Raw genomic sequence first — 57,671 nt, forward strand, 5'->3', positions numbered from 1 at the left:
TGCCGAGCGTGACGCCGGTCGACTGGAGGAACTCGTTGTCCGGGTCGCGATAGGTGAGCACCGCCGTGTCCGGCAGCCCCACGTTCTCGTCCACCACACAACTCACCAGCTGCGCCGCCCAGATCTGCGGCAGCTCACCGGGCGCCTCCACGACGGGGTCCGCCGCGAACGACCGGCCGCCGCGCGCCTCGGGTGTCGTCACCGCTCCTCCTCACCGCCCGCGTCCCCGAGCGCCGGCACCACCAGTTCGGTGCCGGGCGCCAGGTCCATCGGGTCGTCGATCCCGTTCGCCTCCGCGATCACCCGCCAGGCCGTCGGGTTGCCGTACTCCCGCCAGGCCAGCAGCGCCAGGCTGTCCCCGGCCACGATCGTGTGCGTGCTGCGGGCGGTGCGCGCGCCCGAGGTGGGGTTCTGCCCCGCCGGGTCGACGCTCGCCTCCTCGATGGAGAGCGAACAGGTCGCCCGCAGCGGCTTGCCGTCCACGTCGAACAGCGTGTACGTCACCGAGAGCCCCGACATCACCCCGTCGAACGAGGTCGTGCGGGCCGTACCCCACTCGAACCGCACCCAGGGGCTCGCCGGCTTCTTGCGGGCGAGGCTCGCCGGGCTCGGCACGCAGGCCTTCATCAGCTTCTCCACCGCCTGCTCGACCGAGTCGTCGTGCGTCGAGGTCGCGTCGAGGAAGACCTCCAGGCTCAGCTCGCGCGGCCCGCTGCCCACGAACTCCGGCAGCGCCGACTGCCCGGCCATCCGCGAGGGGGTGCGCCGCCAGGTGGTGGACTTGCGCAGTTGCAGGGTGGACGGGTTGAACTGGAGATCGAGCCGCGCGATGGTCCCGCCGGGCTTCGCGCCGACCGCCGAAGGGGGTTCCTTCAGGGTCAGTTGGGCCCGGGCACGGCTGGTGCGGGGGGCGGCGGACATACCGGGGACTCCTTTCGTACGGATCGGGGTGACAGGGAGTGGCGCGGCGGGGTCAGGAGGGCCGCAGTCCCTCGTGGGCGATCTCCAGGGTCTCCACCGCCGGCTGCGAGTTGGCCGGGTCGAAGGACGGCCCCTCCCAGCGCACCGGGACGATGCCGAGCACCTGCCAGCCGACGATCCGCGACAGATTCGGCTTCAGCGCCACGATCTCCCCGTCCTTGGGCTCCACGCGGCGCAGCGTCTGGTCCAGCCAGCGGCCGATCTTCATCGTGTCGGCGGTGACCGGCCGGGTCAGCGTGATGTTCGACCAGGTGACCCGGCCCGGCAGCTGCCAGGTGAAGCCGTTGTTGCCGCCCTCCGCGTAGCTCTCCATCTCCACCTGCGCGCCCATGCCGGAGCACGTGTGGAAGGCGCCCAGATCGTTGCCGCCGATCTGGAGCCGGAAGAACACGCTCGTCGCGAAGATGTTGTCCGTCATCCGTGGGCCATCCGTTCCATGTCCGCTAGCGCCGTCCGTCGTAGGGGCGTCCGGCGCGTTCCCGTCCCCGCCGCATGTCGGCCCGCAGCAACCGGGCCAACGGGTCCAGCAGCCGCCGCGCCAGGTCCTCCAGGTCGACGCCCGGATCCTGCGGCGCGGCCTCCTTCCCGCCGGCCGTCGTGCCCGGCGCCCGGAAGGCGGCGGGGGCGGAGGCCGAACGGGGGCGGTCGGTCGCGGACTTCCCGGTGGCGGCCCCCTTCGCGTCCCGCTGGACGACGTCGACCTGAACGCCGCCCGGCAGCACGGGAGCCGGCTCCGCCGGCCGGGCCACCCGCACCACGGGCACGGGGAGCCCGCCGGGCGGCGTGAGCGACGCCGGTGCCGGGGAGGCCTGGAGCGGGGGCGCCTGCGCCTCGGTCAGCGGCAGGGCGGCTCCGGCTGCCGCCCGCTGGACGGGGGTGTCCGGGCGTACGACGGGGAGTGCGGGGCGAGTCGAAGCGGGTGCCCTCTGCACCTGGGGTGCGGCCTGCCGGGCCTCGGGCGCCGGTTCACGACGCCAGGAGGCGGCCACCACGGGGGGCTTGGCGGGCGCGCCGGGCGCGTCGGGGTGCGGCATGCCTTCAGGGGCACGGGTGCTGAGGGTGAGGGGGCGGGCGGAGAGGAGCGAGCGGGCCGTGGCGCGCACGGACCGGCGGGGCTCGGCGAGGGCACGGGCCACGACGACGGGAGTACGCCGTCCGGATGTCGCCGGTCCGGCGGACACCGCGCGCTGTACGACGCCGGGCGCGCCCGCGGCCGAGGGGGCGGGCTGGGCCACGGCACGGGTCACCAGGGGAGTGGCCGGTGCGGGCCCTTCGATGGGCGCCGAAACGGGCTTCTGTGCAGATGAGTTGGTCACCGTCCCGGGCGTCCCGGTGCTCGCCGCCGTTCCCAGGAGGGGGGAGTCCTGCCTGGCCGCCGCGCGCTGGACGGAGGGCTGGGCGGGACGGCCACCGGCATCGACCGGCCCACGCGGGGCGGCGGTCGGCGGGAGCGCGGAGAGGGGCGCGCCCAGACCACCACGGGCGCGGGCCCCGGACGGGCCGTGCCGCTCGGTACGGCGCGTGGGCGCGGGCCCTTCGGACCCGGCGCCTGGCCGTGTCGCCGGATCGGCCGTGGCGCCGGGCCGTGCGGAGGCGTCCGTCTGGCGTTGTACGTCGGGCAGCGCCGGTCCGGGCGCGGGCTCGGCGGCGGCAGCCGGTCGGGGAGCCGTGGCGGGAAGTTCCGCGCCGGTGGTGGCGGGAGCGTCCGCGTGGGGCCGTACTCCGGGGAGCAGCGGCTTGGCGGGGGCCCCGGTGCCGGGAGCCTCCGCCTGACGCTGGACGACGGGCAGCACCGGCCCGGCGGCGGCACGGGAAGCGGGGGTGCCGTCGTCGGCGGTCAGGCCGGACGCGTCAGGAGCGTCCACCCGGCGCTGAACTCCGGGAAGGAGCGGCGTGGTGGTCGGTCGGGCGGCTTCTGAGGCGTCCGCCCTGCGCTGGATGACGGGCGGCACCGGCTCGGAGCCTGGCCGTACGTCCGCGGCGTCCGTCTGGCGTTGTACGACCGGCAGTACCGGCCCTGCCGTCGGCTGAGCGTCGGCCGTGCGGGGAGTCTCGGCGGCCCCGGTCGCCGGCAGGTCCGGCGTGGCCGGTCGGGTGTCCGCAGCGGAGCCGGGAGTGACCAGCCGCTGCACGTCGGGAAGCAGCGGCCGGGAGGGCGCCGGAGCGTCGGCCGTGGCGGCGCGGGCGGGCTTGGGTGCCTCGGTGGCCGGCAGCTCGTGCCCGGCGGAGACAGGAGCCTCCGCCTGACGCTGTACGACGGGCAGCACCGGGTCGGCCGACGGCTGGACCTCGGCGGCGCGGGGCGCCTCGGGACCCTCGGCGGCACCGGTGTGCGCCTGGCGCCGCACCTCGGGAAGCAGCGGCCTGGACGCAGCCTGAGCACCGGCCGTACCGGAGCCGTCCGCCTGGCGCTGTACGACAGGGGCCTGCGCACCCGCGCCGGTCCGCGGGTCGGCCGTGACGGCACGCGGCGCCGCGACGGCCTCCCCGGCGGCGGCCTCGGGAGCGGCGGGAGCGTCCGCCCTGCGCTGCACGACCGGCAGCACCGGACCGCTCGGCGACCGGACTTCGGCCGTGACGGGACCGGACGGTCCGTCGGCGGCCAAGGGAGTGGCGGTGGACGGGAGTTCCGCCATCGGTGCGCCCAACTGGGCACGCCCAGGCGCCCGTCCGGGAGCGGGAGCGCGCTGAACGGCACCGGGAGCGGAACCCGAACTGGCCACCCCGGCACCGGAACCGGTACCGGTCACAGCGGCCCCGGCCTCCACACCGGCCCCCGGCACGGGTCGTACCGCCGTGACCCGGCGTACCGGCCGGGCCGCCACCCGCCGGGCGACGGTCAGCGAGGGGCCCAGCGGTCGCGGTCGTACGGCTTCCGCCCCGCCCGGCTCAACCGCCGTACTCCGGGGCGGGGTTCCGGTGCTCGGAGCATTCGGCACCACGGCGACCCGCCGTACCACCGGAAGCTCCGGTCCGCTCACCCGCCCCGCACGGTCACCGGCAACGGGCTCGGCAGGGGCGTGCGGACGTGCCGAGCCGGCCCGGCGCCGTACCGCTCCACCCGTCCGGCCCTCGGCCCGTACCACCCGCTGCACCTGCGCCGGCGCGGAGCCGGTGCCCTCGCCGTCCGCCGCCTCATCGCCACCGGGCTCCGGCAGCGAGCGCAGCAGCAGCGGGCCGCCGCCCCCGTACTCCGACCGCTGGACGGCGGGACGCGTCACGCCGTGCACCAGGCCCATCGGCGCCGAGGGCAGCAGCCCGTGGCCGAGGCCCGAGTCGAAGGCGGGGTTCTGCCAGGAGGCGAGGCCGTCGCGGAAGGTGAGGCCGTCGCTGACGCCGAGCGGCGCGCGGGCCACGGTCAGCGACGGCGGCGCGACCCGGCGCCAGCCGCCGTCCCATCCCTCGGGCACGGACGAAGACGCCCCCGCCGGCTCGGTGCCGGACGGACCCGACGGGGCCGCCGACGCGGTGTCGGCGGCCCGGTCCTCGCGGCGGCGTACCGCATTCCACCACGCCATGACCTCAACCACCCTCGTTCATACGGGCGTTGATACGGGCGATCTCGCCCACCCACTGTCGGCGCTCCGCGTGCGTGAGATCGAGGATCTCCTCGCGCTGCCAGTGGAAGTGATAGGCGATGTACGCGACTTCCTCCCGGAGCCGGGGAAGCGCGTACGTCACGATTCCCCCAGGCGCCCACCCGAGAGGTCGACCTCGAAGCCGCCCTCGCAGTGCGGACAGGTCACCGCCGCGCGGGTGTGACCCTCGCTGTTGACCCGGCGGTAGAAGTCCTGGAGGAAGGCGACGTCGGTGGCGTACATCCGCTCCACGATGCCCGCGTGCACATCGGTGATGGTGCCGAGCCGGGTGATCACCTGGCTCAGCAGCACCACACTGAGGTACGCGGGGTTCTCCTTGACCCGCAGGTCGATCTGCGGGCGCAACTCGTCGCGGGCCGTGGCGAGCCGCATCGACCCGCTGCGGTGCAGCGTGCCCGACTCGTCCACGTACCCGCGCGGCAGCTCGAACTCGAACTCGGTGCGCAGCCCGTGCTCGCGCGTGGCCGGGGGGCCGGACGGTGGCGCGGGGACCTGCGACTGCTCGGGGGCCGGGGCGGGCGCCGTCGCGTCGAGGATCTCCTCCAGGCTGCCCGCCGTCACCGTACGGCGCCTCATTCGACGACGATCTCCTCGAACACGATGGTCACCGTCTCGGTCGCCGCCGCGGACTCGCCCGCCTTGAGCGAGGGACCCTCCCAGCGGGAGGCCCAGCCCTGCATCAGCTGGATCCGGCGCACCGTCTCGCCCTTGGAGTCCTTGATCTCGATGGTCAGGTTCTGCCGGGCGGTGTCGACGGCCCCGTTGTTCAGGGTCTCCTTGATCCACTTGGTGAACTCGCTGGACTTGTCGAGTCCGCGGGTGATCGTGATCTCGCCCGCCTGCCGGGCGCCCGGCTGCTTGCGGATGATCTGCTTGCCCTCCGAGGTGACCTGTCGTACCTCGACGACCTCTTCCTCGACGGTCAGGCCGCTGATCTCCTGGATGGACTCCACCATGTAGCCGCCGAGCTGCACGCCGAAGACATGGGTGGAAAGAGCGTCGCCCTCTGCCATGACTGTTTCGTCACCTTTCCTAGACCGACCCGCGGGTCACTGGTCTCACTCGTCGATGAGGCTGGTGCTGTCCGAGAACTGGGCCAGCCGGAAGACCACGAACTCGGCGGGCTTGACCGGCGCGACACCGATCTCACACACGACCCGGCCCTGGTCGATGGACTCCTGCGGGTTGTTGCCGCGGTCGCACTTGACGTAGAACGCCTCCTCGGCGGTGCGCCCGAACAGCGCGCCCCGCCGCCATTCCTCGGTGAGGAACGCGGTGACATTGCGCCGGATGCTGGACCACAGCCGGTCGTCGTTCGGCTCGAAGACCACCCACTGGGTGCCCAGCAGGATGGACTCTTCGAGGTAGTTGAACAGCCGGCGCACGTTCAGGTAGCGCCAGGCCGGGTCGGAGGACAGGGTGCGGGCGCCCCAGATCCGGATGCCGCGGCCGGGGAAGGCCCGTACGCAGTTCACGCCGATCGGGTTCAGCAGGTCCTGCTCGCCCCTGCTCAGGCGCAGTTCGAGGTCGACCGCGCCGCGGATCACCTCGTTGGCGGGCGCCTTGTGCACGCCGCGCTCGGCGTCGCTGCGCGCCCACACGCCCGCGATGTGACCGCTCGGCGGGACCGTGGTGTTGCGGCCGGCCGCCGGGTCGAAGACCCGCACCCAGGGGTAGTAGAGGGTGGCGTACCGGGAGTCGTAGCCGGCCTCGTCGTTGCGCCAGGTGCGCACCTGCTGGGCGTTGAGGCCCGGCGGGGTGTCCAGGACGGCCACCCGGTCGCCCATCTGCTCGCAGTGCGAGATCACCGCGAGCTGGACCGTGCGCACGCCCTCCGCGTCGATGTCGCCGCGCTGGTAGGCGCCCATCAGGTCCGGGACCGCCACCATGGTGATCTCGTCGATGGCCTCCAGACCGCCGAACCCGGTGCGGGCGGCGGAGTCGCCGACGTACTCGGCGGGGTCGAGCCGGGCCACCTCACCGGCGGCGGGCGCCGCGGGGGCACCCGGCGCGTCGGGCAGGGCCACCGTCTGGGCGGCGGGCCGCGCCTGGGTGGCGTCGCGCTGCTCGGTGACCTCGATCAGCTTGGACGCCCGGACCTGGTTGACGACATAGCCCTTGACGTTCTTGCGGGTGGAGACGTCGTAGTTCTCCACCACCTGCTCGCCGCGCCGCACCAGCAGCCGGAAGCGGTCCTCGGGGTTGTTGTCGCCCTCCGGGTCGGCGATCTCCACCGACACCCCGGAGACGCCGGGCTTGGCCGCGACGAGGAAGCCGCCGACCGCCACCGGCTCGGGCGCCGGGGCCTGCCGGGGCACCGAATGGGCCGCCGGGGCGGCGGAGTCGCGGCCGGAGCCGCCGATGCGGACCACGTAGGCCGCGCCGCCGCCGTTGGCGAAGTAGCCGTACACGGCGTGTGCCAGATAGGTGCCCTCGGTGAAACCGCCGAACAGCTGGGTGTACTGATCCCAGTTGGTCACCAGGGTGGGCTCGTGGAAGGGTCCGGTCTGGGCGAAGCCGACGAACGCGGCGACGGCGGTGCCGACCCCTTCGATCGGTCGCGCACCGGACTGCACCTCCTCCACGTACACGCCCGGGGTGAGGTACGTCGGCATACTCGCTCCTTCGTGTGCCAAGGGTGTCACCTGCGTCGATACCGAGTCTCGGAGGCGGGTGCGGCATGGCGACAGGGGCGCGCGGACCTGGGCGAGGGCAAGTCGGCTGCCTTTCCGGGCGACCGCGACCGGCGCGGCCTTCCCTTTCGGGCAACGGACCCTGCCGTTAGGCCCCGGAACCGGTGAAAACCGCTGGCCGGAGGCCGGTTCAGGAGTCCGCCAGCATCTCCCTCGTCCACGTCCCGAACTCGCTCTCCAGGACCAGCCGGCCGAGCTTGCGGTACTCCTGGGCGACCGCCGTCATCAACTGCCGCATGCTCAGCGGACGTCCGGCCTCGGCGGCCAGATACGCGGCCGTCACCGCGCACGCCCGGATGGAACCGCCGGCCAGTTCGAAGCGGTCCGCGCAGAAGCCGAGATCGAGATCGCCGGCCCGCGGCAGGTGCCCGCCCAGGCACCGCTCCCACAGCGCGCGCCGCTGACCGGCGTCCGGCACCGGGAAGTCCGCGATCACATCGAGCCGCCGGGTGAACGCCTCGTCCAGATTGGCTCGCAGATTGGTGGTCAGTACGGCGATGCCGTCGAAGGACTCCATGCGCTGGAGCAGGTACGCCGACTCGATGTTGGCGTGCCGGTCGTGCGCGTCCTTGACCTGCGAGCGCTTGCCGAAGATCGCGTCGGCCTCGTCGAACAGCAGCACCGCGTTGACCGCGGACGCCTCGGTGAAGATCCGCTCCAGGTTCTTCTCGGTCTCGCCGACGTATTTGTCGACCACGGTGGACAGGTCCACCACGTACAGATCCATGCCCAGGTCGGCCGCGACCACCTCGGCTGACATGGTCTTGCCGGTGCCCGACTCGCCGGCGAACAGCGCGATCACGCCCCGCCCCCGGCCGCCGCCCGGCCGCATCCGCCACTGCCCGAGCACCTGCTCGCGATGCCGGGCGCGCACCGCGAGCTCCCGCAACCGGCGGTGGGTCGGCGCGGGCAGCACCAGGTCGTCCCATCCGACGGCCGGCTCCACCCGGCGGGCCAGCCGCGCGAGCCCCGCGCCGTTCTGCGCCCGTACGGCGGCCCGCAGATCGTCGGGCCGCACCGCGCGGTCGGCCAGCGCGGCCGTGCGCACCGCGGCGTCCGCGGCCCGGCGCAGCTGCCCGCCGTCCAGCCGGTGCGCGGCGACCGCCGAGGCGAGCGCCTCCGCGTCGGCCGGGGCGACGCCGTCGCAGCCGGCCCCTTCGAGCGCGTGCCGCCAGCGCGCGGCCTGCCGCTCGGGGGAGGGCGCAGTCACCGGCAGGACCACCGGGGTGTCGGCGGCCCAGGCCGGGTCCCAGCCGTCCGCGCCGTACACGAACAGCGGGAGGCCGCGCAGTGCCGTGGTCACGTCCCGTGTGATCCGGTCGCGCTGGGCGGGCTCGGGGGGCAGTGCCTCCAGCGGGCCGAGGACGACGCCCGCGCCGGACAGCCGGGCTTCCAGGGCGGCCACGCGGGCGAGCGCGGGCACTTCGGCGGGGCGCCGGGCGAGCGCCGCCGTGTCGAGCACCAGCGGTCGCAGCCCGGCCGCGTGCAGGGCCGCCACCGCGAGGCCGGGCGCGTCGCCCCCACGGTCCGGCACGTGCACCAGACCGGGGCCGGAGCGCGCCGCGGCCGCCGCTCGGGCCACGTCGGCGGGCTCGGCCGTGGGGTCGGCGGCGGCCTCGCCGAGCACGTCGGCGAGCCGCGCGTCCGGTTCCGTGCCGCCCAGCAGGTGCGCGCTCACCCGGTCCGGGACCGCCAGCACGCGGGACAGCGGCGGCCGTTCGGGCTCGGTGACCTCGATCAGGCCGCCTGCGGTCAGCGGCGCACCGGGAGAGAACCGGAAGCGTGCCGCCGACGCGGCGGGCACTCCGCACAGCTCAAGGGCGAGGGCGACCGTCGGCCTGCGACGCGTCAGGTCGTCGTTGAGGAAGCCGTACAGCCGCTCGAACCGGGGGTCCAGATCCGGCGCCAGGGCGATGAGGAGGAGATCCGTGTCCAGCGGCGAGAGCCCGAACCGCTCGGCCAGCACCCCGAGTCCGGACGTCGGCGGCACCGGCGGCGGCTCGTGCTCGGGCAGCCCAAGGCCGCCCTCCCCGTCGAGGATCCGCTGCACCGCCTCCGGGGTCAGATACTGGCCCCGGTACGGGTCGTCGGGATCCGGGTCGACGGCACGCCGCGCGGCCACCGCGTACCGCACCCGCTCCTCGATCAGCCGCAGCCGCGCCCACAGGACGTCGACCTCGGCCTCGGTGGCGTACATCAGGGCTGCCGCCTTCCCCTGCGGCGCCGGGCCGGCACCGCGGGCCGCGCACGCGGGCCGGCGAAGCCCTCCGCACCGGGGTCGCCCACCTCCTCGTACCGCAGCCGCCGTCCCGGCGCGGGCTCCTCGCCGGGTCCGAGCCCATTGGCCCGTACCACGAGCCCTTCGGTCACCGGCGGCGCGGCCGGGCGGGCCACGGCGGCCAGCGGCGCGCGCACCCGGACCCCGAGCGAGGGCTTGAGCTCGCCGTCCAGCGCCGACCACACATCGGACGCGGACGGCGCGTCGATCCCGCCCCCGGCGGTGTCCAGGGAGACGGTCAGCCCCAGCTCGGCGAGCGTGCCGGTGAGCAGCTCCTCCGGCAGCGCGTCCGTGCTCACCAGCGTGCCCAGCACCTGCGACAGCAGCCGGTGTTCGTCCTGCGGGCGGCTCGCCCACGCCGTGACCAGATACGTCAGCTCGAACCAGCGGGGCGGGGTGCGCCGCGCCACCACATATCCCTCGGCGTCGTGCACCTCACCGGCGCCGCTGCCGCGCCGGGTGGCGTCCTCCTGGATGTGGTACAGGAACACGCACACCGTGGGCGCGTTGCGGCGGGCCGCCCACTCGCGGGTCGGCGCGTCGAAGACCACCTCGACCCCGGACGCCTCCAGACCGGACCCGGCGAGCAGCGCGCGCAGCGCCTCGTCGACCTCGTGGATCATCGGCGGGTCACCTCGTCCGGCGGCTGCACACTGCCCAGCACCACCAGGAAGTCCGTCTTCACCGGGGAGAATCCGGGCCCCCGCGCGGTGATGGTGCGCGGTCCCGTCTGGTCCTTGGTGAGGATGAGCAACTGGCCGATGAAGGTGCCGTCCGGCTTGGGCACGGTCGGCGCGGCGGCCGCGGTGATCCCCGGCTTCCAGGCGAACCGCACCGGCACGCCCGGCGGGAAGTCCTTGCCGCGCACCGAGGTGACGAAGCCGGGCTTGCCGATCGGCGGCACCGCGATGATCTTCGGCTGGAGGATCCGCAGCTTCGTACTGGCCTTGTTGTCACGGGGATCGGCGTCCGTGCCGGTGGTGGTCAGCACGCCGGTGGCCCGGCCGGTCAGCGCGTGGTCGGGTGCGAGCACCACCCGTACGACGGTGCTCGCACCCGGCGACAGGTCCGGTAGCGCGCACAGCCAGGAGCTGTCGCAGCCCGGCGGCGGACCGCCGTTCGGGATCCCGGCGGGCAGCGCTACGCGCAGCCGCAGCCCGGTGGCCAGCGCGTTGCGGCCGTTGCGCACGGTGTACGTGACCACGACCCGGCCGCCGACATAGCCCGGATCGGGTTGGGCGGTCACGGTGACCCCCGGCCCCGCCTTGGGTGCGGGCGGTGTGGGCGGGGCGGGCGGCGGGGTGGGCGTGTGGGTGGGCGTCGGTGTGGGAGTGGGTGTCGGGGGCGGGGTCGGCGGCGCGGGCGGCTGCACCGGCACCACGGTCCGGGCGGAGTTGTCGCCGGGCTGCGGGTCGATCACGCTGCCGGTGACCGACCAGTCGATCGGCTGGTCGCCGGTCACGTTCCCGGTGACGGTCACGGTGACCGGGACCGTCGTACCGGGTGGCACCACCCCCAGGTCGCACTGGAGCGTGGCCGCGTCGCAACTGCCGCCGGGATAGGTCACCTTGGTGACGGTCACCCCGGCCGGCGGTGCCATGGTCAGCGTGGTGCCGGGCGAGGCGGCCGGGCCGTTGTTGACGACGTCCACCTTCAGGTCGGTGGACTTGCCGACGGTGACCGGGGGCGTCGTACCCGGAGCGTGCACCGCGAGGTCCACCGACTGCTCGACGCTGGGCTCCTTCTGACGGCCCGGCAGTTCGGTGGTGAGCGGGGTGACACGGCCGGTCGCCACGGTCAGCACGTACAGGTTCTCGGGGCAGTTGACCGGTGCGTCGTCCCGCGCGCTGAACACGATCTGGGTGCCGTCGGCCGTCCAGGCCGCGTCGCGCGGCTGGTGCGGTCCGGTGACCGTGGTGTCGGGCAGCTGCTGCCGGCAGGCGTCCGTGGTGCCCCGCGCGGCCGCGGGCAGCAGCACCTGGCAGCTGCCACCGGACACGGAGGTCAGCACCAGGCCGTTGCGCTCGTCGACGCGGCCGCCGCCGTTCTTGCGGTTGAAGGCGATCGTGCGCCCGTCGGGGGAGAACGCGGGGCTGTCGTCGATGACCGAGCAGTTGCCGGGGCAGTTCGCGGCGCTGAGGTCCTTCTGCGCGTTCAGGTCGTTGATCGGCACGGTCCAGATGTGCTTGTTGCCGCCGTTCCCGTCGATCACCTCGTTGCGGGTGAAGGCGAGCGTCGTGCCGTCCGGGGACCAGGTCGGCTGCGCGTCGCTGCCGTTTTGCTGACCGGCCGGCGGCACCACCTCGTGCACGATCGCGCCCGTGCCGGCGTCGGCGATCAGGATGCGGCCGGGACCGGACGCGGAGCCGACCCCGCCGGGTGAAGTCCGGGTGAACGCGAGGTACTTGCCGTCCGGTGAGAACGTCGGGTCGGTGTCCCAGTCCTGCGGCCCCCGCCCGGCCAGCGGCAGCGCCCGCGGGTTCTGGCCGTCGGCATCCGTCGTCCAGATCCGCTCGATCCGTCCCTGGCCACTCGGCGCGTTCTCGAACCGGGTCACCACGATCCCGCGGCCGTCCGGCGTGTAGTTCTGCCGCTCGGTCCAGGGGTCGTACCCGGCCGCCGGCTGGAACAACGGGTCCTTCGACGGATCGGTGTTGGTGCCGGCCGCCGGGTCCTCCTGGAGGACGGTCACCCCGAGATCGCGCGGGTCGGAGCCGTCCATCCGCACGTCCTGCAAGGTCGCCACCCGCTGGTCCGGCGTCGCGTTCTGGCCGTTCACCTGCGGCACGGGCTCCGAGAGCCGGTCCACCACCGGGTAGCCGCCGGTCAGCGGGCCGACCCAGGTCACCGAGGTGACATCGCGGTTCTCGCTGAGCACCAGCTCCGGGTCGGGATTCTGGCCGGGGTTCTGCGGGGCCCGCCACACATGGTTCCAGTCGCCCTCGCAACTGCACGTGTGGTTGGTGCTGAGGAACAGCACACCGTTGCCGTCGGGCAGCCAGGCCGCGCCGTGCGTCTGCCACTGTGCCGCCGTGCCCGCGAGCAGCGGCTGGTCCCCGTCCGGGCGGCCCAGCTCCCGCAGCTTCGGCCCGGTCTGGGAGTCGGCGGTGTACGTGTACGCGAGGAGGCCGCGGTGCGCGTCGTCGTTCACCGGGTTGAACACCGGCTCGGTCGCCTTGCCGCCGAGCGTCCCGGTGAGCGCGGTCGCGGTGCCCCCGGCCAGCGGGCGCACATAGATCTGCGGTCCGGCGCCCGCGTCCGGGTTCGCGCTGTAGGCCAGCCGCTGCCCGTCCGCCGACACGGTCGGGCTCTGCTCGTCGTACGGCGTGTCGGTCAGCCGGGTCAGACCGGTGCCGTCGGTGCGCACCAGCCACAGATCGCGCTGCTTCTTGCCGTCCGGACCGCCCGGCTCCGCCGAGTCGAACACCACCGCACCGCCGTCCGGGGTCAGCCGGGGATGCGCCGCGTCCCGGCCGCTGGTCAGCTTGCGCACCGAGCCGTCCGGCGCCCGCAGATAGATCTGCGGATGCTTGTCGTCGCGGCGGCTCGCGAACACGATCGTGTCCCCGAGCGCCGTCGCCTGTACGTCGTAGTGCGCCGGGCCCGAGCCGAACAGGGGGGCGCTGGAGTCGGTCTTCGTGACCCGGCCCAGGCTGCGGTGGTCGGTGCCCGCGTACGCCACGCGGGCGGGCGCGGTGGCGGCGGCCGTCGGCCGGACGGGGTCCGCGCCGCTCGGTCCCGAGGCCGCGGTCACCGCCAGAAGCGGGACCAGCAGCAGCGACGAGGCGCCGAATCTCCCCAGCCGGCGCTGCCCGCCGGGGCCAGCGGTGCCGTTCACGGTCCACCTCGCAGTCTCGGTACACATGGGTGCGCCCCGCCACTGTGCGGCACGGGCGGGGCCTGCGGCAGGGCGCCGGGGGCCCTTCCGGGGGAAGGGCCCGTTGCGCTTTCGGGCAATCGCCGGGTGTCCGGGGCACTCGGCCCGCGCCCGCTCCCTCGCCGAGCGCGCGGCGGCCGGCCGTCGGTGCGGCCGGCCGAGCCGTCGTCAGATCAGCCCGTTGCGCAGCGCGTATCCCACCGCGTGCGCCCGGTTGCGCAGCTGGAGCCGCGTGGTCACCTCGTGCAGCACGTTCTTGACGGTCCGTTCGGAGTACGAGGTCTTCTCCGCGATCTCCGAGGTGTCAAGGCCCTCCGCCACCAGGCGCAGCATGTCCGCCTCGCGCGCGGTCAGCGTGGACAGGGAAAGCCCGCGCGGGTCGAGCGCCGCCCGCTGGAGGCTGCCGACATGGCTGAGCAGCTTGCCGAGCAGATCGCCGGGGAGCACGCCCTCGCCGTTGGCCAGCGCCAGCACCAGATGCAGCAGCCGGTCCTGGTCGGCCTCCGAGCGGCGCAGCACCGCGCCCACCCCGCACTCGATCACCCTTTGCAGCGCCGCCGATTCGAAGGTGCCCACCACCAGGCCGGTGCGGGTGGCGGTGTTGCGCTGGAGCCGTTGCAGCAGGGCCGTCACCTCGTCGTCCACGGTGTCGACGACCACGAGCGAGATCTGCGCCCCGTCCGCGTCGGCGTCGGACAGCAACTCCAGCTCCGGCCGCTGGCGCAACTGCTGGACGATGCCGATGTGCAGGACGAGGTCCTGCGCGTAGACGGCCACGGTCACCCGGCCCGGGCGGCCGACGGAGGCGGGCTGGGTCCCGCCGGGCATCTGGACGATCATAAAGGGTACTTTCTTTCGCAAGGCCGGACATGGTGGCGTTGTTGAGGACGCGAGCCGGGCGACGACGGTGGCGTCCGGCGCGGTGGGATGGAGCACACGCCGCCTACGGCGTGTCAGCTCGTCTCCCCTTCAGTGGAGTTGACCTTGGCCGCTGCGGGCAAGTCGGCTGCCCGGAAGTTGCCCCAGCATCTCTCGTCGCCGTCCGGGTACGGCTCTACCGTCGTGGCGTGACGCCATCTGCACCCTCTTCCGGACCCGGCGCCCCCGGCCTCGACATCCCGGCCGTGACGGTGACGCCGGGCGGCACCGCCACCACCAGCCTGACCGTGCGCAACGACAGCGACATCGTCGAGGCGTACACGCTGGAGGTGGTGGGCGACTGTGCGCCCTGGGCGACCGTGGAACCCGCGCGTATCTCGCTCTACCCCGGCACTTCCGAGACGGTCACCATCACCCTGGCCCCACCCCGCTCGCCCGAGGTCCGGGCCGGCGATGTGCCGCTGGGCGTACGGGTGTTGCCGGCCGAGCACCCCGAGTCGGTCACCGTGCCCGAGACCACGGTGCACATCGAGGCGTTCCACGAGCTGCGCACCGAGATCCTCCCGCGGCGCCGGCGCGGCTGGCTGCGCGGCCGCTACCGGGTGGTGGTGCGCAACGAGGGCAACACCCCGACGCAGATCGCCTTCCGGCCCGAACAGGCCGGTGAGGAGCTGCGGTTCGGGTTCGTCCCGGCCAACCTGGAGCTGGCGCCCGGCGAGTCGGCGGAGACCCGGCTGCGGGTGCGCACCGGCAAACCGGTGTGGTTCGGCAAACCCGCCGTATGGCCGTTCACCGTGCACCCCACCGACAGCGCGGCCGAGGCGGAGGCGGAGGGCAGCGCCCGCCCCGCGACGTATGTACGGCCCCCGCTGGAGGCCGAGTTCGTCCAGATCCCCATCTTCCCGAAGTGGCTGCTGGCCCTGCTCGCGGCCATCCTCGCCCTGCTGCTCGCGTGGTTCGCGCTGGTGCGCCCCGCGGTGCGCAGCGCGGCCCGGCAGGCCGCCGACGAGGTGGTCCAGCCGCGCCCCACCCCCGGCGGCGACAAGAACGGGCAGTCGCCGGGCACCGGGAACGGCACCGGCGCCGGCACGGGCACCGGCAAGGAACAGGGCGGCACGGGAACCGGCGTGCCCGGCGGCGGCAGCCCCGGCGGCACCGGTCCCGGAAGCTCGGTGGGCGGCGGTGAGCAGAGCTCGACCACCATCGACGTCGAGACGGCCGGCGGACAGGACAAGACCGGCAGCTACACGGTGCCCAAGGGCAAGGTGTTCGGCGTCACGGACATCGTGGTCGCCAACTTCCAGGGCGACGAGGGGGTCATGACCATCACCTTCGGCGACCGGAAGATCACCACGATCGCGCTGGAGACCTTCCGCAACCAGGATTACCACTGGGTCACCCCCATCGAGATCCCCGCGAACGCCACCGTCACCGCGAAAGTCACCTGCGCGAAGCCGGGCACACCGGCCACGGGCCGGCAGGCACAGCAGTGCCATGAGGTCCTGAACGTGAGCGGTGAACTCGCGAACGTCGCCCAATGAGGTGGCTTTTCTGAAAATAGTTCGCCTGGTGTGGCCTATGAGGGAAGGGGCGCCTTTCACTCCGTCCGAAAACCGATTCCGGGCCGAACTGTGCAGGAAATGTGCAGGTCAACGCCGGTGGCCAGGGAATCCAAGGCCCGGCGGAAGCGGTGCCGGGGCCCACGGCGCGGCAGGGGCCGGACGGAATGGCCTATTCCCTACCGTTCATGTGGGGGACGGGTGCGGCAGGGTCCGCGCGGGCGTGCCCCCGAGCGCGGGGCGTACATGCCCTCCCGTACGGGGCGAAGCTGCCCCCTAGGACCCGGCGGGAGCGCCCTCGGGCACGGCATGGCGCTGCCCTCCGCGGCACCCCCGAGCCGCCCTTTCGCGCATGCCGAAGGGCGCCTATCGGGGCAACATCCCCGGTCAGGCGCCCTTCCTTGGCCGAGGCGCTACGGGCGGCGCCTGCGCTCCGACGTCCGGGGCGCGGACTCGACCTCCTCCGTCACGGAGTCCAGCCCCTCGTCCTCCAGGACGTGATCGCCGTACAGGTCCTGGAGCCAGTTGGTCTGGTAGACGGTGTCGAGGTAGCGCTCGCCCATGTCGGGCGCGATGGCGACCGCGGACAGGCCGCGGGCGTCGTGCCGGGCCAGCCAGTCGGTGGCCCCGCTGACGACGGTCCCGGTGGAGCCGCCGAACAGGAAGCCGCGGCGGGCCATGCGGTGGCACATGCGGATGGTGTCCGCCTCCTCCACCCGGATCACCTCGTCCACGACGGACTCGTCCAGCAGCGGCGGGCGCATGCTCATGCCCAGGCCCGGGATCATCCGGCGGCCCGGCTCGCCGCCGAAGGCCACCGAGCCCACGCTGTCCACGGCGACGATCCGCACCGGCCGGTGCCACTGCCGGAACCAGCGGGCGCAGCCCATCAGGGTGCCGGTGGTGCCGGCCCCGATGAACACCACGTCCAGGTCGGGGAACTCCTGGGCGATCTCCGGGGCCGTGGTGCGGTAGTGCGCCCGCCAGTTGCCCGCGTTGGTGTACTGGCTCAGCCAGACGTACCGTTCGTCGGACGCGCACAGCTGGCGCACGTACTCGATCCGCGTGCCCAGGAATCCGCCGTTGGAGTCCTGGTCGGCGATGACGTGCACCTCGCTGCCGAGCGCCTCCATCAGCAGTCTGGTGGACAGGTTGCAACGGGAGTCCGTCACACACAGGAACTGGTAGCCCTTGCTGGCGGCGATCATGCTGAGCGCCACGCCGAGGTTCCCGGAGGAGGACTCGACGAGGATGGACTCCGGCGTCAGGAGTCCGTCCCGCTCGGCGCTCTCCACCATCTCGTTCGCGGCCTTCAGCTTGATGGAGCCGGCGAAGTTGAAGCCCTCGCACTTGAGATGGAGGGGTTGTCCGCAGATCGACTCCAGGTCGACGAAGAGATGGCCCTCGTTGAAGGCATAGGGAGCGGTAATGACAGGCACGGCGGACCTCCTGGTGCCGGGCCGAGGACGGGCCTCAGCCGTACCGGCGCAGGTCGTGGAAGAAGTCGTCGATGAGGCGGAGGCTGCCCGCCCGGAGTACCTCGTCGTAGACGTACTTGCCGACGGCGAGATCGAGGACACCGAGTCCGAAGGGCGAGAAGATCACCGGACGGTCGGCCGGCGGAGCGGCCCGCCCGCACAGCACGTCGTTGAGCGTGCCGTTGAGGAAGTCGCGGTCCCCGGTGAGCTGTTCGACCAGGTGCGGTGAGGTGTCGGCCTTCAGACAGTGCTCGACGTCGTCGACGAAGTTGGCGGCGCCCAGCAGGACTTCGGGGGCCAGGTCCCGCAACGACACGTGCAGGACCAGAGGGTTGTGGTCGAACCACGCCGGATCGGTGACGTGCGGCTTGCCGGCGACGGTCGCGAAGACCACGAGATCGCTGCCGCGGATCAGGTCCTCGGCACGCTCGTGCACGGTGACCTGCCCGCCCGCGCCGCTCTGGCGCAGATAGCCGCGGAACCCCTCGGCGCTGTCGGCGGACACGTCGTGCACGCCGATCGCGTCGAACTCCCAGCCGGTGCCGGCCAGGAAGGTGTGGATGTACCGGGCGATCAGGCCCGTGCCGAAGAACCCGATCCGCGTGGGCCGGGTGTTCCGGCCGCGGCTGAGGCAGTCGGCGGCGAGCGCCGCGGACGCGGCGGTCCGGGTGGCGCTGATGATGGAGCTTTCCAGACAGGCGAACGGATAGCCGGTCTCCGGGTCGTTGAGGATCAGCACCGCGGAGGCCCGCGGCAGCCCCGAGCGCACGTTGTCCGGGAAGCTGGAGATCCACTTCAGGCCGTCCACGTGCACCGAACCGCCGATGGAGGCCGGCAGCGCGATGATCCGCGAGTCCGGACGGTCCGGGAAGCGCAGGAAGTACGACGGCGGGTTCACCGAGTCCCCGGCGCCGTGCAGCCGGTAGGTGGCCTCGACCAGCGCCACCAGCTCCCGCTCCCGGCCCGTGAGGGCCTGCTGCACCTGCTGCCCGGAGATCACCGAGAACGTCGGCACCGAGGGCCCGCCCGCCGCCTGTTCGGCGGTCGTCGTCAGCAGATCGGTCATCGCTCGCTCGCCTCCGGGGCCGGGCGGCCGTCGGCGAGCCGGCGCGGCTCGGCCATGCCCACCAGCACCTGCCGCTCGCCGCTGAACGGCTCCCGGCTGTGCGCGGTGGAGATGTTGTCCACGAGCAGCAGATCCCCGGCCTGCCAGGGCTCGCGCCGGGTGTGCGCCTCATAGGTGGAGTTGAGCAGTTCGACCACCTCCTCGCCGATCGGACTGCCGTCCCCGTACCGGGTGTTGAACGGCAGCCCGTCCTCGCCGTACATGTCCACGAGGTATTCGCGCACCTCCGGGGGCAGCGTCCACTCGTTGAGGAACGCGATCTGGTTGAACCAGCAGCGCCGGCCGGTGACCGGGTGCCGTACCACCGCGCTGCGCCGCTGCCGGGTGCACAGGGAGCCGTCCGGGCCCCAGGTGAACTCGATGGCGTGCGCCCGGCAGTAGCGCTCGATCTCCTCGCGGTCCTCGGTGCCGAACGACTCGGCGAGCGAGGCCCCGATCTCGTCGTTGTAGCTGCGGGTCAGCAGCCAGCCCTCGCGCTCGAACCGCTCGGTCAGCGAGGCGGGCAGCGCGCTGAGCACCTCCTCGGCGTCGGCCACCGCCGTCGCCCCGCCCTCCGTGGCCGCGGTCAGGCACGCGAACAGCATCAGGGAGGGCACGTCCAGCGTGTAACTCAGCTCGTGGTGCATGCACATCGGCTGGTTGGCCGGCCACGGAGTGGCGGAGTGCACGCCGGGCGCGACGGCCTCGCGCGGCGCGAACGCCTCGCGCTCTTGCATGAGTTCACCGGTGATCCGGGCGAAGACGGCACCGACCTGGTCCGCGTCCCGCAGTCCCAGACCACGGACCAGCAGCGCCCCGTGTTCGGTCACCAGGGCGCGCAGCGCCTCGCGGTGCTCGCCCGCCCAGGCCGGGGCGTCGCCCGGCGAGTCGACGCGCAGCAGCGCCGGTCTGTGCGGGCGCAGCTCCACCTCGAGCGGCGCTGCCAGGGATGAGAACGGCATCTCGGTTTCCTTTCGGTTGCCCGTCTGGAGGGGAGGCGTGGCTCAGGACGTGGCCAGGGGTACGGCGGCCCGCAGCACGGCACGCGCCGCCTCGGCCGGCCGGGTGCGGGGGAAGTAGTGGCCGCCGTCGGTGAGTTCGTGCAGCTCCACCCGGCCGGCCAGCAGCAGCCAGTCCCGGTGGCGTTCGGTGGCGCCCGCGGTGTGCGGGTCGTCGGCCGCGACGACCACGGTGAGCGGCGCGGCCAGCTTGGGGGGCGAGGGGGACTGGAGGGCCGCGCGGAAGTAGCGGTGCGCGGCCACGCAGTCGTGCCGGTAGGCGGCGCCGATGTGCTCGGCGTGCGCCTCGTTCAGCTCCGCCAGCTCGGTGTAGCCGCTGTCCGCGGTGAGCCGCGCCGCGATCTCGGCGTCCCCGAGCGCGGTCAACTCGGTGACCGCGGCCCCTCGTTCGTCCGCGGTGCCGAGGAGCTGGGCGCCGATGAACACCCGGCCGACCCGCACCCCCCGCTCGGCGAGCCGCCGGGCCGTCTCGATCGCGGGCGCCGCCCCCGAGGAGTGGCCCCACAGCATCACCCGCGTCAGCCCGCGCGCCACGATCTCCGCGGCGACCTGTTCGGCGACCTGCGCGATGGAGACGAACGGCTCCTGGTGCGCGGCCAGATCGTGTCCGGGCAGATCCACCGCGAGGACCGTGAGCCCGCTGTCGGCCAGCGCGCTCGCCATCGGCTGGAAGTTGACCGCGTTGCCCCCCGCGTACGGGAAGCAGACCAGCGCGCCCGCGTCCTCGCCGCCCCCCTCCGCGAGCGGCTGGAGCAGCTCCCCGTGCTGCGTGCCCGTGCCGTCCAGCAGCGCGGCAAGGTCCGCGAGGACCGGGTGCCGGGTGATGTCCTTGAGGGACACCGCCCGCTCCAGCGCGATGCTGAGCTTGACCGCGGTCAGCGAGGTGCCGCCGGAGTCGAAGAACTGGTCCGAGCGGCGCACCTGTTCGACCGGTACGCCCAGCACCCCGGCCCAGGCCGCGGCGAGCCGCCGTTCGGCGGGCCCGATCGGGACATCCGCCGCCGGGGTCTCCTCCGCGGCCGGCGCGGCCCGAGCCGCCAGCGCGGTCAGCGCCTTGCGGTCGATCTTCCCGTTGCCGGTCAGCGGCAGGGCGTCCTGCCAGTGGAAGGCGGAGGGAACCATATAGGCGGGCAGCACCGCGCCGAGCGCCTCGCGCAGCTCCGTCACCGGCCGGGGCGCGCCCGCGCAGAAGGCGATCAGATGTCTGCTGCCGCCACCCCGCTCGGTGACCACTACCGCCGCGTCCCGCACCCCGGCCACCCGCAGCAGCGCGTTCTCGATCTCGCCGATCTCGATGCGGAAGCCGCGGATCTTCACCTGGTTGTCCCGGCGGCCCAGGAACTCCAGCTTGCCGTCCGGGTGCCAGCGCCCCCAGTCACCGCCCAGGTACAGCCGCTCGCCGGGCCGGTACGGGTCCGTGCGGTACGCCTCACGGGTCCGCTCCGGATCGTTGACGTACCCCCGGCCCACACAGACACCGGAGAACGCGATCAGGCCGGGTGCGCCCAGCGGCACCAGCGAGAGCCGCTCGTCCACCACGTAGACGCGTACGTTGTTCACCGCGCGCCCCAGCAGCACCCGCTCCGGCACCCGGTCCAGGACCTCGTGGTTGGTGTCGTCCGAGGTCTCCGTCAGGCCGTAGGCGTTGAGCAGCTTGATGTCCGGCTCGATGGCGAACCAGCGCTGCACCAGCTCCCGCTTGAGCGCCTCGCCGGTCACCGACACACAGCGCAGGTCCGGCAGTTCACGCGGCCGCTGTTCCAGGTACGAGACCACGACCTCCAGATAGGAGGGCACCAGCTGCGCCACCGTGACCCGGCCGTCGACCAGCGTGCCGACGAAGCGCTCCACGTCCGTGATCTCGTCCTGCCCGACCAGCAGGGTCCGCCCGCCGACCATGAGCGCGGAGACCAGCTGCCACAAGGAGATGTCGAAACACTGCGGTGCCGTCTGCGCCACCACCGATCCCTCGCCGATGCCGAGGTCGTCGATCTTGGCGAAGAGGTGGTTGAGCAGGCCCGCGTGCTCGCACATCGCCCCCTTCGGCTCGCCGGTGGAGCCGGAGGTGAAGTAGATGTACGCCAACTGGTTTTCGTCCACGCGCAGTCGCAGGTCGTCCTCGGCGTGCGGCTGCGCGTACGCCTCCTCGACCAGCAGCCGCCGCGCCCCCGGCACCGCGGCCAGCGCCTCGTCCAGGGTGGCGGTGCTGCCGGACTCGGTCAGCACCAGCCGACAGCCCGCCCGCGACAGCGTCGCCGCGATCCGCCCGGCCGGGAAGTGCGGCTCGATCGGCAGGTAGACGGCGCCCGCCTTGAGCACCGCGAGCGTCGCCGCCGGCCAGTCGAGGCCGCGCTCCATGACGACGGCGACCACGTCCTCCCGGCCGACGCCCCGCTCGACGAGCGCCCGCGCCAGCCGGTTGGCCCGCCGGTTCAGCTCGTCGTACGTCCACTCCCGCTCGCCCTGGACGACCGCCACCGCGTCCGGACGCGTCCGCACCCGCTGCTCGAACAGCTCGTGCGCCCGCGCCTTCGGCAGCGGCCGGTGCGGTCCGGCCAGCCCCTCCAGCTGCTCGCGCACCTCGTCGTCGGTCAGCAGGCTCCGCGCGCCGTGGTCGGCGTCCGGGGCGGCGGTCAGAAGTCGGAGGGCGGTCAGGTGGTAGCCGCCGATCCGGGCCGCGGCCTCGGCGTCCAGGACGTCCTTGCGGTACCCGAGGCGCAGCAGCAGCCGACCGCCCCGCTCCGACCAGCGCACATGCAGTACACCGTCGTCGGCGTGGTTCTCGTCGGCCCCGATGGGCCCGAACACCACCTCGTACGGCGGCTCCGTCAGCCCGAGTTCGCGGCGCAGCTTCTCCACCGGGAACTCCCGGTGCGCCAGCACCTGCGCCTCCGCGTGCTCGGCCGCCGCCGCCAGCTCCCGCCAGGAGCCGGGGCGGACGGTCAGCCGGCAGGGCAGGGGCTCGCCGCGCACGCCGGTGGTGTAACCGGTGACCACCTCCGGCTCGCCGGACAGCGCGGCCAGCACCTTGGCGTGCGCCGCGAGCAGCAGTGCGCTGACCGGCACGCCCTGGCGTCCGACCAGTTCGCGCACCGCCCGCGCCACCTCGTCCGGCACCGGCATCTCGTGCTCGGCCGAGCCGGGAGCCGGCTCCCGCACCCAGCGCGGCACCGCGGTGACACCGCCGGCGGTCAGCACCCGCTGCCAGAACTCCCGGTCCGCTTCCACGCGCGTTCCCATCGAATGGCCTTCCTCAACTCACGGTCGCCGCAGGGGCGTTGGCTGTAGACGCGATCGGCAGGGGAGGGTCGGGCGGAGCCTCGGCCGCCGGCATCTCCACCGCCGGGTTGCCGCCCCACCGCGCGTGCGGGGGCACTTCCTCGCCCTTCATGAGGAAGGAGTCGGCGACCAGCTCCGAGCCCTCGCCCATCGTCACGCCGTAGTGGACATGGGCGGAGACGCCCAGCGTGGTGCCGGCGCCGAGCCTGATGAAGTCGGACTTGAAGGTGCCGTCCTCCTGCGAGTGGCACTGGACCTTGCTGCCCGCGTTGAGGGTGCAGCCGTCGCCGATGACCGCGAGGGTCCGGTCGGTGATGTAGCAGCCGTCGTCGAACACCATGCGGCCCACGCGCACGCCCATCAGCCGCCAGACCAGGCTCTTGAAGGGGGTTCCGTTGAAGATGTTCAGCCACTGCGACGGGACCTTCCACAGGCGCTCGATCCGCCAGAAGTCCCGGTCGTAGATGGAGCACAACTGGGGCCGCAGCCCGCGGAACCGGGTCATGCAGCGCTCCAGCACGATGTAGTACGCGGTGGAGAAGGCGAGGGTCAGCGCCAGATAGGCCGCTATCACCACATGGCCCGCCATGCCGTACAGATCGACCGTGGCGAGCGCGAACAGGGTGAGCACGAAGACGTGCAGCCAGCGGGCGAGCAGCCACCAGGCCATCGAGCGCAGGTTGTAGCGGTTCTTCGCGCGCAACCGGGTGCTCAGTTCCTCGCCCTCGCGCAGATGGTCGAAGCGGGCGTCCCGGTCGACCGAGCGCGGGATCTCGAAGCACGGCGAGCCGAGCAGTCCCACGCCCGTCCGGACCTCGCCGTCCAGCGGGATCATCACCTTGGTCGCGAGCAGGCAGTTCTCGCCCGTCCTGCCGCCCACCGGGTAGGCGATGTTGTTGCCGAGGAAGTTGCGCGGCCCGATCGACACCCGCGACAGCCGGAACGACGTGCTCGAATAGTCCGCGTTGAGCACGGACAGCCCGTCGGCGATCATGGTGCCGCTGCCGACCGACACCAACAGCGGCGTCTCGTGCTGCACTTCGGTGCCGAAGTTCGAGCCGGTCTGCTCGACGTGCGACAGGTCGTACCCGAGACCGCGCAGATAGTGCACGACGTACGAGCTGTCACCGAACAGCCAGGCGAAGAACTTGACGTTGGTCAGGCGGGCCGTCGCACGGTGCAGCGCGTAGTGGAAGCCGTACAGCGGGTAGACCCGGTCGGGCCGGACGACCAGCCGCAGCAGCCGGGGCAGCGTGTACAGGACGGCGAGTCCCACGACGACGAACCCGGCGAACAGCACCAGGGAGAGCAGCAGCGCGTCGGTGAGCAGCTGGCCGGGCGCCAGGTCGTCGGTGTCCGGATCGAGGCGCTCGCCGATCGCCGGTACCGCGGTGAACAGTATGTACATCCCGCCGATGGCCAACGGGATGTAAACGAAGAGGAGTTGGGCCAGCGTGCCGAGGCCGAACCAGGCCCGCCGCAGGGTGCCGCACCGGGCGGGCGGCACGCGCAGGTAGTCCGTCGACGCCGGTTCGGCGGGGGAGCCGTGCCAGCGCTCGCCGGCCGGGACCGCCTGACCGCGGTGCAGCGCCGAGGCGTGGCCGAGCTGTGCCCCGTCGCCCATCGAGGTGTCGATGTCCAGGGTGGTCTTCTCCCCGATGAACACGCCCTCGCCCAGGGTGATCCGGCCGGTCTGGATGCGGCCCGCGTGCGCCCGGTAGCCGAGGATGAAGGAGTCTTTGCGGATCACCGTCCCGGCGCCGATGGTCACCAGGTCGGGGCAGACGGGCAGGGTGTGCGACAGGATCGTGACCCCCTTGCCGATCCGCGCGCCCAGGGCCCGCAGGTACAGCACGTACAGCGGGGTCCCGGCGAGGAAGACCATCGGGTTCGCGTGCAGCAACACCTTCACGAGCCAGAAGCGCGCGTACGCGAGGCCCCAGACGGGGAACTCGACCGGTTTCCAGCGGCCGACCAGCAGCCACTTGGCCACGACCGGGAAGACGCACAGCGCGATGAACCCGGTGCCGCCGAAGGCCAGCGACCGTACGTAGATGTCGGCGATCCCGTTGCCGTCGGCGACCCACTCGTAGCCGGTGCCGGTGACCAGGCCGGAGACGAGCGAGTAGGCGAGGAAGGCCAGCAACTGGAAGGACCCGCACAGGAAGTGGGTCAGCCGGCTGGTGTGCGGCAGGGGGGCGGGTGCCGGTGCCGCGGGTGCCGCCGGGGTGGCCGGGGCCTCGTCAGGCGGGGGAGTGACCGGGGTGAGGGCCGCGGCCAGGTCGCGGATGGTGGGGTACCGGTAGATGTCCCGCATGGAGGGGGACGGCAGGTCGGGCCGCTTGCGCACGCGTGCGCAGAACTGCGCCATGACCAGGGAGTTGGCGCCGAGGTCGGTGAAGAAGTGGCTGTCCACCGGCACCTGCTCGGTGCCCACGACCTCGGCCAGCGCGTCCGCGAGTTTGCTCTCGGTCTCTGTTCTGTCCGGGCCGGTGCCGCTCACGGGGAGGGCGGGTGCGTCCGGCCCGCTTATATCGATCTCGGAGGACTGCTCCACCATTCGATCTCCTCGAGAACGTTCTGGATCGTTGATGCACATTCCTGATCACGAACCGCCAATTCAGTGTGGACAGGGCACCGTAAGCCTGTCACTTCGAACCAATCGCCCGACTCGCCGGAAATGCCCGCTGGGGCCCTGATCCTTGGGCGCGCGGGGCTGGCGGCCGCTGCGGATCACCCGTTTGGCGGTTCACTCGTGCGGCAGCGTCCGGGGTTCGGACGGGGGTCCGCGCGGTTCGTGTGTGCGGTCGGCGGGGGTGGAGGGGCCGCGGGATCGCGGAGAGGGGAGGCGGGCTGCGTGGAAAGGGGAGGCGGGCTGCGTGGAAAGGGAAGGCGTGGCGTCAGTACCGCAGGGCCGTGCCCACGTCCGCCCGTACCTCGCCGTGCAGCCTGCGGTTGCTGCGCGCGGTGCCGTGGCCGGAGGCGTGCGCGGCCACGTTCTTGACCGTCAGTACGACGACGTCGAGGAGATTGCCGTTGCCGTCCGTGAAGTTGACCTGCACGGCGAAGGACTTGGCGGAGGAGGCGGTGTTCCGCGCGGTCACCGTGGCGGTGGCCCGGCCGTCGCCGCCGACGGCGACGGCGCCGAGGCTCACCTGGTCCTTGGCGTTCACTCCGCCCTTGGCCTCGTCGAGTCTGCGGCCGGCCTCCGCCGAGGCCGAGGCGAGCGCGTCGCCGCCGCGGGCCGCGAGGGAGGCGGCGGCGGAGGCGGCCGAGGCGGCCTGCTCGGCCGGGGTGGGGGAGTTCGCGGAGCCGTCGCCGCAGCCGGCGGCCGGCAGCATGACCAGGGCCAGCACCGCGCCCGCCGTGCCTCGTCTCCAGTGCCCTGCCATGGGTGACTCCCGTGCCCTCGCAGCGAATCGTTTCCCTCAGTGAAGGGTGGGCGGCCGCACCCCGCACACCGGGTGCGACAGCCGGGCCACACAGGCACCCGAAAGGACCCCTGGGCGCCGCTGAACAGGCGATGCCCCCGGCATGGGCGCCCTCGCCGGGCGGGCCGGCGCACTCTGACGGATAGTGGTGGGGGGACCAGGTCCCCCGGCAGCACCCGCCTTGGCACAGGAGGCCCGATGCGCGCTTCACGGTCACTGGCCGCGCTCACCGGTTTCGCGTTGCTCGGCATCGCGCTCACCGCCTGCCAGGACCAGGCGTCCGGTCAGATCGTGGCACGGCACAACGGACGGATCGTCCAGACCCTCAATAACCCCCCGGTCAAGGGCTGCCACCGCCTCCCCGAGGGCATCACCCAGGTCACCAACCAGACCCAGAGCAGCCTGCTCCTCTACACGACCCCCGACTGCACCGTGCCCGCCGGTGGGGCGTCCAACTTCCTCGACATCGGCGCGACGGACCAGGCGGTCCGGGCCACCGGGCCGTGGAACAGCTTCTCGTTCGCACCGGAGTGAGGGCCGCGGGCAACCCCGTTTGACGGTCATCGGTACTTCGCCCGATGCGCGGCAAGGCGTTCACGGGCGTCGGCACCGCCTCGGTACGACATCCCGCTCACCCCCGGTCTGCCGGCGCCCCTCCGTGGAACGCGTCCGCGCGGCGCGCCCGGCCGGCGCTCCGCTCCCTGCGCTCGTCCACCCCCTTTGTCGTAGGCCGTCGCCGCGGACGAGGAGTGCGGGCACCCGCTGGGGCAGGCGTCCGCCCTGGAAGCCCTCGGGCTGCTGCGCCTCAAGCTGTGGCGTCACGACGAGGCACGGAGCGCCTTCGAGGAGGCCCAGCGGGTCCTCGGCCGTATCCGTGAGGGTGAGGAAGGATGGCGGGACGTGCCCCGCGCCACCGCGCTCCTCACGCACCACATCGGCCGGGTCCTCGCCCGCGAGGGCCGACTGCCCGCCGCCTACGAGCGGTTGAACGACGCGCTGGTCGGCTTCCGCACCCTGCCCGACGGCGCCGACACCTACAACGAGGGCCGTGTCTACATGAGCCTCGGCGAGGCCCACCTCGCGGGCGACCTCGAACTCGCCCTGGTCTGCCTGGACAGGGCCGCCGGGATCATGACGAGGGAGGGCGCGGGGCTCCAGCTCGCCGACGTGCTGGAGCAGCGCGCCGAGTGCCACGACCGCTCGGGCCGTCCGGCGCGGGCCGCGGAGGAACTCCGGGCCGCCGCCGCGCACTACGAGAAGCACGAGGACACCGTCGGCGCGCAACGGGCCCGCGCGCGCCTCGCCGCACTGGAGTCCTGAGAACCGGACTGACGGCCTGTCAGCTGCTAGGCCGGGGAGAGGCGTTCGACCGTCACCCGGCGCACCACCGCGCCGGTGCGCACCACGAGTTCGGGGACGGCCTCGCAGACCTTCCGGCCGCTCGCGACCCAGGCATGGAGCGCGGAGGCGTAGGCGGCCGGGTCGCACAGGTCCGGCCGGCCGTCCGGTCCCGGCGCCGCGGACAGGCGCAGCAGGTCGCCCTGGCGGGTGCGGACGACACAGCGGTCCGGTCCGTCGGCGTAGACCGCCAGCGCGCAGTACGGGTAGCGGGCCAGCGCCTCCGCCGTCCAGGCGGCGGGCGGCCCGAGCCGGGGGTCGTCCGCGGGCGCGTGCCGCAGGATGACGTCCGCGACGCGCAGCCTGCCGGCCTCCCGGGTCTCCTCGTCCACCGCCGTGTGCGCGAGCTCGGCCCGCGCCGCCAGTCCCTCCGCCGGGTCGGGGGCGTCGCCGGACACGGGGTGCCGTACGAGCGTGACCTCGGGCGTGGGCCCGTCGGCCACCTCGGCGAAGACCCGCACGGGCGTGGTACGGCGGGCCGGCTGGTGGGGCGGCAGCGGCAGCGGGTCGAGCAGCGCGGCGTGGCCGTCGGGCTCCGGCAGGCCCATGAGCCCGTAGAACAGCCGGCGCAGCAACCCGGCCGACTCGCCCGGCGACGAACTGGCCTGCTCCGCGAAGTGCGCGTAGCTGTCCGGCTCGTGGGCGGTGATCGCCGCGTCGATCTGCGCCCGCAGACTGCCTTGCCGGACCAGCCGGGGCGCCGTACGCCCGAGCGCGGCCACCGGTGAGTGCGGGTCGAGCGCGTCCTGCGGGAACGCCCCGAGCAGTACGGGGGCGCCGATGGCCGCCGCGTAGTACGTGACGCTGGAGTGGTCCCCGAGCACGCAGTCCGCCGCGATCAGGGCCTGCCGCCACCAGTCGAGCGGCGGTACGGCGTCCAGGCCGGCCCGGCGGGCGTGGTCGAGCCAGGACCTGACCTGCCCAGGACCGTGCCCGTACCAGATGTTGGGGTGCAGCACGGCGACGGAGCGGTACTCGTCGGCCGGCAGCTCCGTGGACAGCCGGGACAGCAGCCAGGGCAGCAGATCGTCCGCGTCGTCCGCCGCGCCCGACCCGGCCTCCAGGGCGCCGAACAGGGACCGCGACGACCAGGTGGAGCTGAGGACGACCAGCTTCTGTCCCGGCGCCACCCCGAGGGCGCGCCGGAAGAGTTCCCGCTGAGGGAGCCCGCCGATGAGCCGGTCGTAGCAGGGGTCCCCGGCCAGTACGGCGGTGGGCGCGGCCTGCGGGCAGGAGGCGCGCAAGCGCTCCAGTTGTTCGGGGTGCGACAGGACGGTGGCGGCGGCGAGGGGGCGGCCGCGGTGCAGCAGCCAGTCCGGGGAGAGCCCGAAGACCGGTGCGGACGAACGCCGTTCGGCGCCGGCGGGGGTGGCGAGCCGCTTGTTGTAGCCCATCCCATGGGACAGGATCACCAACTCGGCACGGATCTCGTCCAGTTCGCCGCCGTAGCTCGCGGAGACGGCGAGGTCGAACGTGGTCTCCTTCGCCTGCTCCCACGGCAGCACGGGCAGCCCCACCCCCGTCAGCAGCTCGGGCACGCCCGCGAGGAACGGTGAGGACCCCGTGCACGTGGCGAACAGCTGCAACCGCACATCGCCGCCGAACAGGGGCAGCACGTCCAACAGGCGGGTCGCGGAGGTCACGTTGTGCACGACGAGGAGGACACGGCGGCATCCGGCCCGCGTGACCCAGCGTTCCGCGTCCGCCCCCACCGGCACCCGCAGCCGTGCTGCCCCACCCATCACCACTGGCGCGTATCCCCGTCCCGGCCTGATCCATTCGGCGTTCTCCGGCTGTCGGCCCGATGCTATCGAGCCGTAACTCCGGGGACACGCACAGGGATCGGATGGACCGGCGCCCATGAGGACACAATCCGGCCTCGGCGCCGCCTCCGTCCGCCCGCGCCCCGGCGCGAGGAGCCGCCACGCCCGAGCGGACCGGCGCCGCGCCACCGTGCCGGCGGACGTCACGGCAGTGTGCCCCGGCCGGAAGAGGCGGAGCGGGGCGGGGCCCCGGCTGATGGCTTTCGGGCGACCGTGCGAGCGAGCGAGGAGGTGAGACCCATGACGGGGGTATCCGTGTGGGCGCTCCTCTCTTCGTCACGGTCCGGCGGCTGACGTACCTGCCGCGGGAGCGCCTCGCCGACCAGGCACTCCCGAGGGGCAACGCCCCATGCGGACATTGCGACTCACCGCTCACACGACGTCCGACGGCGTGATCGAGCGCGACTTCACCGTGAACGGCGTCCCCGGCGTCCTCTGGTCGCCCGCCTGCCCCACAGCGCGCCCCCCTCGTGTTCACGGGCCACGGCGGCGGCACGCACAAGAGGTGGCCCGCGATGACGGGCCGCGCACGGCACACGACGAGCAGGAGACCGCCGCGCTGTACCGGGCGCGGGCGGCGGGCGAGCCGGAGGGCCCGATCGGCGTCCGCTGCAACGCCGCTTCGCCGAACGCGCCGTCCCCGAGTGGCGGGCGGCCCTGGACGCCCTCCAGGAACTGCCCGGGATCGGCACCGGCGGTCCCGTCGGCTTCTTCGGACTGAACCTGGCCACCGCGATCGGCGTGCCGTTCCTGGCGGACGATCCCCGGGTCACCGCCGCGGTCTTCGGGCCGCACTGGCCCGACGCCCTGGCCGGGACCGCCCGGCGGATCACCGTCCCCGTCGAGTACGCCATGCAGTGGGACGACGAGCACATCCCGCGCGCGTCCGCGCCGGCCCTCTTCGACGCCTTCGCCTCGACGGAGAAGACGCCGCACGCCAACTCCGGCCGGCACAAGGAGCTGCCGCGGTTCGAGGCCGACAGCGCGGTCCGCTTCTTCGCCCGGCATCTGGGGGCGACGGCGGTGCGGGGGACCTGAGTCGGGCGGTGCCGGCGTTCCGGTTCGACAGGGCGCCGGCACGCAGGGCGACGGATATCCGGCCACCTCCGATAATGCTTCACCCCGGCAGCCGCAAGACGGAGGAAGCACAGGTGGCCGACACGTTCAAGCGCCGCGCCCCGAGCCAGTGGGGCGAGGGTGGCGCCCTGAAGGAGGAGATCCTGGCGGCCGCGGCCCGGCTGCTGGCCGAGTCGGGCCGCGAGGAGGCGCTGTCGCTGCGCGCGGTCGCCCGCGAGGTCGGCATCTCCGCGCCCAGCGTCTACCTGCACTTCAAGGACCGCTCCGAACTGGTCGCGACGGTGACCCGCCGGGCCTACGAGAAACTGGTCGCCGAACTGGGGGAGGCGCGCGACACCCGCACCCCGCACACCCCGGGCTCCGCCCTGCGGGCCATGGCTCACCGCTATTGCGCCTTTGCGCTGGAGAACCCCCGCCGCTACCGGCTGATGTTCGGCGTCGAGCGCATCGTCGGCCCCCGCGAAGACTCGCCCCGCCACCCGGTCTGGCTGGTCCTCGGCGCCTGGGAGGAGGCGCTGGCCGCGCTGCCCGCCGCCCGCTCGGCCCAGGTGGACGGCGCACGGGACGCCCTGCTGCTGTGGTCGGCGCTGCACGGCATCGTCACCATCGCGATGGCGCTGCCCTTCGAGGTCGACCGGCACGGCCTGGAGCGGCGCGCGGACGATCTGCTCGATCGCATCGTGGCCGGATAGCGACGGCGAACCCCTCGGCACCGTTGACGTGCCCGCCGCGATCCCTAAAGTTGCCTGAAGCACCTAACGCCGTTAGGGGTGTTGGATGCGCCCTCTTGCCGAGGAGGCAGCGATGACCGAGACAGTCGTGGACACGCCGACCGGGCTCCCCGAGCACCCCATGCCCCGCGCCGCCGGATGCCCCTTCGATCCGCCCCCCACCCTGAAGGAGCTCCAGAGCGAGCGGCCCGTGTCGCGGGTGCGCATCTGGGACGGCAGCAGCCCCTGGATGATCACCCGGCACGAGGATGTGCGCGCCCTGCTCGGCGATCCGCGCATCAGCGCCGACCCCCGGCGCCCCGGCTACCCCCACCGCAGCGCCGCCACGCGGGAGCGGGACCAGACCCGCAGCACCCTCCTCACCCTGGACGACCCCGAACACGCGCGCCTGCGCCGCATGGTGACGGCTCCGTTCACGATCAGGAAGGTCGAGGCGCTGCGGCCGGCCGTGCAGCGGATCGTGGACGACCTGATCGAGGAGATGCTGGCCGGGCCCAACCCCACCGACCTGGTGGAGGCGTTCGCGCTGCCCCTGCCCAGCCTGGTGATCTGCGCGCTGCTCGGCGTGCCGTACGAGCAGCACGACTTCTTCCAGCGCCACAGCCGCGTCCTGGTGCGCCGCACCTCCACCCGCGAGGAACTGCTCGCGGCGTCCGAGGCGCTCACCGGCTACCTGGACGACCTGCTGACCGCCAAGCTCGCGAACCCCGAGGACGACGTGCTCTCCGCGCTCGCCGTGCAGCGTGTGGCCACCGGCGAGTTGACGCAGCGCCAGGCCGCCGAGCTGGGCGTCCTGCTGCTCGTGGCCGGGCACGAGACCACCGCCAACATGATCGCGCTCGGCACTCTGGCCCTGCTGCGCGTCCCGGACCAACTCGCCCTGCTCCGCGACAGCGACGACCCCAAGACGGTCGCCTCGGCCGTCGAGGAACTGCTGCGCTACCTGACCATCGTCCACTCCGGGCGGCGGCGCGTGGCGCTGGAGGACATCGAGATCGGCGGCGAACTGATCCGCGCGGGCGACGGCGTCATCCTCGCCAACGACATCGCCAACCGGGACCCCGGAGCGTTCGCCGACCCCGACCGGCTCGACCTCACCCGCGACGCCCGGCGCCATGTCGCCTTCGGCTACGGCATCCACCAGTGCCTCGGTCAGCCGCTCGCTCGTGTCGAACTCCAGGTCGTCTACAGCACGCTTTACTCCCTTGTCCCTACCCTGGCGTTGGCCACCGACGTCGATCAACTGGAGTTCAAGCACGACGGCTTCGTCTACGGCGTCTATGAACTGCCGGTCACCTGGTAGCACTTCGCAGCACGCAGCACGCAGCACGCAGCACGCAGCACGCAGCACGCAGCACGCAGCACGCAGCACGCAGCACGCAGCACACAAACACACAGCCCGCATAGCTCACAGCACCACCGCGAACGAGGAAACGAGGAACCCATGCGCGTGGAAGTCGACCAGCCCAAATGTGTCGCCTCCGGACAGTGCGTCCTGGTCGCACCCCAGGTCTTCGACCAGGACGACGAGGGCGTCGTACAGCTGCTGGACGCCACCCCCGGCCCCGAACTCGCCGATGACGTGCGGGAGTCGGCCGCGATCTGCCCCGCCGCCGCGATCCGGCTGGTGGAGGCGTGACAAGCGCTCCGCCGCGCCGCATCGTGGTGGTGGGTGCCTCGGCGGCCGGCCTGACCGCTGCCGAGGCCCTGCGCCGTGCGGGCTACGACGGCTCGCTCACCCTTGTCGGCGGCGAACCGCTCCCGCCCTACGACCGCCCGCCGCTGTCCAAGCAGATCCTCACCGGCGCCTGGGAACCCGAGCGGGTGCACCTGCGCCGCCCGGCCGACCTCGACGCCCTCGCTCTCGACCTGCGCCTCGGCGTGCCCGCCGCCGCCCTCGCCCCGGCGACCCGCACCGTGACCCTCGCCGACGGCACGAGCCTGCCGTACGACGGCCTGATCATCGCCACCGGGGTCCGGCCGCGCCGGCTGCCCGAGTGCGGCACACCCGGCGTCCACGTCCTGCGGGAACTCGGGGACGCCCTCGCCCTGCGCGAGCGGCTGTCGGCCGGGGGCCGGCTGGTCGTGGTCGGCGCCGGGTTCCTCGGGGCCGAGGTCGCCGCCGCGGCCCGTACCCTCGGCGCCACCGTCACCCTCGTGGAACCCGCCCCCGTGCCCCTCGCGCACGCAGTCGGACAGCGGATGGGCGCCCATCTGGCGCAGGTCCACCGCGACCACGGCGTGGACCTGCGGACCGGGACCAAGGTCGCCGGGATCACCACCGGGGCGGGCCGGGCCACCGGCGTGCTGCTCAGCGACGGCACCACGATCCCGGCCGACGACGTGCTGATCGCCATCGGCTCCATACCCAACACCGACTGGCTCGACGGCAGCGGGCTGCGGCTGACCGACGGGGTGGTCTGCGACCGGTACAGCGCCGCCGCGCCCGGCATCTACGCCGCGGGCGACGTCGCCCGCTGGCACAACCCCCTCTTCGGCGCCGAAATGCGCGTGGAGCACCGTACGAACGCGGCCGAGCAGGGCATGGCCGCCGCCCGCAATCTCCTCGCCCCCGAGCAGGCCGAGCCGTTCGCCCCGGTGCCCTCCTTCTGGTCCGACCAGTACGACCTCAGGATCCAGGCGTTCGGACACCTGCGCGATCACGACGAGGCCCGCGTGGTGGACGGCGACCCGGCGGACGGCCGCTTCCTCGTCGCCTACCGCAGGGGGACGGCGCTCACCGGAGCGCTCGCCGTGGGCATGCCGCCCCGCGTCCTGCGCCCCTGGCGCGCGGCGCTCGCCACCGGCACCGAGTGGACGCGCGCGCTGGACGGCCCACCCGAAGCGGACCAGACTTGACATGAGGTAGCTCAAGTTTCATTCAGGCTCTGGAGGCACCCCGACGGGAGGCTCCGGAGGCACCCCGAGGGGCGCTCCGGAGGTGGCCCCGGGGGTCGCTCCGGAGGGGGCCCCGATAGACGAGGAGGACCGCGGGAACCCGGTGGGGGAGCAGCCGGCAAGGGAGGATTCACCATGGCGCGTTCGGTCGGAATCGACCTCGGGACGACGAACTCGGTGGTCTCGGTCCTGGAGGGCGGCGAACCCACCGTCATCACCAACACGGAGGGCGCGCGGACCACTCCGTCGGTCGTGGCGTTCGCCAAGAACGGCGAGGTGCTGGTCGGCGAGGTCGCCAAGCGGCAGGCCGTGACCAACGTGGAGCGCACCGCGCGCTCGGTCAAGCGGTACATGGGCGACCACTCCTGGCGCTTCCCCGACCAGGGCGACATCGACGGCAAGCGCTACACCGCCCAGGAGATCTCCGCGCGGGTGCTCCAGAAGCTGAAGCGGGACGCGGAGGCGTACCTCGGCGAGGACGTCACGGACGCGGTGATCACCGTCCCGGCCTACTTCGACGACTCCCAGCGGCAGGCGACGAAGGAGGCCGGGGAGATCGCCGGCCTGAACGTCATGCGGATCATCAACGAGCCGACCGCCGCCGCGCTCGCGTACGGCCTGGACAAGGAGAACGACCAGACGGTCCTCGTCTTCGACCTGGGCGGCGGCACCTTCGACGTGTCCCTGCTGGAGATGGGCGACGGCGTCATCGAGGTCAAGGCCACCAACGGCGACACCCATCTGGGCGGCGACGACTGGGACCAGCGCGTCGTGGACCACCTGGTGCAGCAGTTCAAGAACAACTACGGCATCGACCTGGGCAAGGACAAGATGGCCGTGCAGCGGCTGCGGGAGGCGGCCGAGAAGGCGAAGATCGAGCTGTCCAGCTCCTCGGAGACCACGATCAACCTCCCCTACATCACCGCCTCCGCGGAGGGCCCGCTGCACCTGGACGAGAAGATGACGCGCGCCCAGTTCGAGCAGCTGACCGCGGACCTGCTGGACCGCTGCAAGGCGCCGTTCCACAACGCCATCAAGGATGCCGGGATCAAGGTGTCCGACATCGACCATGTGGTGCTGGTGGGCGGCTCGACCCGGATGCCCGCCGTGACCGGCCTGGTGAAGGAGCTGACCGGCAAGGAGCCGCACAAGGGCGTCAACCCGGACGAGGTCGTCGCCATCGGCGCCTCGCTCCAGGCCGGTGTCCTCAAGGGCGAGGTCAAGGACGTCCTGCTGCTCGACGTCACCCCGCTGTCCCTCGGCATCGAGACCAAGGGCGGCATCATGACCAAGCTGATCGAGCGCAACACCACGATCCCCACCCGCCGTTCGGAGATCTTCACCACCGCAGAGGACAACCAGCCCTCGGTGTCCATCCAGGTCTTCCAGGGCGAGCGCGAGATCGCGGCCTACAACAAGAAGCTCGGCATGTTCGAGCTGACCGGCCTGCCGCCCGCGCCGCGCGGCGTCCCGCAGATCGAGGTCGCCTTCGACATCGACGCCAACGGGATCATGCATGTGTCCGCCAAGGACCTCGGCACCGGCAGGGAACAGAAGATGACCGTCACCGGCGGCTCCGCGCTGCCGAAGAACGACATCGACCGCATGGTCCACGAGGCCGAGCAGCACGCCGAGGAGGACCGGCAGCGCCGCGAGGCCGCCGAGACCCGCAACCAGGCCGAACAGCTCGTCTACCAGACCGAGAGGCTGATCAGCGACAACCCCGAACGGATCCCCGCCGAGGCGCGGCACGAGACGGAGGCCGCGCTCACCGAGCTGAAGGCGAAGCTCAAGGACGAGAACACGGACACCGCCGCCCTCCGCCAGGCCACCGAGCAAGTGGCCCGGTCCGCCCAGAAGATCGGCTCCGCGCTGTACGAGCAGTCGGGCACCCAGGGCGAACAGGCCGCGGGCACGGCCGGCTCCGGGGGAGCGGCGTCCGGCGGGTCCGCCCCTCAGGACGACGAGGTGGTGGACGCGGAGATCGTCGACGACGACCGGCCGGAGGCGGGCTGACCATGGACGAGGGCCGGCTCCCCGAGGCGGTGGACCCCGCGCGGCTGCGGTGCCTGGTCCAGGAGCGCACGGCCGACCTCCAGCGGGTGAAGGCGGAGTACGACAACTACCGCAAGCGGGTGCACAGGGACCGGATGGCCGTACGGGAGATCGCCGCCGCGAACATCCTGCGCACCCTCCTGCCCGTCGTGGACGCCGTCGAGCGCGCCTGCGCCCACGAGCCCCTGACGCCCGCCCTCGCGGACATCGCCGACACCCTGCGCACCCAACTCGGCGCCCTGGGCCTGGAGTCCTTCGGGCAGGAGGGCGAGCCGTTCGACCCCGATCGGCACGAGGCCCTGATCCATCATGTCGCCCCGGACGCGGACGAGTTGGCCTGCACCAGGATCCTGCGCCCCGGCTACCGCGCGGGCCCGCACCTGCTGCGCCCGGCCACCGTGGAGGTGACCGGCCCGCCACCGAGCTGATCCCGGCGCCGATCACGGCCTCCGGCCCGCTGGCAGGGGGCCGTTCCTCGCCGCCGTCCTGCCCGCGTGCCGCCAGGCGGACCGGCGCGCCGGTGGCTCGTGCCCGAGGAGGCACTATCCTCAACTCCGGCCTCCGAGCGGGGCCCTGAGGATGAGGGTGCCGCGAGCCGAGCCCCTTCGCGCACCCGGTGACCGCGGCGCCGCCCTGGAGGGACATGCTCGCCCCGTACCGCAGATTGTTCTCCGCCGAGGGGAGCGTCGGCTTCACCGCCACCGGATTCCTGGCCCGGCTCGCCCTGTCGATGTCCGGCGTCGGCACCGTGGTGATGGTCGCCTCGATGCGCCACTCCTACGCGCTGGCCGGCGCCGTGGGCGGCTCCTCGCTCGCCGCCACCCTGATCACCATCCCGCTCCTCGGTCGGCTGGTGGACCGCTACGGCCAGTCCCGTACGGCCGTCCCCGCGGCCATCTGGTCGGCGGCCATGTCGGCGGCCCTGGTCCTCTGCCTCGCCGCCCACGCGCCGACCTGGACCCTGTTCGTCACCAACGTCCTGTCTGCCACCGCGCCGAACGTCGGCGGCATGGCCCGCGCCCGCTGGGCCGAGATCTACTGCGCCGACGACGAACGCATGCATGTGGCCAACTCCTTCGAACAGGTCCTGGACGAGATGTGCTTCGTCCTCGGCCCCCTCGTCGTGGTGGGCCTGGCCACCGGTGTCGCCCCCGAGGCGGGCCGGGTGGCACCGCTGGTCCTGACCCTGGCCGGCACGGTCCTCTTCTCCCTCCAGCGCGGCACCGAACCCCCGGTCCAGCCCGCCGAACCCGCGCACTCGCGGACCCCGCTCACCAACCGGGGCCTCCAGGTGATGATGCTCGTCTTCCTCTTCACCGGCGCCCTGTTCGGCTCCCTCGAAGTGGTCACGATCGCCTTCACCGATTTCCTGCACCACAGATCCTCGGCCGGTCCGATCCTGGCCCTCCAGGCGGTCGGCTCCGCGCTCGCGGGCCTGGTCTTCGGGACGCTCACCCCGCGCGGCTCCAGCACCGGGCGCTTCCTGACGGGTGTCGGCGGCATGGCCCTACTGATGCTCCCGCTGACCCTCGCCGACGGCCTGTGGTCGCTCGTCCCGCTGATGTTCATCGCCGGCACGGCCACCTCACCGACCATGATCACCGGCATGGGGCTGGTCCAGGAGCTGATCCCGCGTGCCCAGCTCAACGAGGGCATGACCCTGGCCGTGACCAGTCTCCTCGGCGGCTCCTCCCTCGGCAGCGTGCTCGCCGGCTGGTCGGTGGAGCGCTTCGACGCCGGGAACGGCTATCTGCTCCCGGTCGGCGCCGCCACCCTGGCCCTGCTGACCGCGGCCGCCGGCCTCGGCCGCCTCCGCGCCGGCGTGTCCGCACCCGAGGCCCCGGCCCTGCCCGAGACCACGGCGGAACTCGGGCGGCAGTCCTCGTAACGCTCGTCGGCGTCCCCCGAGCCGGCCCCCGGGACGGACCAGCCCGCCCACGGCAGAGGTACGACCGCGCAGATCCTCCGGAGTGATCGCCCTCACTGCCGGAAAATCTTCCGCCAAGTGCCCTGTGGATGCGTAATCTTGCTGCGCCGAATCGCCCTTGAAGGACGGAGACCCCTCATGCCCGGTGCGCCGTTGCCGACGAGTGACCGCCGCGGACCGCTGCCCGACGGCGCTCCCCGAACGGGGCACGGCGCCGCCCGGACGATGAGCGCTCGGGGACCGGCACGGCCGACGCGCACGCTCCTCATCGACAACTACGACTCCTTCACCTACAACCTCCATCAGCTGCTGACCGAGGTGAACGGACGCGAACCGGTGGTCGTCCGCAACGACGCCGACTGGTCCGCGCTCGACCCGCGGGACTTCGACAACGTGGTGATCTCCCCCGGCCCCGGCCGCCCGGAACGGCACCAGGACTTCGGCATCGGCAGCCGGGCGATCCTGGAGTGGGACCTGCCGCTCCTCGGGGTGTGCCTGGGCCACCAGGGCATCTGCCAACTGCTGGGCGCCGAGGTACGGCACGCGCCCGAGCCGCGGCACGGCCGCCTCTCCCTCGTCACCCACACCGGCCGCGACCTCTTCGCCGGACTGCCCTCGCCGTTCGCCGTGGTGCGCTACCACTCGCTCGCCGTCACCGGGCTGCCCGCGGAACTGGAGGCGCTCGCCTGGTCCGAGGACGGCGTCCTGATGGGCGTCCGGCATCGCACCAGACCGCTGTGGGGTGTCCAGTTCCACCCGGAGTCCATCAGCACGGAGTACGGCCACGAGCTGCTCGCCAACTTCCGCGACCTCACGCACGCCTGGCACCGCCGCGCGCCCGCCCCGGCGCCGGACGACGAGCCGCCGTACCGGCTGCATGTCCGCCGTCTGCCCTGGGCGCCGGACCCGGAGGCCGCCTACGAGGAACTCTTCGCCGCCGCCCGGCACAGCTTCTGGCTGGACAGCGGCAGCGCGCCGCGGCAGGGGCGCTTCTCCCTCATGGGCGACGGCGCCGGGCCGCTCGGCGAGTACGTCACCTACCGGGCGGCGGAACAGGTCGTCCGGGTGGAGCCGGGCGGGCGGCGGGTCCGGGGCACCTTCCTGGAATACCTCGACTCCGAGCTGGCCGCGCGCCGCGTCGAGGGCGGCACCGACCTGCCCTTCGGGTTCCGGCTCGGCTACGTCGGCTACCTCGGCTACGAACTCAAGGCGGACCTCGGGGCGTTGACCACGCACACCGCCGAAACCCCGGACGCGGCGCTGGTCTTCGCCGACCGGGCTCTGGTGATCGACCACGCCGAGCACACCTGCTACCTGCTCCGGCTCAGCCGGCACCAGGACGACCCGGAGGTCGCCGCCTGGCTGGAGTCGGCCGGCGCACGCCTGTGCGCACTGCCCCGAACTCCCGTGTGCCCGCCGGAAGTCGAGGCGCCGGAAGCACCTCCAGTACCGGTCGAGCTGCGGCACAGCAGGGACGCCTACCTCCGCATGGTCGGCGAGTGCCTGGAGGAGCTGCGCCAGGGGGAGTCGTACGAGATCTGCCTGTCCAACATGGCGGTCGCCGAGACCGATGTCGATCCGCTGACCACCTACTCCGCCCTCAGACGCGTCAGCCCGGTCCCCTACGGGGCACTGCTCGACTTTCCCGGCGTGGCCGTGCTCAGCGCGTCCCCGGAACAGTTCCTGGCCGTCGGCCCCGGCGGAGCCGTCACCTCGAAGCCGATCAAGGGCACCCGGCCGCGCGGCGCCACCGATGCCGAGGACGCGCGGCTGAGGGACTCCCTGCTGGACAGCGAGAAGGACCGGGCCGAGAACCTGATGATCGTGGACCTCGTCCGCAACGACTTGGGCGTCGTCTGCCGGCCCGGCTCGGTCCACGTACCGGTGCTGTGCGCAGCGGAGACCTTCCCCCAGCTCCACCATCTCGTCTCCACCGTCCGCGGCGCCCTGCGCGAGGGGCGTTCGGCGGTCGACTGCGTACGGGCGGCCTTTCCGCCCGGCTCCATGACCGGCGCGCCCAAACTGCGCACCATGGAGATCATCGACCGCCTCGAACAGGGCCCGCGCGGCGTCTACTCGGGCGCGATCGGCTGGTTCTCCCTCGGCGGCGGCTGCGAACTCAGCGTCGTCAACCGCACCATCGTGGCCACGCCCGGCTGCGTCGGCTACGGCGTCGGCGGTGCCGTCGTCGCCCTGTCCGACCCGGTGGAGGAGTTCGCCGAGACCATGGTGAAGGCCCGCGCGATGGCGACGGCACTCGCCCTGAGCCGCCCCCAGCCGCGCCGCGCCCTCACCCCGGCGTGCCGGAAGTAGACGGCGAGCAGACTGCCGGTGGCCCGGCGACGCGGACGCGCCGCCGGGCGTCCGCCCCCTCGATTACCCCTGCTCCCGCAGCAGGTCGCCGACCGCGGCGATCCCCGCGGTGACCGCGCGTTCCCCGACGTTGCCGAAGCCGAGCACGAGCCGGGGCGGGGCCGGTGCCCGCGAGGTCCGGCAGGTGCTCATCCCGTACAGGCCGACCGAGCGGGCGCGGGCCGCTGCCACCAGGGCCCGTTCGTCCGCCGTCTCCCGCAGATGGGCCACCGCGTGGAACCCGGCGGCGAGACCCGTCACGGCGACGCCGGGCGCGTGTTCGGCGAGCGCGGCCACCAGCGCGGTGCGGCGGGCCGCGTAGGCGCCGCGCATCCGGCGCAGATGCCGGTCGAAGCGGCCCGACTCGATCAGCCGGGCGAGGGCCAGCTGGTCGAGGACGGGGGAGCCGCGGTCGCTGACGCGCTTGACCGACACCAGGGTGTCCGCGAGCGCCGGCGGGCACAGCAGCCAGCCGATGCGCAGCGCCGGTGCCAGGGACTTGCTGACCGTGCTGATGGAGACGACCCGGTCGGCGGCGAGCCCCTGGAGCGCGCCGACCGGCTCCCGGTCGTAGCGGAACTCGGCGTCGTAGTCGTCCTCGATCACCACCGCGTCGTGCGCGGCCGCCCACGCGATCAGGGCCAGCCGCCGCTCGGGCCCGAGCACCACCCCGGTCGGCCACTGGTGCGCCGGAGTGACCACGACCGCCCGCGCACCGGACGCCGTCAACTCGTCAACATCGATGCCCTGTTCGTCCACCGGCACGGGCACCGCCGCCAGCCCCGCCGCGGCCGCCGCCGCCCGGACGGAGACGGGCGAGCCGGGATCCTCGTAGGCGACCCGGCGCACCCCGGCGCGGGCGAGCGCGGCCAGGGTCAGGGTCAGGCCCTGGGCGTACCCCGAGCAGATCACGGTGTGTTCCGGGTCGGCCGCCGCCGCGCGTATCCGGCGCGCGTATCCGGCGACCACCTCGCGCAGCACCGCGCTGCCCCGTGGATCGCCGTAGTCCAGCTCCGCCACCGGCATCCGGCGCGCCGCCTCCCGCATCGCCCACAGCCAGTCCGACATCGGGAACGCCCCCAAGTCCGGTACGCCCCACCGGAAATCGGCCAGCAGCGGCGGCTGCCCGGCGGGCCGTCGGGGCACCGGCGGTACGGCGGGCGGGCAGGCACCGGCGGCCACCCGCGTGCCGGACCCGACCCGCGCCACCAGGTAGCCCTCGGCCAGCAGTTGGGCGTAGGCGTCCTGGACCAGTCCCCTGGACAGGCCGAGCGCGCCCGCGAGTTCCCGCGAGGGCGGCAGCCGTTCGCCCACCCGCAGCCGGCCGGTGCGGATCGCCTCGCGCACCTGGCGCTCCAACTGGGACCGCAGGGGCTCGCCGCTGTCACGGTCGATCGGCAGGAGCAGGTCCGAGGCCGCATTGGACCACTCGGAAGACATGGAATTGGAGCTTACCGGTGAGCTGATCGCTTCCTAGGGTGCGTCCATGACCACCACTGATCCGCGGAATCCGGCGTCGCCCACGACCGGGCCCCGGGACCGGCCCCCGCTGGTGTCGCGTCCGCTGCTGCTGCGCTTCGTGAGCGTGTTCGGCGCGTCGGCGAGCTTCTACCTGCTGCTGTCGGTCGTCCCGCTCTACGCCAAGCACTCGGGGGCCGGCGGCGACGGCGCGGGGGCGAGCACGGGCGCCCTGATGCTGGCCACGGTCGCCGGTGAGATCGTCTCGCCCCGCTTCATCGAACGCTTCGGCCAGCGGGCCACCCTGGGCGCGGGCCTGCTGCTGATGGGCGTGCCCTCGCTGGCGCTGACGCTGTTCTCCGGCGTCGCCTGGATCACGGTGGTCTGTCTGCTGCGCGGCGCGGGTTTCGCCCTCACCGTCGTCGCGGGCGGAGCGCTGACCGCGTCCTTCATCCCCTCCGAACGCCGGGGCGAGGGGCTGGCGTTGGTCGGCGTCGTCTCGGGCGTACCCTCGCTGCTGGGGCTGCCGCTCGGCGTCTGGCTGGTCTCCGAGGTGGGATACGCGCCGGTCGGGGTGGCCGCCGGTGTGTGTGCGCTGGCCCCGATCCTGTCGATACCCGCACTGCCGGAGAAGGAGTACATCGCCGGGCGGCGGATCGGCCTCCTCGACGGCGTCCGCGACCCCGCGATATCCCGGCCCGCCGTCCTGTTCGCGGTCACGGCGCTGGCCGCCGGGATCGTGGTGACCTTCCTGCCGCTCGCCGTGCCCTCGGCGTCCGCGGGGCTGGTGGCGGTGGCCCTGTTCGTGCAACCGGCCGGGGCGGCCGTGGCCCGCCTGGTGGCCGGCCGCCTGGGCGACCGCAAGGGCTCGGCCCGGCTGGTGTTCCCGGCGCTCGCGGTGTCCGCCGCGGGCATGTTCGTCACGGCGGCCACCCACAGCGCCGTCGCGGTCGTCGCCGGCGTCGCCGTGTTCGGCGTCGGCTTCGGCATCGCCCAGAACTCCACGATCACCCTGATGTACTCCCGCGTCCCCGCCTCCGGCTACGGCACCGTCAGCGCCCTGTGGAACATCGCCTACGACGCCGGGATGGGCGTCGGTGCCGTCTGCTTCGGCCTCCTCGCCCAACAGGTCGGCTACCCCTGGGGGTTCGTGTGCACCGCCGTTCTCATCGTCCTCGCCCTGCCCATGGCCTGGCGGGACCGGCCGGGCGCACGGGAGCGGGCGGCGGAGGGGCGGGCGGCTTGACGGCGGCGCTCGTCGAAGGGGTGGTACGCGTCGGGGGCCGGTGTCCGGGGCGTGCGCCCCGGCTCCGGGGCGGCCCCCGTGCGCGGCTTCCGGCCGCGCTCAGGGACGCCCGGAAGGCGGGTGTTCCCCGCTCCTGCGATCCGGTTCCGCCGAGAGCCGCGCCTGTTCGTCCTCCCAGACCTTCAGCAGGTTCTGCGCGTCGGCGCCGCAGGCGCGGGCGTACCGGAGGATGAAGCGGCGGGGCGGGAAGCGGGCGCCGACGAGGAAGTCGACGCCGACGCCGGTCCGGTGCGCCAGGAGCTCGTGCCGGATGCCCGCATGTCGGCGCACTCGTTCGAGAACGACGCGGATATGGGTCGGACCCGTCAGCGAGCGGTCGCGTGTATCGGACATTGCCGGGCTCCACTGAGCGCGCGCGGGCGCCGCACCCCGCCCGCGGGGACCCATGGTGCACAACCTCACGCCGCCCGGAGCCCGAATCACCGGAAAACCGGAAGCGGCACGGGAGTCCAGCCGCGAGCGCCCCTTACCCACACATCACCAGGAGAAGGCGAGCACGTCCGGGCGGTCAACTTCGCGACCCTTGGCGGGAGTTGGCGCGGACGCCGGTCGGCTGCTCCTCGCATTGACGGGCGGATGTTGGTCGGCTGCTCCTCGCATTGACGGGCGGACGGCCGTCGGTCGCTCCCCGCGGCGCCGGGCGCGGGCGCCGGTCGGTCGCTCCCCGCGGCGACGAAGGCCCGCGAACAGCCCGCCGAAGCCGCCCCGCGCCGATATTCGCGGGAGGCCGGCAGGGGTCCGGGGGTAGCCTCCCGCGGTGACCTCACCCGCCCAGCCCCTCGTGGCCGCCGATTTCGTCGTACCGGATCCGCCCGCCACCGACCGTTTCCGCCTGGAACCCCTCGGTCCCCGGCACAACGCCGCCGATCACGCCGCCTGGACCTCCAGCATCGCCCACATCCGGGCCGGCGCCGACTTCGCCGACGGCTCCTGGCCCCCTGCGGAGGGGATGCCCCTGGCGGCCAACCTCGACGACCTGCGGCGGCACGCCGAGGACTTCGACCGCCGCGTCGGCTTCACCTACACCGTCCTGTCGGTGCCCGGCGACGATGTCATCGGCTGCGTCTACATATACGGCTCACGTCGGGACCCCGGCGTCATCGACGTCCGCTCCTGGGTCCGCGCCGACCACGCCTTCCTCGACGCCGGCCTCCGCCGCGTCGTCAGCGACTGGCTGGCCCGCGCATGGCCCTTCGAGCGCGTGGCCTACGCCCCTCGCTGAGTCACCGCACCGTCTCGCCCAACTCCACGCGTGACACGTCGATTTCGGACCCACCGGAGGCCCGCCGTGCCCGCCGCGGCGGCGAGGAAGACGCCGCCCGCGATCCAGGCCACCACGCCGGTGCGGGATGCCCCGGTGGGGCGGGCTGCCGCCTGATCGGTGGGGCAGGCACTGCCGGCTGCGGTGGGTGCGGCGGAGGCGCCGGTTTTGGCGGTTGCGGCGGGGGCGACGCGCAGGCGCGCCCACGGCTTGCCCGGACCGCTCTGCCCGGCGTCGTGCCGGTAGACGACGTACAGGCCGGGCGCCGTCCCGCACCTGAGGGTGGTGGTGGCGGTCAGGACGGCTCGGGCGCCGCGCAGGACGGGGCGGTCGGCGAACGCGCGGGAGGTGAGGCTGATGTCCCCGTCCGCTCCCTCGTCGTCGTTGTCGGTGATGGTGATCCGGCTGCCGGCCCGGAAGGTCCGCACGTCCCATTCCGACTGGGGCCAGGTGTCGCCCGGAGCCCAGCGCTCCTCCAGGTCGGGCGCGGGCAGCCGCTTCACCTTGTCGCGACAGGCCCGGCGCGCGGCCTCGTCGGCCGGCTGGACGCGCACCCGCGCCCAGCGCAAGGGGTGTTCGTCCGGGCCCACGTCTCCGGCACCGCGCCGCACGACCGGGTAGGTGCCGGGCCGGGTGTCACAGGCGATGGTGACGGTGGCGGTCAGGAGCGGGTCCATCATGCGCAGCCTGCCCGTCGCGACGAACGCGGACGAGTGCAGGGTGTCGCCGTACGCGGCCTCGCCGTGCCGGGCCTCCACCGTCAGCGTGTCACCGGGCCGCACCGACCTGACACCGTTGTAAGTGAGCGGCGGCGATGACGGCGATGCCGAAGCCGGTCCGGCCGCCAGCAGGGGCAAGAGGAGAGGGAGCGCCACCCACGCGCTCTTGCGGAGACCGTCCATCGCCTGTGCCCTGTCTGTCTTTCCACGCGGTGTCAGACGGCGTCACCCGCCGCTCGATATGCTGATCTTCCTAGCGCCGAACATGTGTGCGACCTTGGTCTTCGGGTAGCGCGTACCGTTCGGCTTCCTCCAAGACGGAAAGAAACCGTGTTGCGTTCCAGGTACAGATGGGTTCCGGCGCTCACGCTCGGACTGTGCGCGGGCATACCCGGCGCCGTGCCGGCGTCCGCGGCCCCCGGCACGGCTCTCCCCGCGGCGTCGGAGCCGCACCCGCCCGCACTCCAGGCCGCGCACGCACCCGCACCCTCGGCGTCATCGGCCGCCGCCCCCTCGAACACCCCGGATCTCGGTGCCGAGGAGAAGTACTGGACGGCGGGCCGCATGGCCGACGCGGTCCCGTTCGGCGCCCCCTCGGGTCCGGCCGCTCCCCGGCGCGGCGCCCGCGCGCAGGGCGCCGCCGGCCACGCCTCACCGCCGCCCGGCACGCCCCAGCCCCAGCACTTCGGCGGCCACCCGATGATCGGCACCTTCTTCTTCGACGGCAAGCCGCTCGGCGGCAACACCTACTGCACGGGCAGTGTGGTGCACACGGCCGCCAAGGACATCGTGCTGACCGCCGGACACTGCGGCATCGGCCTGAGCAAGGCCACGCACCGCGTCTTCGTCCCGCAGTACCGCAGTGGCAAGGCCGCCGCCCAGCAGCCGTTCGGCGTGTTCCCGGTCCTCCAGGTCTACACGGACCCCCGCTACACGGCGAACACCAAGTCGGCGGCCTCCGACCTCGACCTGGCCTTCGCGCAGGTCGACGCCAACAACCACGGCAAGGTCGAGGATGTCACGGGCGCCCTCACCTTCACCCCCACCAGCGGCTACCGCCACAAGGTCACCGTCATCGGCTATCCCGGCTCCGGCAGTGTCAACCCCGGCCACACGCCGATCCGCTGCCCCGTCAGCACCTCCCAGCTGCCCGGATTCCGGCAGCTGCGGATGACCTGCAAGGGGTTCTACGGCGGCGTCTCCGGCGGCCCGTGGATCGAGGGCTACGACAGCGCCACGGGCAAGGGCAACGTCATCGGCAGCACCGGCGGATACAACGGCGGCGGCAACGACGCCAACGACGACTGGGTGACGTACGCCCCGGTCTATGGCAAGGACGCCGAGGATCTGTTCCAACAGGCGGCCACGCACCAGCAGTTGGGCCAGAAGCCGCCCTACACGGGGACGACGGACCCTCGGCTGCCCGGACCGGCGAGCACGTGGAAGAACGCCCGGCTGACGGCCTCCGGTGATTTCCGCGGCACCGGCCACAGCGACTTGCTCGTGGTCTGGACCGACGGCGAGGTCTCGCTCTACCCCGGCAACGGGCACGGCGGTTACGACGCCGAGCGGCAGCTCCTGCCCCCCAACAGCACCTGGAAGAACGCCAAGGCCATCACCGCGGGCGACTTCACCGGCACCGATCGGTTCGACCTGCTGGTCCGCTGGACGGACGGCGAGGTCACGCTGTACGGCGACGTCGGCACCAAGGGGCTGAAATGGGCCGGCACCCGGATGATCAAACCCAACGCCACCTGGAAGAACGCGACCCAGATCAGCGCCGGCCGCTTCGGCGGCTCGCGCTACGTCACCGACCTGATCGTGCGCTGGGCCGACGGCAGCCTCACCCTCTACACCAACGTCGGTGCCGGCACCTTCGGACAGCAGCACAAGCTCAAGGCGCCCAACGGCACGTGGAAGAACGCCACTTTGCTCACCAGTGGTGAGTTCTCCGGCAGCCAGAAATGGGACCTCATGGTCCGCTGGACCGACGGCGAACTCGACAACTACGCCGGCACCGGCACGTCAGGCCTCGGCGCCGAGCGGCGCATCCAGAACCCCAACGGGCGCTGGGCCCAGGTCGCCACCATGACCACCGGCGACTTCACCGAGAACGGCCGCACCGACGACCTCGTCATCCGCCGCTCCGACGGCGAGACCACCCTGTACACCGACACCCCGGCCAACACCCTGGGCACCGAACACGTGCTCGTCGCCTCGACCTCCTGAGCAACGGCACCACAACGGCGTCAACAGCAGCGTGTGTACGACACAGGCCCCGCCAGGCACGCCCTGGCGGGGCCTGCGTCGCACGACGGCCCCCGTGACTTCCGTGACAGGTGAGGCCGGCCGTGGCGCTGCCGCGGTGTCCCGAACTCTGGCGATTTCTCCCGCAGTCCGCCCCATCCACGTCCCCGATACTGCTGTCCATGAACGGAACGGCCGTTTCACGGCTCCTCGCCACATTCGCCGCCTGCGCCTTCCTGCTGGTGGGCGTCCATTCCACTCCGGCATCCGCGGAAACCTTCTGCGGCACCCACTCGGTCGACGGCGCCATCTGGACCGAGTACACCCAGACACCCGGGATGCAGCAGTCCCTCGGCTGCCCCACCAGTGACGAACTCGGCCTCCCCGACGGCGTCGGCCGCCGTCAGGTCTTCGAGAACGGCTCGATCTACTGGAGCCCCGGCACCGGGGCGCACGCCGTGTGGGGTCTCATCGGCCAGGAGTGGGCGCAGCACGGCTGGGAGGGCGGCTACATGGGATACCCGCTCACCGACGAGCTGAAGAACCCCGACGGGATCGGCGTCCGCCAGCAGTTCCAGAACGCCACGGTCTACTGGTCGCCCAGCACCGGAGCGCACGCGGTGCACGGCAACATCGGCTGGTGGTGGGGGCAGTACGGGTACGAAGCGGGGTCGTACGGCTATCCCACGAGCGACGAGTACGACGCCGGACACGTCGGCGGCAACGTCGATGACAACAACGGCGTACGGCAGGACTTCCAGTCGGGCAAGTACCTCTTGTGGAGCGGCGGTCAGTCCGACGCCTTCGAGTCATGCCAGACAGCGTGCATCGGCTACGGCGGCACGACCAACACCAAGTGGGTGACCAAGACCGAGGTCTACGTCAACTGGAGCGACAGCCGCCTGACGTCCGTCCACGTCACCCCGACCCCCGCCGCCTTCAAGACCGTCTCGGGGACCGACGACGCCGCCAGCGACCTCAATGAGGACTGGCGGCAGGTGTGGTCCAACACCCGCGTGTTCCCCGGCGCCACCCAGACGGAACTGAACTCGACCTTCCAGCAACTGATGTGCCACGCGGAGTTCTCCTACCCCAACACCAGCGGCGGCCACTTCGGCGGCCCCACCTGGGACCTGGAAACCTGGCGCCCCGAACTCACCGGCGACAACGACGCGAAGCTCAAGAAGATGCTCGCCTCCAAGTGCAACTGGGACACGGACTCATAGGCAGGCCGGCACGCCGGGCATCGGTTGGGCAAGTTCCCGCACGAGCGGATCGACGGCGCGGACAGGGAGCCGTACATCCCCCCGAGCGAGACGCGCCGCGTGCGGGTCCGGCGCTCAGATCGCGGAAGAGACCGTGATGAGTACCGGGCCCGAAAGTCCCGTCACCGCCCGGATGGAGTCCGCGCATACCTCCGTCATCCACGCGGCCACGTCCGTGGACCACTCGCGCACGTCGCAGCGGTAGGTGAGCACCTGGCGCAAGCCCTCGGCCTGCACCACACCGGCGAGATCCGCCGACGGCAGCGCGGAGACGGTGATCGTCAGAGAGGTCGCGCCGGCCGGATCCGCGAGGGCGAACCAGCTGGTCGCTTCAGCGGGTCGCCGGCACCTAAGGCGGCGGATCACCGTAAGCCTGCTCGGCCTCCTGGTAGCGCTCCACCAGGAGCGGGTCCATCACGGTGGACCCCGGTCCGAAGAACTTGCCGAACCGCTCCCGGTACTGCTGGAACCACTGCGGTCGCTCGGACAGGAAGAAGACGTCGTGCAGGGCGATGGCACGGATGGCGAACAGGGGCAAGGGTGCCTTGCTCACCGCGAAGCGGGGGTTGCGGGCGGCCGTCACCTCGCAGTTCTCGTGAAACTGGCCGATCATGAGCCCCTGTGCCACGAAGGCGTCCTTCACCCGGGCATGGGCCTGGTCGAGCAGTACGGTGTCCTCGCTGCGCAGGTCGGGAAGGGCGACCACCATGGCCCGCAGCATGGGATTGCGGCCCTGCCAGGTCGTCAGCTCGTACTCCCGCAGGCTGCTGAGGGCGATCTCCTCGACGAGGTCGAGGGTCGGCGCGTGACCGGCCAACCGCAGGCGGATTTCCATCGTCCGGTTCTTGCGCGAGGGGGCCACGAAGGGACAGATGGGCCCCGTGCGGCCGATCTCGGGATGGCTCGCTGAGATGTACTCGGTCAGCCATTCCTCGACGGTCTCCAGCGTGGACGCGAAGTCGACCAGGGACGCCGTGGACGTCATGACGCACCGGTCAGTTCGGCGACGCGGTCGACGGCGACACGTGCGAGCCGCTGGATCTCCGACTCATCCGGGACACGGGCGTTGACGAAGGTGAGAATGTCGTCCTTGGCGACGATCACCCAGGCGGTCTCGATGCGGAAGTGGTCGACGGTGGACAGCCACCGCACGAGAAAACCGCCGTCTCCCAGCTCGACAGGGCCCAGATCCACCCTTGAGATGTCCAGTTGCACGCCGTCGTTGAGTTCCATCCGGTACTGCGCGCAGGCGTGCACCGCGTCGAAGAGCTCCTGGTAGATCTGCCGGCAGGTCCCGTGGCCGAACTCGGCGACATGGTGGAACACCACCGATCCCACCACGTTCGTGAACAGCGCGGAGGCGTGGTGCACCGTCTCGGGATGCGTGCCGTGCGTGAGCATGTTGGTCAGGTCGACGATGACCCGCCCCGACTCGTCGCCGGAGACGTAGACGGGATCGTAGGCGGCGCTCGGCTCCTCGCCGAAGAACGACTCCTCGAGGTCCTCCTCCCGTAACAGCAGCTGCTGGAATGCGGCGTCGTCCATCGAGGTCTCCTATCGGCGCACGAGGCTCAGCGGGCGCATGTCGGTCCAGTGCTCTTCGACGTAGGCGAGGCAGGTCTGGCGGTCGCTCTGGCCGAACACGACGGTCCAGCCCGCGGGCACCTCGGCGAACGAGGGCCACAGCGAGTGCTGGCCCTCGTCGTTGACGAGCACCAGGAAGGTGCCGTCGGGGTTCTCGAAGGGGTTGCTCATCATCGCTCCCTGCGCAATGCCGTCGGATGGGGGGCCGAGTGTGCCGGTCAATGCTCCTGCGCGACCCTGGTCACGTAAGCGTGGATGCCGTCGATCGAGGTGAACTGGGCCATGTCGTCGAAGTGCGGCTCGATGACCACGCCGTGCCGCTCCTCCAGGACGTGCTGAAGGACCACCAGCGTGAAGGAGTCGATCACCAGTTCGGCGTCGTCGGTCAGTTCCTCGGGCGGCCCGAGTCCCGCGTTCTCGATCAATATCGCCCTGAGGTCGTCTTTCGAGATCATCGGTCCCCCTGCGCCCGCGAGGGCGATTCCGACAGGACGCGGCCGTGCATCAGCGCACGGTCGCGGATCAGCTTCCCCATGGAGTTCCGCGGCAGCAGCCGCGTGATGTGGAACCGCTTGGGGATCTTGACAGGGCTCAGCCGCTCCCGGCACCAGACCGTCAGCTCGTCCGCGTCGACGGCGGGGTCGGCGCTCACGAACGCCTCGATGACCTCTTGGTGCGTCACGACGGCCTCCGTCACCCGGTCGTGGGCCAGGAGGACGTTCTCCACTTCCGTGAGGTCGACCTTCAGTCCGCCGATCACGGCCAGCGAGTCGGCCCGCCCGAGCATGCTGAGCACCCCGGTCGCGGGGTCCTGCCGGACCCGGTCGAAGGTCCGCAGCCAGCCGTCCGTGTAGCGGTCGGAGTGCTCGCCGTACAGGTACGGCGAGCGGTCCATCCGCACATACAGCTCCTCGTCGACGACCTTGACCTCGGCCCCCGGAACGGGGAGCCCCAGCTGCGGAGGGACGGACGTGCCGGACAGGTCACCCGCGATCAGTCCGATCTCGGTCAGTCCGTAGACCGGGCTGATCGGCAGGCCGAAGCGCGCGCGGAAGTTCTCGTACGTCTCCTGCGGCACCCGCTCGCCGCCGGACACCGCGAGGCGCAATGCGGGCAGCCGGGGCCGGTCGGCGACGCGGGACAGCAGGTCGTAGTGAACGGGCGTCCCGTAGACGGCGGTCGTCCCGGTGGCCGCCATGAGCCGTACGACCTCGGCCGGGCGCAGCGTCGGCGGGATGATCAGTGTCGCCCCGGACGCGAGGGCGTGCAGCACGCCGCTGACTAGGCCCATGTTGTGCATGACCGAGTTCAGCAGCATCATTCGGTCGTCCGCGCCGGGGATTCCGGGGAGGGCGGCGTGCCGGTCGATCTCGGCCAGCACGGAGCCGGCGGGTCGGCCGATCACCTTGGGCCGGCCGGACGAGCCCGAACTGAACTGCACCAGTCGTATGCCGTCGACGGCGGGCCGGCCGTCCGGCAGCTGCTGGACCGTGAAGTCCGACTCCTGACGGAATCCGGCCACCGGCCCTCCGGCGTCGTCCGCGGCGACGAGGTACTGCGGACGCACCTGCTGTACCAGCGGTGCGTACTCGGCCGGCTTCAGCCGGAAGTCGACCAGGACCACCTGCGCCCCGCGGCTCCACAGGGCCAACAGCACCTGGATGTACGTGAAACTCGGCGTCATCCTCAGGAGAACCGAGCTCCCTTCGCCGATTCCCTGGTTCCGGAAACGCTCCGCGAACTCGGCCACCGCACTGCGTAACTGTCCCCGGGTGACCGAAGCGCTTGACACGGCCCACGGGTCGTCGTCCGCGCCGCGGTTCAGCAGATGACTCACCCACTGCGTTCTTGCCATACGGGTTTCCTTTTGTGAAACAGCCTCGGGAAACGTGCGATCGGCATTTGTGGAAATTGAAGCTAACACCGTCGATAAACGACGGGCAAGAGCCGTCGATCAAGGCGGGCCGCCCCGCGGGCGACGCGGGGGCCCTGACGCCGGCCGCCGCACCGACAGGGCGCCGCCTGTGAGAAGGGCGGTGCGTCCGGCGTGCGGCGGGCATCCGTCGTGTCCCGCCGTGAGCGCGCGTGGTGGGCCTCCACCATGCGATCCAGGGGGAGTTGGCCGCCGGACCGCATCGGCGGGCACCACGGCCGATGCCGGGCGTGCGCGCGGGTCCCGCCGGGTTGTCCCGTGTGTCCCGCCGGCGGGACAGGGCGCCGGACATGCACGTGGCATAGGTGATTGATCTCCTTGACCCTCCGGGTCTCCCAAGGTTAGGTTTCCCTCTGTCGTGTTTCCGAGCGGTTAAGTCCGGCTCCTGTACGCACACGGTGATCCGCATCGCTCCGACAGTGCGGAGTTCGCCGTCTCTCTTCTGCGCGATCGAATTTACGACGCGTTTTCCAGGACATTGTGAGTTTTTCATTCCTGTCTCTCCGGCCGTCCGTGCGGGGGAATTCTCGGAGGTGGAGACTTGTCCGTCAGTGCCGGTAGCACGCTGCCCCTCACGGCTGCGCAACGCGAAATATGGATCGCCGAGCAGCGGCTGGGGAGCGGCAATCGAGTCTTCCGGGTGGGGGAGTACCTGGAGATCCACGGAGGCGTGGACCCGGAGCTGTTCGCGCAAGCCCTGCGGCTGGTCGTCGGCGAGGCGGAGGCGCTGCACGTCCGCTTCGTCGAGGAAGGTGACGAGGTCCGGCAAGCCCTCCAAGAGCCTGCCGACTGGCCGCTCGCGGTCACCGACCTGAGCGCGGAGCCGGACCCCGAACAGGCCGCCCGCGACTGGATGGACGCCGCGGTCGCCCGGCCCATGAACCTGACCGAGGATCGGCTGTTCGAGTACGCGCTGCTGAAGGTCGGCGCAGACCGCTTCTGGTGGTACCAGGGCTACCACCACGCCGTGATGGACGCCTTCGGGGTCCTGCTGATCACACGCCGGGTCGCCGACGTCTACACCGCACTCGCCCGCGGCGGCCCGGTGGGAGCGAGCCCTTTCGGCACGCTGTCCGACCTGATCACGGCCGAACAGGCCTACCAGGCATCGGAGCACTTCGCCCAGGACAGGGCGTACTGGACGGAACGCCTCGCCGACCGTCCGCAACCGGCAGGCCTCGTCGGCACGCCGTCGACCACGCCGGAGCGCTATATCCGGCACACCACCGCATGGGAGCCGGCGGAACACACGGCGCTGCGCGACGCGGCCCGCCGGGCCCGCGCCCCCTGGTCGCATCTGGTCATCGCCGCCGCAGCCCTCCACGTCCACCGGACGACCGGCGCGGCCACCGTCGTCCTCGGCCTGCCGGTGACGGCACGCCTCACCCAGGTGGAGCGCCGCACTCCCGGCACGGCTGCCAATGTCCTACCGCTCCGGCTCACGCTACGACCGGAGCTGACACTCGGCGAACTCCTCACCCAGATCGGCGAGCGCGTGCGCGAACTGGGCAGCCACCAGCGGTACCGGGCCGAGGACATCCAGCGCGACCTCGCACTGCCCGGCCACATGGGGACGTGGTACGCACCCGTCGTCAACGTCATGTCCTTCGACTACGCGATCACGTTCGCCGGACTGCCGACCACCGCGCACAACCTCACCTCCGGTCTGGTGGGCGACCTCACCCTCGCCGTGTGGGACCGGCGTGACGGCGCCGGGCCGGTCGTCGACGTGAACGTCCACCCCGAACTGTGCACGCAGGACGAACTGGCCGTTCACCACCGGCGCCTGCTCACGGCTCTGCGAGCCGTCACGGCAACGGATTCCTCCCGGCCGATCGGGCGGATGGATCTGCTGTCCGCGCAGGAGCGGGCGGCTGTGTTGGCGGTGCCGGCTGCTGTGGTGTCGTCGCGGGTGACGTTGCCGGAGTTGTTCGAGGCGCGGGTGGTGGCTGCGCCGGGTGCGGCGGCGGTGGTGTGGGAGGGTTCCGCGCTGTCGTACGGGGAGTTGAACGAGCGGGCGAACCGGCTGGCTCATGTGCTGGTGGGGCGTGGTGTCGGTCCGGAGGACGTGGTGGCGGTGGCGCTGCCGCGCAGCGCGGACCTGGTCGTCGCGGTCTTGGCGGTGCTGAAGGCGGGCGCGGCCTATCTCCCTGTTGATCCGGCCTATCCGGCGGCTCGGGTGGGTCAGATGGTCGGCGATGCCCGGCCCGTCCTTGTGCTGACGGCGACCGGGCACCGTCCCCCGGCGGACGCTGTCGCCGCGACGCCGGTGCTGTTGCTGGACGCGCTCGACGTGACGGATCAGCCCTCGGGCAATCCCGTCACCGCACTCGCGCCGGATCACCCCGCGTACGTCATCTACACCTCAGGCTCCACCGGCCGACCCAAAGGCGTCGTCGTCGCCCACCGCAACGTGGTGCGGCTCTTCGACGCCACCCGGAAGTGGTTCGGCTTTGGTCCCGACGACGTCTGGACGCTGTTCCACTCGTACGCCTTCGACTTCTCCGTCTGGGAGCTATGGGGAGCGTTGCTGCACGGCGGCCGACTCGTCGTGGTGCCCTACGAGGTCAGCAGGACGCCGGGCGCCTTCCTCGATCTGCTGGCCGATCACGGCGTCACCGTCCTCAACCAGACGCCGTCGGCCTTCTACCAGTTGGCACAGGCCGACGCCGACGCCTCCTCGCAGGGCCGCGAACTCGCCCTGCGCATCGTGGTGTTCGGCGGTGAGGCACTCCAGCCGTCCCGCCTCGCCGACTGGTACCGGCGCCACCCCGGCGACACGCCGTCCCTGATCAACATGTACGGCATCACCGAGACCACGGTCCACGTGACGTACCAGCCGCTGACCCGGGAGCGAGCAACCGCGGCGGCGGCCAGCGTCATCGGCGTCGGTATCTCCGACCTGCGGACGTATGTGCTCGGTCCGGGGCTTGAGTTGGTGGCGCCCGGCGTGGTGGGGGAGCTGTACGTCGCGGGCGCCGGTGTCGCCCGCGGGTATCTGGGCAAGCCTGGCCTGACGGCCGAGCGGTTCGTGGCGGACCCGTACGCTGCCGAGCCCGGTGGGCGGATGTACCGCACCGGTGACCTCGTGCGCTGGAACCAGGACGGCGAGCTGGAGTTCGTCGGCCGCGCCGACCACCAGGTCAAGATCCGCGGCTTCCGCATCGAACCCGGCGAGATCGAGCACGTGCTGACCGACCACCCCGATGTCGCCGAGGCCGCGGTGGTGGTCCGGGAGGAACAGTCCGGCGACGCCCGCCTCATCGCCTACGTGGTGGCACGGGCAGCCCTCCGCGACGCCGACGTACGGGACTTCGCGCGGGACCGGCTGCCCGACCACATGGTGCCGGCGGCCGTCGTCGTACTGGACCGCATGCCGCTGACCGCCAACGGCAAGCTGGACAAGGCGGCGCTCCCGGAGCCGGACTTCACCGTGCCCAGGGCGGGGCGGGAGGCGCGCACGCCGCAGGAGCAGATCGTGTGTGGTCTGTTCGCGCAGGTGTTGGGGCTGCCGCGGGTCGGTGTCGCGGACGACTTCTTCGACCTGGGCGGGCACTCGCTGCTGGCCACTCGCCTCATCGCCCGGATCCGCGCCGCGTTCGGAGCCGAGCTGGAGTTGCGTGCGCTGTTCGAGGGTCCGACGCCGGCCGCGGTGGCGGCACTCCTCGACACCGCCGGACCCGCTCGGCCGCCCCTGACGGCGCGGGAACGCCCGCAGGCCCTTCCCCTCTCGTCCGCCCAGCGGCGGCTGTGGTTCCTGCACAAGATGGAGGGGCCGAGCGCCACCTACAACATCCCTCTCGTCGTACGACTGACCGGCACGTTGGACCGTGACGCGCTGCGGGCCGCCCTCGGTGACGTGGTGTCCCGGCACGAGAGCCTGCGGACGGTGTTCCCCGAGACTGACGGCACGCCGTACCAGCACGTCCTGGACAGCGTGAGCGTCGAGCTGCCCACCACGGACATTACCGAGACGGAACTGCCGGAGGCCCTGAAGTCAGCGGCCCGGCACGCCTTCGACCTGGCGGCCGAAATCCCCCTCCACGCCGAGCTCTTCGAACTCGCGGCGCAGGAGTACGTACTGCTGCTGGTTCTGCACCACATCGCGGGTGACGGGTGGTCGTTGGGCCCGTTGGCCGCCGATCTGACCCGTGCTTATACGGCGCGGGTGGAGGGGCGGGTGCCGGAGTGGTCTGCGTTGCCGGTGCAGTATGCGGACTACACGTTGTGGCAGAACGAACTGCTGGGTGATCAGAACGATCCGGACAGTCTGTTCGCGACGCAGATCGGTTACTGGACGCAGGCGTTGGCGGGTCTGCCGGATCAGTTGACGCTTCCCGTGGATCGTCCGCGTCCGGCCGTGATGACCTACCGGGGTGACTACCTCACGGTCGATGTCGACCCGGACCTGCACCGGCGGTTGGCCGATCTCGCGCGGGCGTCGGGTGCGAGTTTGTTCATGGTGCTGCAGGCCGGACTCGCTGCTCTGCTGACGCGGTTGGGGGCGGGTGAGGATGTTCCGGTGGGCAGTCCGGTGGCCGGTCGCACCGATCAGGCGCTGGATGAGTTGATCGGGTTCTTCGTGAACACGCTGGTGTTGCGCACGGACACGTCCGGTGACCCGACGTTCGCTGAGTTGATTGCTCGGGTGCGGGAGCGGAGTCTGGCTGCCTACGCGCACCAGGACGTCCCGTTCGAGTACCTGGTGGAGCTGCTCAACCCGACCCGCACCCTGTCGCACCATCCGCTGTTCCAGGTCATGCTGGCGCTCCAGAACGCCCCCGAGACCGAGCTGGAGCTTCCCGGACTGCGAGCCGGGGTCGAGCTGGGCAGGACGGGTACGGCGAAGTTCGATCTGTTTATCAGCCTTGCGGAGCGGCGTGGGGAGCGCGGTGAGCCCCAGGGCATCAGCGGTGCCGTCGAGTACTCCAGCGACATCTACGACGCGCCCACCGTGCAGGCACTGTTCGACCGCTTGCTGAGGCTGTTGAACGCGGCCGTGTCCGATCCCGACCGTCCTCTGGCGGACATCGACATTCTCACTCTCGAGGAGCACCGGCGTGCCGTGGTCGAGTTCAACGACACGGTGCATGCCGTACCGGATGTCTCCTTGGGCGAGCTGTTCGTCCGGCAGGTGGCTGAGAGGCCCGATGCCCCGGCGGTCACCGACGGCGCCGTCACGCTCACGTACGCACAGCTCGACGCGTTCGCGGACGAGTTCGCGCATGAGGTGATCGGCAGGGGAGTGCGGCCCGGTGACGCGGTCGGTGTCCTGCTGGAGCGTTCGATCGGGACGGTGAGCACGGTCCTGGGCCTGATGAAGGCCGGCGCCGTCTACGTGCCCCTCGACGCCCGCTATCCGGCCGACCGCATCCGCCATGTCCTGGCCGACACCGGCGCGCGCCTGCTGATCACCGACGAACGGTCGGTTCCGGAAACAAGTGCCGAGTCCGTGGAGT

The 57,671-nt window shown here is 72.4% G+C and carries 43 protein-coding genes and 2 pseudogenes (2 of these 45 only partly in view); 17 read left to right on the forward strand and 28 right to left on the reverse strand.

Going from position 1 to position 57,671, the window contains the following annotated elements; genetic code table 11:
- From ACE4Q9_RS28965 to ACE4Q9_RS29020, 12 genes and pseudogenes are all read right to left on the reverse strand, one after another.
- A protein-coding gene (locus tag ACE4Q9_RS28965; RefSeq protein ID WP_397987458.1) for a VgrG-related protein crosses the window boundary here: on the reverse strand, positions 1–202 show its 5' portion. Its footprint begins 1,622 nt before the window's first position; the window shows 202 of its 1,824 coding nt (coding positions 1–202); it begins with the start codon at positions 200–202; its stop codon lies off the left edge, out of view.
- Positions 199–921 (reverse strand): LysM peptidoglycan-binding domain-containing protein, encoded by a 723-nt coding sequence (locus ACE4Q9_RS28970; protein ID WP_397987459.1) that lies wholly within the window; start codon positions 919–921, stop codon positions 199–201. Before ACE4Q9_RS28970 ends, ACE4Q9_RS28965 begins: the two co-directional genes overlap by 4 nt.
- A 52-nt stretch (positions 922–973) precedes the next feature.
- Positions 974–1,399: a phage tail protein gene (locus ACE4Q9_RS28975; protein WP_397987460.1), complete on the reverse strand. Its 426-nt coding sequence runs from the start codon at positions 1,397–1,399 to the stop codon at positions 974–976.
- Between the two features lie 25 nt (positions 1,400–1,424).
- A complete protein-coding gene (locus ACE4Q9_RS28980) occupies positions 1,425–4,499 on the reverse strand; it encodes a hypothetical protein (protein ID WP_397987461.1) in 3,075 nt (1,024 codons plus the stop codon).
- 4 nt (positions 4,500–4,503) lie between these two features.
- Positions 4,504–4,662 (reverse strand): DUF6760 family protein, encoded by a 159-nt coding sequence (locus ACE4Q9_RS28985; RefSeq protein WP_164932503.1) that lies wholly within the window; start codon positions 4,660–4,662, stop codon positions 4,504–4,506.
- A complete protein-coding gene (locus ACE4Q9_RS28990; RefSeq protein WP_397987462.1) occupies positions 4,659–5,156 on the reverse strand; it encodes a hypothetical protein in 498 nt (165 codons plus the stop codon). Before ACE4Q9_RS28990 ends, ACE4Q9_RS28985 begins: the two co-directional genes overlap by 4 nt.
- A complete protein-coding gene (locus tag ACE4Q9_RS28995; RefSeq protein WP_037662774.1) occupies positions 5,153–5,593 on the reverse strand; it encodes a phage tail protein in 441 nt (146 codons plus the stop codon). The genes ACE4Q9_RS28990 and ACE4Q9_RS28995 overlap by 4 nt, the downstream gene beginning before the upstream one ends.
- Before the next feature lie 45 nt (positions 5,594–5,638).
- Complete coding sequence (locus ACE4Q9_RS29000; RefSeq protein WP_397987463.1) at positions 5,639–7,195, reverse strand: phage tail sheath family protein; 1,557 nt, start codon at positions 7,193–7,195, stop codon at positions 5,639–5,641.
- Between the two features lie 208 nt (positions 7,196–7,403).
- Complete coding sequence (locus ACE4Q9_RS29005) at positions 7,404–9,470, reverse strand: AAA family ATPase (RefSeq protein ID WP_397987464.1); 2,067 nt, start codon at positions 9,468–9,470, stop codon at positions 7,404–7,406.
- Entirely contained in the window at positions 9,470–10,174 is a 705-nt protein-coding gene (locus tag ACE4Q9_RS29010) for a DUF4255 domain-containing protein (protein ID WP_397987465.1), read from the reverse strand. Before ACE4Q9_RS29010 ends, ACE4Q9_RS29005 begins: the two co-directional genes overlap by 1 nt.
- Complete coding sequence (locus ACE4Q9_RS29015) at positions 10,171–13,389, reverse strand: hypothetical protein (protein ID WP_397987466.1); 3,219 nt, start codon at positions 13,387–13,389, stop codon at positions 10,171–10,173. Before ACE4Q9_RS29015 ends, ACE4Q9_RS29010 begins: the two co-directional genes overlap by 4 nt.
- A 207-nt stretch (positions 13,390–13,596) precedes the next feature.
- Positions 13,597–14,299: pseudogene (locus ACE4Q9_RS29020) on the reverse strand (LuxR C-terminal-related transcriptional regulator).
- A gap of 196 nt (positions 14,300–14,495) precedes the next feature.
- Here ACE4Q9_RS29020 and ACE4Q9_RS29025 point away from each other — a divergent pair.
- A complete protein-coding gene (locus ACE4Q9_RS29025; RefSeq protein WP_397987467.1) occupies positions 14,496–15,848 on the forward strand; it encodes a hydrolytic protein in 1,353 nt (450 codons plus the stop codon).
- 431 nt (positions 15,849–16,279) lie between these two features.
- Here the strand turns inward: ACE4Q9_RS29025 and sbnA are convergent, their stop codons facing one another.
- The 6 genes from sbnA to ACE4Q9_RS29055 form a co-directional block, all read right to left on the reverse strand.
- On the reverse strand, positions 16,280–17,305 hold the full coding sequence (sbnA, locus tag ACE4Q9_RS29030) for a 2,3-diaminopropionate biosynthesis protein SbnA (protein ID WP_397987468.1): 1,026 nt from the start codon (positions 17,303–17,305) through the stop codon (positions 16,280–16,282).
- A gap of 34 nt (positions 17,306–17,339) precedes the next feature.
- A complete protein-coding gene (gene sbnB, locus ACE4Q9_RS29035; protein WP_397987469.1) occupies positions 17,340–18,410 on the reverse strand; it encodes a 2,3-diaminopropionate biosynthesis protein SbnB in 1,071 nt (356 codons plus the stop codon).
- A complete protein-coding gene (locus ACE4Q9_RS29040) occupies positions 18,407–19,411 on the reverse strand; it encodes a TauD/TfdA family dioxygenase (protein ID WP_397987470.1) in 1,005 nt (334 codons plus the stop codon). The genes sbnB and ACE4Q9_RS29040 overlap by 4 nt, the downstream gene beginning before the upstream one ends.
- Positions 19,412–19,453: 42 nt before the next feature.
- Positions 19,454–22,708 carry an amino acid adenylation domain-containing protein gene (locus ACE4Q9_RS29045; RefSeq protein WP_397987471.1) on the reverse strand — a complete coding sequence of 1,085 codons (3,255 nt, stop codon included), beginning with the start codon at positions 22,706–22,708 and terminating at the stop codon, positions 19,454–19,456.
- Between the two features lie 13 nt (positions 22,709–22,721).
- Positions 22,722–25,307, reverse strand: a complete 2,586-nt coding sequence (locus ACE4Q9_RS29050; RefSeq protein WP_397987472.1) for a Pls/PosA family non-ribosomal peptide synthetase — start codon at positions 25,305–25,307, stop codon at positions 22,722–22,724.
- 340 nt (positions 25,308–25,647) lie between these two features.
- Positions 25,648–26,139: a hypothetical protein gene (locus tag ACE4Q9_RS29055; protein WP_397987473.1), complete on the reverse strand. Its 492-nt coding sequence runs from the start codon at positions 26,137–26,139 to the stop codon at positions 25,648–25,650.
- A 237-nt stretch (positions 26,140–26,376) separates the two neighbouring features.
- Here ACE4Q9_RS29055 and ACE4Q9_RS29060 point away from each other — a divergent pair, with 237 nt between their 5' ends.
- Together ACE4Q9_RS29060 and ACE4Q9_RS29065 are read left to right on the forward strand one after the other, a co-directional pair.
- Complete coding sequence (locus ACE4Q9_RS29060) at positions 26,377–26,712, forward strand: hypothetical protein (RefSeq protein WP_397987474.1); 336 nt, start codon at positions 26,377–26,379, stop codon at positions 26,710–26,712.
- Positions 26,713–27,078: 366 nt separating this feature from the next.
- Positions 27,079–27,498: a hypothetical protein gene (locus ACE4Q9_RS29065; RefSeq protein WP_397987475.1), complete on the forward strand. Its 420-nt coding sequence runs from the start codon at positions 27,079–27,081 to the stop codon at positions 27,496–27,498.
- A gap of 26 nt (positions 27,499–27,524) precedes the next feature.
- Here the strand turns inward: ACE4Q9_RS29065 and ACE4Q9_RS29070 are convergent, their stop codons facing one another.
- Positions 27,525–29,318 (reverse strand): hypothetical protein, encoded by a 1,794-nt coding sequence (locus ACE4Q9_RS29070; protein WP_397987476.1) that lies wholly within the window; start codon positions 29,316–29,318, stop codon positions 27,525–27,527.
- A 430-nt stretch (positions 29,319–29,748) separates the two neighbouring features.
- On the opposite strand from ACE4Q9_RS29070, the pseudogene ACE4Q9_RS29075 reads away from it, so the two are divergent.
- The 9 genes and pseudogenes from ACE4Q9_RS29075 (at position 29,749) to pabB (ending at position 40,400) form a co-directional block, all read left to right on the forward strand.
- Positions 29,749–30,437 (forward strand): annotated as a pseudogene (locus tag ACE4Q9_RS29075) (alpha/beta hydrolase).
- Positions 30,438–30,550: 113 nt separating this feature from the next.
- Positions 30,551–31,168 (forward strand): TetR/AcrR family transcriptional regulator, encoded by a 618-nt coding sequence (locus tag ACE4Q9_RS29080; protein ID WP_397987477.1) that lies wholly within the window; start codon positions 30,551–30,553, stop codon positions 31,166–31,168.
- Positions 31,169–31,280: 112 nt separating this feature from the next.
- Positions 31,281–32,510 (forward strand): cytochrome P450, encoded by a 1,230-nt coding sequence (locus ACE4Q9_RS29085; protein WP_397987478.1) that lies wholly within the window; start codon positions 31,281–31,283, stop codon positions 32,508–32,510.
- Positions 32,511–32,651: 141 nt separating this feature from the next.
- Positions 32,652–32,846, forward strand: a complete 195-nt coding sequence (locus tag ACE4Q9_RS29090) for a ferredoxin (RefSeq protein WP_397987479.1) — start codon at positions 32,652–32,654, stop codon at positions 32,844–32,846.
- Positions 32,843–34,066 (forward strand): NAD(P)/FAD-dependent oxidoreductase, encoded by a 1,224-nt coding sequence (locus ACE4Q9_RS29095; protein WP_397987480.1) that lies wholly within the window; start codon positions 32,843–32,845, stop codon positions 34,064–34,066. The genes ACE4Q9_RS29090 and ACE4Q9_RS29095 overlap by 4 nt, the downstream gene beginning before the upstream one ends.
- A gap of 174 nt (positions 34,067–34,240) precedes the next feature.
- On the forward strand, positions 34,241–36,121 hold the full coding sequence (gene dnaK, locus ACE4Q9_RS29100; protein WP_397987481.1) for a molecular chaperone DnaK: 1,881 nt from the start codon (positions 34,241–34,243) through the stop codon (positions 36,119–36,121).
- A gap of 2 nt (positions 36,122–36,123) precedes the next feature.
- The gene (gene grpE / locus ACE4Q9_RS29105; protein ID WP_397987482.1) at positions 36,124–36,588 is read left to right on the forward strand and encodes a nucleotide exchange factor GrpE; all 465 of its coding nucleotides are present in this window, start codon (positions 36,124–36,126) and stop codon (positions 36,586–36,588) included.
- A gap of 215 nt (positions 36,589–36,803) precedes the next feature.
- Entirely contained in the window at positions 36,804–38,048 is a 1,245-nt protein-coding gene (locus ACE4Q9_RS29110) for an MFS transporter (protein ID WP_397987483.1), read from the forward strand.
- A gap of 264 nt (positions 38,049–38,312) precedes the next feature.
- The gene (pabB, locus tag ACE4Q9_RS29115) at positions 38,313–40,400 is read left to right on the forward strand and encodes an aminodeoxychorismate synthase component I (protein WP_397987484.1); all 2,088 of its coding nucleotides are present in this window, start codon (positions 38,313–38,315) and stop codon (positions 40,398–40,400) included.
- A gap of 63 nt (positions 40,401–40,463) precedes the next feature.
- Here the strand turns inward: pabB and ACE4Q9_RS29120 are convergent, their stop codons facing one another.
- Positions 40,464–41,879: a PLP-dependent aminotransferase family protein gene (locus ACE4Q9_RS29120; RefSeq protein ID WP_397987485.1), complete on the reverse strand. Its 1,416-nt coding sequence runs from the start codon at positions 41,877–41,879 to the stop codon at positions 40,464–40,466.
- Between the two features lie 46 nt (positions 41,880–41,925).
- On the opposite strand from ACE4Q9_RS29120, the gene ACE4Q9_RS29125 reads away from it, so the two are divergent.
- Entirely contained in the window at positions 41,926–43,143 is a 1,218-nt protein-coding gene (locus ACE4Q9_RS29125) for an MFS transporter (RefSeq protein WP_397987486.1), read from the forward strand.
- A 99-nt stretch (positions 43,144–43,242) separates the two neighbouring features.
- Here ACE4Q9_RS29125 and ACE4Q9_RS29130 read toward each other — a convergent pair whose 3' ends face one another.
- Complete coding sequence (locus ACE4Q9_RS29130) at positions 43,243–43,536, reverse strand: hypothetical protein (RefSeq protein ID WP_397987487.1); 294 nt, start codon at positions 43,534–43,536, stop codon at positions 43,243–43,245.
- 424 nt (positions 43,537–43,960) lie between these two features.
- Between ACE4Q9_RS29130 and ACE4Q9_RS29135 the strand changes: the two genes are divergently transcribed.
- Positions 43,961–44,425, forward strand: a complete 465-nt coding sequence (locus ACE4Q9_RS29135; RefSeq protein WP_397987488.1) for a GNAT family N-acetyltransferase — start codon at positions 43,961–43,963, stop codon at positions 44,423–44,425.
- Here ACE4Q9_RS29135 and ACE4Q9_RS29140 read toward each other — a convergent pair.
- Positions 44,410–45,246: a hypothetical protein gene (locus ACE4Q9_RS29140; RefSeq protein WP_397987489.1), complete on the reverse strand. Its 837-nt coding sequence runs from the start codon at positions 45,244–45,246 to the stop codon at positions 44,410–44,412. The genes ACE4Q9_RS29135 and ACE4Q9_RS29140 overlap by 16 nt on opposite strands.
- 267 nt (positions 45,247–45,513) lie before the next feature.
- Between ACE4Q9_RS29140 and ACE4Q9_RS29145 the strand changes: the two genes are divergently transcribed.
- Entirely contained in the window at positions 45,514–47,412 is a 1,899-nt protein-coding gene (locus ACE4Q9_RS29145) for a trypsin-like serine protease (protein WP_397987490.1), read from the forward strand.
- A 200-nt stretch (positions 47,413–47,612) separates the two neighbouring features.
- The gene (locus tag ACE4Q9_RS29150) at positions 47,613–48,656 is read left to right on the forward strand and encodes a DUF2599 domain-containing protein (protein ID WP_397987491.1); all 1,044 of its coding nucleotides are present in this window, start codon (positions 47,613–47,615) and stop codon (positions 48,654–48,656) included.
- A 114-nt stretch (positions 48,657–48,770) separates the two neighbouring features.
- Here ACE4Q9_RS29150 and ACE4Q9_RS29155 read toward each other — a convergent pair whose 3' ends face one another.
- The 6 genes from ACE4Q9_RS29155 to ACE4Q9_RS29180 are packed head-to-tail and all read right to left on the reverse strand — an operon-like array spanning position 48,771 to position 52,134.
- The gene (locus ACE4Q9_RS29155) at positions 48,771–49,061 is read right to left on the reverse strand and encodes a hypothetical protein (RefSeq protein ID WP_397987492.1); all 291 of its coding nucleotides are present in this window, start codon (positions 49,059–49,061) and stop codon (positions 48,771–48,773) included.
- Positions 49,045–49,680 (reverse strand): DUF6875 domain-containing protein, encoded by a 636-nt coding sequence (locus ACE4Q9_RS29160; RefSeq protein ID WP_397987493.1) that lies wholly within the window; start codon positions 49,678–49,680, stop codon positions 49,045–49,047. Before ACE4Q9_RS29160 ends, ACE4Q9_RS29155 begins: the two co-directional genes overlap by 17 nt.
- Complete coding sequence (locus ACE4Q9_RS29165) at positions 49,677–50,240, reverse strand: hypothetical protein (protein WP_397987494.1); 564 nt, start codon at positions 50,238–50,240, stop codon at positions 49,677–49,679. Before ACE4Q9_RS29165 ends, ACE4Q9_RS29160 begins: the two co-directional genes overlap by 4 nt.
- Before the next feature lie 9 nt (positions 50,241–50,249).
- Positions 50,250–50,450: an MbtH family protein gene (locus ACE4Q9_RS29170; RefSeq protein ID WP_397988250.1), complete on the reverse strand. Its 201-nt coding sequence runs from the start codon at positions 50,448–50,450 to the stop codon at positions 50,250–50,252.
- A gap of 47 nt (positions 50,451–50,497) precedes the next feature.
- Positions 50,498–50,734 (reverse strand): acyl carrier protein, encoded by a 237-nt coding sequence (locus ACE4Q9_RS29175; RefSeq protein WP_397987495.1) that lies wholly within the window; start codon positions 50,732–50,734, stop codon positions 50,498–50,500.
- A complete protein-coding gene (locus ACE4Q9_RS29180) occupies positions 50,731–52,134 on the reverse strand; it encodes a class I adenylate-forming enzyme family protein (RefSeq protein WP_397987496.1) in 1,404 nt (467 codons plus the stop codon). The genes ACE4Q9_RS29175 and ACE4Q9_RS29180 overlap by 4 nt, the downstream gene beginning before the upstream one ends.
- 619 nt (positions 52,135–52,753) lie before the next feature.
- On the opposite strand from ACE4Q9_RS29180, the gene ACE4Q9_RS29185 reads away from it, so the two are divergent.
- A protein-coding gene (locus tag ACE4Q9_RS29185; RefSeq protein WP_397987497.1) for an amino acid adenylation domain-containing protein crosses the window boundary here: on the forward strand, positions 52,754–57,671 show its 5' portion. It continues 2,909 nt past the right edge of the window; only the first 4,918 of its 7,827 coding nucleotides appear in the window; it begins with the start codon at positions 52,754–52,756; its stop codon lies beyond the right edge, outside the window.

It is taken from the genome of Streptomyces sp. AM6-12 (genome assembly GCF_044327085.1).
In the GTDB taxonomy this organism is placed as follows: domain Bacteria; phylum Actinomycetota; class Actinomycetes; order Streptomycetales; family Streptomycetaceae; genus Streptomyces.

Excerpts from the sequence above, each read along its gene's own strand:
- ACE4Q9_RS28995 (WP_037662774.1), bottom strand. The coding sequence starts at position 5,593 with ATGGCAGAGGGCGACGCTCTTTCCACCCATGTCTTCGGCGTGCAGCTC.
- ACE4Q9_RS29060 (WP_397987474.1), top strand. The coding sequence starts at position 26,377 with ATGCGCGCTTCACGGTCACTGGCCGCGCTCACCGGTTTCGCGTTGCTC.
- ACE4Q9_RS29090 (WP_397987479.1), top strand. The coding sequence starts at position 32,652 with ATGCGCGTGGAAGTCGACCAGCCCAAATGTGTCGCCTCCGGACAGTGC.
- ACE4Q9_RS29175 (WP_397987495.1), bottom strand. The coding sequence starts at position 50,734 with ATGATCTCGAAAGACGACCTCAGGGCGATATTGATCGAGAACGCGGGA.
- ACE4Q9_RS29130 (WP_397987487.1), bottom strand. The coding sequence starts at position 43,536 with ATGTCCGATACACGCGACCGCTCGCTGACGGGTCCGACCCATATCCGC.
- ACE4Q9_RS29070 (WP_397987476.1), bottom strand. The coding sequence starts at position 29,318 with ATGGGTGGGGCAGCACGGCTGCGGGTGCCGGTGGGGGCGGACGCGGAA.
- ACE4Q9_RS28970 (WP_397987459.1), bottom strand. The coding sequence starts at position 921 with ATGTCCGCCGCCCCCCGCACCAGCCGTGCCCGGGCCCAACTGACCCTG.
- ACE4Q9_RS29000 (WP_397987463.1), bottom strand. The coding sequence starts at position 7,195 with ATGCCGACGTACCTCACCCCGGGCGTGTACGTGGAGGAGGTGCAGTCC.
- ACE4Q9_RS29005 (WP_397987464.1), bottom strand. The coding sequence starts at position 9,470 with ATGTACGCCACCGAGGCCGAGGTCGACGTCCTGTGGGCGCGGCTGCGG.
- ACE4Q9_RS28990 (WP_397987462.1), bottom strand. The coding sequence starts at position 5,156 with ATGAGGCGCCGTACGGTGACGGCGGGCAGCCTGGAGGAGATCCTCGAC.
- ACE4Q9_RS29085 (WP_397987478.1), top strand. The coding sequence starts at position 31,281 with ATGACCGAGACAGTCGTGGACACGCCGACCGGGCTCCCCGAGCACCCC.
- ACE4Q9_RS29160 (WP_397987493.1), bottom strand. The coding sequence starts at position 49,680 with ATGACGTCCACGGCGTCCCTGGTCGACTTCGCGTCCACGCTGGAGACC.
- ACE4Q9_RS29055 (WP_397987473.1), bottom strand. The coding sequence starts at position 26,139 with ATGGCAGGGCACTGGAGACGAGGCACGGCGGGCGCGGTGCTGGCCCTG.
- ACE4Q9_RS29180 (WP_397987496.1), bottom strand. The coding sequence starts at position 52,134 with ATGGCAAGAACGCAGTGGGTGAGTCATCTGCTGAACCGCGGCGCGGAC.
- ACE4Q9_RS29010 (WP_397987465.1), bottom strand. The coding sequence starts at position 10,174 with ATGATCCACGAGGTCGACGAGGCGCTGCGCGCGCTGCTCGCCGGGTCC.
- ACE4Q9_RS29110 (WP_397987483.1), top strand. The coding sequence starts at position 36,804 with ATGCTCGCCCCGTACCGCAGATTGTTCTCCGCCGAGGGGAGCGTCGGC.
- grpE (WP_397987482.1), top strand. The coding sequence starts at position 36,124 with ATGGACGAGGGCCGGCTCCCCGAGGCGGTGGACCCCGCGCGGCTGCGG.
- ACE4Q9_RS29125 (WP_397987486.1), top strand. The coding sequence starts at position 41,926 with ATGACCACCACTGATCCGCGGAATCCGGCGTCGCCCACGACCGGGCCC.
- ACE4Q9_RS28975 (WP_397987460.1), bottom strand. The coding sequence starts at position 1,399 with ATGACGGACAACATCTTCGCGACGAGCGTGTTCTTCCGGCTCCAGATC.
- ACE4Q9_RS29040 (WP_397987470.1), bottom strand. The coding sequence starts at position 19,411 with ATGCCGTTCTCATCCCTGGCAGCGCCGCTCGAGGTGGAGCTGCGCCCG.
- ACE4Q9_RS28980 (WP_397987461.1), bottom strand. The coding sequence starts at position 4,499 with ATGGCGTGGTGGAATGCGGTACGCCGCCGCGAGGACCGGGCCGCCGAC.
- ACE4Q9_RS29120 (WP_397987485.1), bottom strand. The coding sequence starts at position 41,879 with ATGTCTTCCGAGTGGTCCAATGCGGCCTCGGACCTGCTCCTGCCGATC.
- sbnB (WP_397987469.1), bottom strand. The coding sequence starts at position 18,410 with ATGACCGATCTGCTGACGACGACCGCCGAACAGGCGGCGGGCGGGCCC.
- ACE4Q9_RS29045 (WP_397987471.1), bottom strand. The coding sequence starts at position 22,708 with ATGGGAACGCGCGTGGAAGCGGACCGGGAGTTCTGGCAGCGGGTGCTG.
- pabB (WP_397987484.1), top strand. The coding sequence starts at position 38,313 with ATGAGCGCTCGGGGACCGGCACGGCCGACGCGCACGCTCCTCATCGAC.
- ACE4Q9_RS29170 (WP_397988250.1), bottom strand. The coding sequence starts at position 50,450 with ATGAGCAACCCCTTCGAGAACCCCGACGGCACCTTCCTGGTGCTCGTC.
- ACE4Q9_RS29050 (WP_397987472.1), bottom strand. The coding sequence starts at position 25,307 with ATGGTGGAGCAGTCCTCCGAGATCGATATAAGCGGGCCGGACGCACCC.
- ACE4Q9_RS29165 (WP_397987494.1), bottom strand. The coding sequence starts at position 50,240 with ATGGACGACGCCGCATTCCAGCAGCTGCTGTTACGGGAGGAGGACCTC.
- ACE4Q9_RS29150 (WP_397987491.1), top strand. The coding sequence starts at position 47,613 with ATGAACGGAACGGCCGTTTCACGGCTCCTCGCCACATTCGCCGCCTGC.
- dnaK (WP_397987481.1), top strand. The coding sequence starts at position 34,241 with ATGGCGCGTTCGGTCGGAATCGACCTCGGGACGACGAACTCGGTGGTC.